General features: G+C 30.8%; 54 protein-coding genes and 2 pseudogenes (1 of these 56 running past the window's edge). 47 read left to right on the top strand and 9 right to left on the bottom strand.

What is annotated here, in order from left to right:
- From ACTNDN_RS06840 to ACTNDN_RS06825, 4 genes are all read right to left on the bottom strand, one after another.
- Positions 1-228: the beginning of a hypothetical protein gene (locus ACTNDN_RS06840; protein ID WP_441130959.1), read on the bottom strand. Its footprint begins 432 nt before the window's first position; 228 of the gene's 660 nt are visible here — the first part of the coding sequence; it begins with the start codon at positions 226-228; its stop codon lies off the left edge, out of view.
- Positions 225-800 carry a hypothetical protein gene (locus ACTNDN_RS06835; protein ID WP_251629751.1) on the bottom strand — a complete coding sequence of 192 codons (576 nt, stop codon included), beginning with the start codon at positions 798-800 and terminating at the stop codon, positions 225-227. The genes ACTNDN_RS06840 and ACTNDN_RS06835 overlap by 4 nt, the downstream gene beginning before the upstream one ends.
- A 165-nt stretch (positions 801-965) precedes the next feature.
- Positions 966-1,799, bottom strand: coding sequence for a tyrosine-type recombinase/integrase (locus ACTNDN_RS06830; RefSeq protein ID WP_251629752.1), 834 nt, complete (start codon positions 1,797-1,799; stop codon positions 966-968).
- A gap of 472 nt (positions 1,800-2,271) precedes the next feature.
- Positions 2,272-3,216, bottom strand: coding sequence for a hypothetical protein (locus tag ACTNDN_RS06825; protein ID WP_441130958.1), 945 nt, complete (start codon positions 3,214-3,216; stop codon positions 2,272-2,274).
- A 491-nt stretch (positions 3,217-3,707) separates the two neighbouring features.
- Between ACTNDN_RS06825 and ACTNDN_RS06820 the strand changes: the two genes are divergently transcribed.
- Positions 3,708-3,887 (top strand): hypothetical protein, encoded by a 180-nt coding sequence (locus tag ACTNDN_RS06820; RefSeq protein ID WP_441130957.1) that lies wholly within the window; start codon positions 3,708-3,710, stop codon positions 3,885-3,887.
- A 47-nt stretch (positions 3,888-3,934) separates the two neighbouring features.
- Here ACTNDN_RS06820 and ACTNDN_RS06815 read toward each other — a convergent pair whose 3' ends face one another.
- Both ACTNDN_RS06815 and ACTNDN_RS06810 read right to left on the bottom strand, forming a co-directional pair.
- Positions 3,935-5,389 carry a cell division protein FtsZ gene (locus tag ACTNDN_RS06815; RefSeq protein ID WP_251629756.1) on the bottom strand — a complete coding sequence of 485 codons (1,455 nt, stop codon included), beginning with the start codon at positions 5,387-5,389 and terminating at the stop codon, positions 3,935-3,937.
- A gap of 34 nt (positions 5,390-5,423) precedes the next feature.
- Positions 5,424-5,798 (bottom strand): hypothetical protein, encoded by a 375-nt coding sequence (locus ACTNDN_RS06810; protein WP_441130956.1) that lies wholly within the window; start codon positions 5,796-5,798, stop codon positions 5,424-5,426.
- A gap of 1,175 nt (positions 5,799-6,973) precedes the next feature.
- Between ACTNDN_RS06810 and ACTNDN_RS06805 the strand changes: the two genes are divergently transcribed.
- The 16 genes from ACTNDN_RS06805 (at position 6,974) to ACTNDN_RS06730 (ending at position 25,834) form a co-directional block, all read left to right on the top strand.
- On the top strand, positions 6,974-8,266 hold the full coding sequence (locus tag ACTNDN_RS06805) for a replication-relaxation family protein (protein WP_251629759.1): 1,293 nt from the start codon (positions 6,974-6,976) through the stop codon (positions 8,264-8,266).
- Complete coding sequence (locus ACTNDN_RS06800; RefSeq protein WP_251629760.1) at positions 8,241-10,868, top strand: type IV secretory system conjugative DNA transfer family protein; 2,628 nt, start codon at positions 8,241-8,243, stop codon at positions 10,866-10,868. The genes ACTNDN_RS06805 and ACTNDN_RS06800 overlap by 26 nt, the downstream gene beginning before the upstream one ends.
- Before the next feature lie 203 nt (positions 10,869-11,071).
- The gene (locus ACTNDN_RS06795; RefSeq protein ID WP_441130955.1) at positions 11,072-11,974 is read left to right on the top strand and encodes a S1 RNA-binding domain-containing protein; all 903 of its coding nucleotides are present in this window, start codon (positions 11,072-11,074) and stop codon (positions 11,972-11,974) included.
- A 152-nt stretch (positions 11,975-12,126) separates the two neighbouring features.
- Positions 12,127-12,930: a replication-relaxation family protein gene (locus ACTNDN_RS06790; protein WP_226752558.1), complete on the top strand. Its 804-nt coding sequence runs from the start codon at positions 12,127-12,129 to the stop codon at positions 12,928-12,930.
- 404 nt (positions 12,931-13,334) lie between these two features.
- The gene (locus tag ACTNDN_RS06785) at positions 13,335-13,781 is read left to right on the top strand and encodes a hypothetical protein (RefSeq protein ID WP_441130954.1); all 447 of its coding nucleotides are present in this window, start codon (positions 13,335-13,337) and stop codon (positions 13,779-13,781) included.
- Complete coding sequence (locus ACTNDN_RS06780) at positions 13,774-14,379, top strand: hypothetical protein (protein WP_441130953.1); 606 nt, start codon at positions 13,774-13,776, stop codon at positions 14,377-14,379. The genes ACTNDN_RS06785 and ACTNDN_RS06780 overlap by 8 nt, the downstream gene beginning before the upstream one ends.
- 281 nt (positions 14,380-14,660) lie before the next feature.
- Positions 14,661-15,428 (top strand): glycosyltransferase, encoded by a 768-nt coding sequence (locus tag ACTNDN_RS06775; RefSeq protein WP_441130952.1) that lies wholly within the window; start codon positions 14,661-14,663, stop codon positions 15,426-15,428.
- Positions 15,429-15,460: 32 nt separating this feature from the next.
- A complete protein-coding gene (locus ACTNDN_RS06770) occupies positions 15,461-15,898 on the top strand; it encodes an HIT family protein (RefSeq protein ID WP_441130951.1) in 438 nt (145 codons plus the stop codon).
- Positions 15,895-16,623: a hypothetical protein gene (locus ACTNDN_RS06765; RefSeq protein WP_441130950.1), complete on the top strand. Its 729-nt coding sequence runs from the start codon at positions 15,895-15,897 to the stop codon at positions 16,621-16,623. The genes ACTNDN_RS06770 and ACTNDN_RS06765 overlap by 4 nt, the downstream gene beginning before the upstream one ends.
- Positions 16,616-17,665 carry a hypothetical protein gene (locus tag ACTNDN_RS06760; RefSeq protein WP_441130949.1) on the top strand — a complete coding sequence of 350 codons (1,050 nt, stop codon included), beginning with the start codon at positions 16,616-16,618 and terminating at the stop codon, positions 17,663-17,665. Before ACTNDN_RS06765 ends, ACTNDN_RS06760 begins: the two co-directional genes overlap by 8 nt.
- The gene (locus tag ACTNDN_RS06755; RefSeq protein ID WP_441130948.1) at positions 17,662-19,590 is read left to right on the top strand and encodes a transketolase; all 1,929 of its coding nucleotides are present in this window, start codon (positions 17,662-17,664) and stop codon (positions 19,588-19,590) included. Before ACTNDN_RS06760 ends, ACTNDN_RS06755 begins: the two co-directional genes overlap by 4 nt.
- On the top strand, positions 19,583-20,707 hold the full coding sequence (locus tag ACTNDN_RS06750; protein ID WP_441130947.1) for a hypothetical protein: 1,125 nt from the start codon (positions 19,583-19,585) through the stop codon (positions 20,705-20,707). Before ACTNDN_RS06755 ends, ACTNDN_RS06750 begins: the two co-directional genes overlap by 8 nt.
- 101 nt (positions 20,708-20,808) lie before the next feature.
- The gene (gene galE / locus ACTNDN_RS06745) at positions 20,809-21,831 is read left to right on the top strand and encodes a UDP-glucose 4-epimerase GalE (RefSeq protein WP_441130946.1); all 1,023 of its coding nucleotides are present in this window, start codon (positions 20,809-20,811) and stop codon (positions 21,829-21,831) included.
- A 59-nt stretch (positions 21,832-21,890) separates the two neighbouring features.
- Complete coding sequence (locus ACTNDN_RS06740; RefSeq protein ID WP_441130945.1) at positions 21,891-23,117, top strand: ATP-grasp domain-containing protein; 1,227 nt, start codon at positions 21,891-21,893, stop codon at positions 23,115-23,117.
- Positions 23,118-23,430: 313 nt separating this feature from the next.
- On the top strand, positions 23,431-24,609 hold the full coding sequence (locus ACTNDN_RS06735) for a hypothetical protein (RefSeq protein ID WP_441130944.1): 1,179 nt from the start codon (positions 23,431-23,433) through the stop codon (positions 24,607-24,609).
- Between the two features lie 58 nt (positions 24,610-24,667).
- On the top strand, positions 24,668-25,834 hold the full coding sequence (locus ACTNDN_RS06730; protein ID WP_441130943.1) for a MalY/PatB family protein: 1,167 nt from the start codon (positions 24,668-24,670) through the stop codon (positions 25,832-25,834).
- Positions 25,835-25,991: 157 nt separating this feature from the next.
- Here ACTNDN_RS06730 and ACTNDN_RS06725 read toward each other — a convergent pair.
- A pseudogene (locus ACTNDN_RS06725) lies at positions 25,992-26,167 on the bottom strand (IS200/IS605 family transposase); the annotation flags it as partial.
- A 321-nt stretch (positions 26,168-26,488) separates the two neighbouring features.
- Between ACTNDN_RS06725 and ACTNDN_RS06720 the strand changes: the two are divergent.
- The 15 genes from ACTNDN_RS06720 to ACTNDN_RS06650 all read left to right on the top strand — a co-directional run bounded on the left by ACTNDN_RS06720 (position 26,489) and on the right by ACTNDN_RS06650 (position 42,289).
- Positions 26,489-27,955, top strand: a complete 1,467-nt coding sequence (locus ACTNDN_RS06720) for a hypothetical protein (protein ID WP_441130942.1) — start codon at positions 26,489-26,491, stop codon at positions 27,953-27,955.
- Positions 27,952-28,701, top strand: coding sequence for a flagella basal body P-ring formation protein FlgA (locus tag ACTNDN_RS06715; protein WP_144545566.1), 750 nt, complete (start codon positions 27,952-27,954; stop codon positions 28,699-28,701). Before ACTNDN_RS06720 ends, ACTNDN_RS06715 begins: the two co-directional genes overlap by 4 nt.
- Before the next feature lie 15 nt (positions 28,702-28,716).
- Positions 28,717-29,871: a ParA family protein gene (locus ACTNDN_RS06710; RefSeq protein ID WP_441130941.1), complete on the top strand. Its 1,155-nt coding sequence runs from the start codon at positions 28,717-28,719 to the stop codon at positions 29,869-29,871.
- A 15-nt stretch (positions 29,872-29,886) separates the two neighbouring features.
- Positions 29,887-31,425 carry an ATPase, T2SS/T4P/T4SS family gene (locus tag ACTNDN_RS06705; protein ID WP_441130940.1) on the top strand — a complete coding sequence of 513 codons (1,539 nt, stop codon included), beginning with the start codon at positions 29,887-29,889 and terminating at the stop codon, positions 31,423-31,425.
- Entirely contained in the window at positions 31,418-32,398 is a 981-nt protein-coding gene (locus ACTNDN_RS06700; protein WP_144545572.1) for a hypothetical protein, read from the top strand. The genes ACTNDN_RS06705 and ACTNDN_RS06700 overlap by 8 nt, the downstream gene beginning before the upstream one ends.
- Positions 32,399-32,416: 18 nt before the next feature.
- A complete protein-coding gene (locus ACTNDN_RS06695) occupies positions 32,417-33,325 on the top strand; it encodes a hypothetical protein (protein WP_144545574.1) in 909 nt (302 codons plus the stop codon).
- A gap of 194 nt (positions 33,326-33,519) precedes the next feature.
- Entirely contained in the window at positions 33,520-33,675 is a 156-nt protein-coding gene (locus ACTNDN_RS06690) for a hypothetical protein (RefSeq protein ID WP_162837590.1), read from the top strand.
- 16 nt (positions 33,676-33,691) lie between these two features.
- Positions 33,692-33,868 carry a hypothetical protein gene (locus tag ACTNDN_RS06685; RefSeq protein WP_162837589.1) on the top strand — a complete coding sequence of 59 codons (177 nt, stop codon included), beginning with the start codon at positions 33,692-33,694 and terminating at the stop codon, positions 33,866-33,868.
- A 64-nt stretch (positions 33,869-33,932) separates the two neighbouring features.
- Positions 33,933-34,304 (top strand): hypothetical protein, encoded by a 372-nt coding sequence (locus ACTNDN_RS06680; protein WP_144545576.1) that lies wholly within the window; start codon positions 33,933-33,935, stop codon positions 34,302-34,304.
- A 9-nt stretch (positions 34,305-34,313) separates the two neighbouring features.
- Positions 34,314-34,814, top strand: a complete 501-nt coding sequence (locus ACTNDN_RS06675) for a peptidase M23 (protein WP_144545578.1) — start codon at positions 34,314-34,316, stop codon at positions 34,812-34,814.
- 341 nt (positions 34,815-35,155) lie between these two features.
- The gene (locus ACTNDN_RS06670) at positions 35,156-36,202 is read left to right on the top strand and encodes a hypothetical protein (protein ID WP_212118366.1); all 1,047 of its coding nucleotides are present in this window, start codon (positions 35,156-35,158) and stop codon (positions 36,200-36,202) included.
- Between the two features lie 179 nt (positions 36,203-36,381).
- On the top strand, positions 36,382-40,491 hold the full coding sequence (locus tag ACTNDN_RS06665; protein WP_441130939.1) for a PKD domain-containing protein: 4,110 nt from the start codon (positions 36,382-36,384) through the stop codon (positions 40,489-40,491).
- 311 nt (positions 40,492-40,802) lie between these two features.
- Entirely contained in the window at positions 40,803-41,165 is a 363-nt protein-coding gene (locus ACTNDN_RS06660) for a hypothetical protein (RefSeq protein WP_441130938.1), read from the top strand.
- Positions 41,166-41,548: 383 nt separating this feature from the next.
- The gene (locus ACTNDN_RS06655) at positions 41,549-41,692 is read left to right on the top strand and encodes a hypothetical protein (RefSeq protein WP_441130937.1); all 144 of its coding nucleotides are present in this window, start codon (positions 41,549-41,551) and stop codon (positions 41,690-41,692) included.
- A gap of 342 nt (positions 41,693-42,034) precedes the next feature.
- Positions 42,035-42,289 (top strand): hypothetical protein, encoded by a 255-nt coding sequence (locus ACTNDN_RS06650; protein WP_441130936.1) that lies wholly within the window; start codon positions 42,035-42,037, stop codon positions 42,287-42,289.
- Between the two features lie 110 nt (positions 42,290-42,399).
- On the opposite strand, the gene ACTNDN_RS06645 is transcribed toward ACTNDN_RS06650, so the two are convergent.
- On the bottom strand, positions 42,400-43,728 hold the full coding sequence (locus tag ACTNDN_RS06645) for an IS3 family transposase (protein WP_441130935.1): 1,329 nt from the start codon (positions 43,726-43,728) through the stop codon (positions 42,400-42,402).
- 131 nt (positions 43,729-43,859) lie between these two features.
- Entirely contained in the window at positions 43,860-44,309 is a 450-nt protein-coding gene (locus ACTNDN_RS06640; RefSeq protein ID WP_441130934.1) for a hypothetical protein, read from the bottom strand.
- Between the two features lie 178 nt (positions 44,310-44,487).
- Between ACTNDN_RS06640 and ACTNDN_RS06635 the strand changes: the two genes are divergently transcribed.
- The 15 genes and pseudogenes from ACTNDN_RS06635 to ACTNDN_RS06565 all read left to right on the top strand — a co-directional run bounded on the left by ACTNDN_RS06635 (position 44,488) and on the right by ACTNDN_RS06565 (position 56,785).
- Positions 44,488-45,075, top strand: a complete 588-nt coding sequence (locus ACTNDN_RS06635; protein ID WP_441130933.1) for a VanZ family protein — start codon at positions 44,488-44,490, stop codon at positions 45,073-45,075.
- Positions 45,076-45,258: 183 nt separating this feature from the next.
- Positions 45,259-45,960, top strand: a complete 702-nt coding sequence (locus ACTNDN_RS06630) for a GNAT family N-acetyltransferase (protein WP_441130932.1) — start codon at positions 45,259-45,261, stop codon at positions 45,958-45,960.
- Positions 45,961-46,115: 155 nt separating this feature from the next.
- Positions 46,116-46,667 carry a GNAT family N-acetyltransferase gene (locus ACTNDN_RS06625; RefSeq protein WP_441130931.1) on the top strand — a complete coding sequence of 184 codons (552 nt, stop codon included), beginning with the start codon at positions 46,116-46,118 and terminating at the stop codon, positions 46,665-46,667.
- A 127-nt stretch (positions 46,668-46,794) separates the two neighbouring features.
- The gene (locus tag ACTNDN_RS06620; RefSeq protein ID WP_441130930.1) at positions 46,795-47,673 is read left to right on the top strand and encodes an alpha/beta fold hydrolase; all 879 of its coding nucleotides are present in this window, start codon (positions 46,795-46,797) and stop codon (positions 47,671-47,673) included.
- A 137-nt stretch (positions 47,674-47,810) separates the two neighbouring features.
- Positions 47,811-49,107, top strand: a pseudogene (locus tag ACTNDN_RS06615) (IS110 family transposase).
- Between the two features lie 517 nt (positions 49,108-49,624).
- Positions 49,625-49,954 (top strand): hypothetical protein, encoded by a 330-nt coding sequence (locus tag ACTNDN_RS06610; protein WP_441130929.1) that lies wholly within the window; start codon positions 49,625-49,627, stop codon positions 49,952-49,954.
- A gap of 142 nt (positions 49,955-50,096) precedes the next feature.
- A complete protein-coding gene (locus ACTNDN_RS06605) occupies positions 50,097-50,912 on the top strand; it encodes a lipid II flippase Amj family protein (RefSeq protein ID WP_441130928.1) in 816 nt (271 codons plus the stop codon).
- A 215-nt stretch (positions 50,913-51,127) separates the two neighbouring features.
- Complete coding sequence (locus tag ACTNDN_RS06600) at positions 51,128-51,307, top strand: hypothetical protein (protein WP_441130927.1); 180 nt, start codon at positions 51,128-51,130, stop codon at positions 51,305-51,307.
- Positions 51,308-51,330: 23 nt separating this feature from the next.
- Positions 51,331-52,293: a helix-turn-helix transcriptional regulator gene (locus ACTNDN_RS06595; RefSeq protein ID WP_441130926.1), complete on the top strand. Its 963-nt coding sequence runs from the start codon at positions 51,331-51,333 to the stop codon at positions 52,291-52,293.
- Between the two features lie 74 nt (positions 52,294-52,367).
- Entirely contained in the window at positions 52,368-53,000 is a 633-nt protein-coding gene (locus tag ACTNDN_RS06590) for a type 1 glutamine amidotransferase family protein (protein WP_441130925.1), read from the top strand.
- Between the two features lie 975 nt (positions 53,001-53,975).
- Positions 53,976-54,650: an SOS response-associated peptidase gene (locus tag ACTNDN_RS06585; RefSeq protein WP_144545587.1), complete on the top strand. Its 675-nt coding sequence runs from the start codon at positions 53,976-53,978 to the stop codon at positions 54,648-54,650.
- Between the two features lie 522 nt (positions 54,651-55,172).
- Positions 55,173-55,703, top strand: a complete 531-nt coding sequence (locus ACTNDN_RS06580; protein WP_144545589.1) for a hypothetical protein — start codon at positions 55,173-55,175, stop codon at positions 55,701-55,703.
- Entirely contained in the window at positions 55,703-56,119 is a 417-nt protein-coding gene (locus tag ACTNDN_RS06575; RefSeq protein ID WP_341100952.1) for a hypothetical protein, read from the top strand. The genes ACTNDN_RS06580 and ACTNDN_RS06575 overlap by 1 nt, the downstream gene beginning before the upstream one ends.
- A gap of 109 nt (positions 56,120-56,228) precedes the next feature.
- Positions 56,229-56,396: a hypothetical protein gene (locus ACTNDN_RS06570; protein ID WP_441130924.1), complete on the top strand. Its 168-nt coding sequence runs from the start codon at positions 56,229-56,231 to the stop codon at positions 56,394-56,396.
- A gap of 167 nt (positions 56,397-56,563) precedes the next feature.
- Positions 56,564-56,785 (top strand): hypothetical protein, encoded by a 222-nt coding sequence (locus ACTNDN_RS06565; protein ID WP_441130923.1) that lies wholly within the window; start codon positions 56,564-56,566, stop codon positions 56,783-56,785.
- Positions 56,786-57,671: the final 886 nt, after the last annotated feature.

Raw genomic sequence — 57,671 nt, 5'->3', positions numbered from 1 at the left:
TATTTTGACTGATTCACCGTCCAATTCAGCTACAACTTCTTCTATAGGTCTAGCTTGATCTGCATAGAATGATTCTAAGTCGGAATTACTATCAGTTTCAGTTTCTTCATGTGTATCCATTGTTTCATTTATTTTTTTTGCTTCCTTAACAAATGGATCATTACTACACGCAGAGAGTAAGATAGAACCTGAGATAAAAAGCGATAAATAACATGGTTTAAAGCTCATAATAAACTCCCTTCCTTTATTTCTTTTTTCTCTTGTTCTGTAAGAAAATCAACAAGTTCCACTATATGAATAGTCGAGGAATTTCTAAAAACATTCATAAAGAACTGTTTAACATTAAAAATCCTAATTCGATCACCATGGAATGTAACTGGGACATTAATGTTTTTATTTATACAGAAGCACAAAGTTTTAAGGTGATCCTTGTGAATGGTGGAGTGTATGCTAATATAATCCTGTTTACGTTCTCCAAACAAAATGGCAGCAATTATAATCGCTTCTTTATCAATTAATGATGGATCAAGCCGAAAACTAAATATTTTATGCTCTTCAATATACCAATTGCTTAGATAGAACTCTAAAGCATTACTATGTATAGTAAATTCTCCTTTTTTAAATTGTACAGACACACTATCTTCAAGTTTGTATTCTGCTAGTAAGTTAGATAAATAAAGTATCTTTTTTTTATTAAATGGTACTTTAAGTTTTCGCGAACTTGATTTAATTTCTTTTTCTCCTTCACTTAAGAGGGATGCAGTTATAACTTTGTTAATAAAGCTGTTTTCCCTTTCCATTAATCAACTTCTCTCCCTAAAAAAAAGAACCCAGAATAAACAGCTCGTTTATAGAACTGTTTATTCTGGGTTCTTCCCATTGATTGATTTATTTAAATGTATTATAGCCTATAAAGTTATTTTATTTCAACCTATTAATAATATTAGAATCTTGAAATTTAATGGTTACATATTTTTTGTTAATTTACTTAAATATATAGATACTGTTTGTTCTTCTATACCCATAATCACTGCTATCCGTTGGACTGGGAATTTTTTATTAATATATAAATAGTAGCATAAAGCTTTTCTAATAGTTGTTAACTGCAGGTTGTTAATATCATAATCCTTTTGTATATTTTTCAAGTGATAATGTATTCCCATAAATGTTATAGGTATTATTCTATTATTTACAGAATCCGTATAAGTGAAAAGATACTCTGATTCATTTAGTAGATTATTATAATAAAACTCAAGAAAAATACTTGCTTCATTGTTATCCAATGTTATGACTCTATTGGAAAGATTAATCTCAATTCTATCATCGATTATAGAAACATCATCCTTCTTAAACTTAAATTCGGAGGCTTTTAATCCTTCCATAGCAAGTATAAACAATGCCTTTCGCTTTGCTGAGTAATTGGCGTTTGCTATTACAAGTTCCTTTACCTTAAGTAAATCTTCATAAAACAAACTAATATCCAGTTGCTTTTGTACCTTAAGTCTTTTTATTTTTGCTGCTGGGTCAATAGGTACTTTATTATTTTCCCATAAATAATCAAAGTAGGATTTTAAAATGGCCAACTCTTTATTAATTGTGGAAATTGCCTTCTGATTCTCTCCCTGGGTTGAAAGATAGTCTCTTATATCTTTAGATTTAATTTCATATAATTCTATTTTCTTTTTATAGAGTTGTTTTAGGAATGAGAAGAATTGATTTAAAACCAGTTCATAACTCGCTATAGTAGTTTCACTATAATTCTTTTCTTCTAAAAACGAAATAAAACCATCATACTTCATCTTCTATCCCCCCCTATATTAGTATTTTAAACTTTTATGTAATTCTCTGCTTCCAGAATTTTATTTATTTAGTCCTTAGTATCTTTTAGTATAAATTACGGATAGTAATCTGTCATTTTAATGATGGGATTTTAAAAGGGGAATACCCATTAATGATGTGTATTGTTTAAGTATTCTCAGAAAGCTTAGAGTATATATGTACTCTAAGGAAAGTGTTAACACTATAGATTTCATTAAGGGAATTATTATATGAACAAATCAAAAAAAAAGACTAAGCACTAATAGCTTAGTCTTTTTTATTAAGAAATCCACTTTTATATGCTTACCAGTATTGAACCAACTAGAGTTAATATAGATAATATTACAATTGTATTTAAAACAACGTTTTCAGATTTTTTTGTTTTAAGTAAAAACATTAAAACCACCTCTGTTCATTTATGTACCTATATTATAAAATAATATGGCGGAATTTTCAATCTATTATATTATTCTCTATAGGATTATTTAGAAATTTTTGAACTGAGTATTTCCCCTCTTCAAGAATTCTTTCTTGTTCTCTTAGAGCCAGTTCATATTCTTGCTCCGTTTCAGCTATTTCTTCTTTTATATTATTTAACTCTTTATAATAGTCATCTATCTTTTCTTTTAGTAAATCGGCCTTACCTTGTATTGCGGCTTCTTGCTTTTCTTTAAGTTGTTTATCTACTTCTATATTTAAAAGTTCTTCTTTAGAATCATTTTTAAACCTACTAAAAAAACCTTTTGGTTTTTTCTTTAATGATGCAACTAAAATTTGATCTTGCCTTTCCAAAAGATAATTGCTCATAGAATCATTTTTGAGCTCAGTAACTTCCGATTTAGCATCAGCAATTTTTCTTTCAATGTTTACTGACTCAATTCTTAAATTGCTCAACTTTTTTTCATAAGATAATAACAATACAGTTTGCTGCTGCATTTTTACTAACAATTGATTATTAAACTTGTACGAAGCTTCAACAAATTGAGATAACTTTCTAAGATCGTCATATAAAGGTGTATTTTTACTGGAAGGAACAGTTGTAGTTTTGTGACCTAACTCAGTTAGTATTTCAGTTGTAGACATTCCCCCTGTCTCTATTAATATAGAGACTAAATGAATTTTAAAGATAGTATAATAACTTAATTTATAATATCTTCCTTGTTTTTCCGGCTTTATATAAATATCACTTAGCTCATGTCTTAAGTAATATCTTATAGTTGCATCAGCACGTCCAATAAATTTACTTGCTTCTACCGTATCGTAAGTTCGTTCATTACTCATACTTAAAATTTTATCATTCCAAATATATTCTTCTAATTCACGAATAATAGCAACATTATAAAGAGGATCAAGTTTAAATTCATCTTCTAATAATTCTCTCATTAAAATTTCGCTCATTCACCGCACCTCCTACTACATTTATTGTCAAAAATGACACTTTACAATTGATTTTACACGGAAAGAACCAAAAAATCAAAGGAAGTAAACGATATTTTTACCTACCATCGATGCAAACTACGCTTACATAAAATAATAGTTCACAACAACTATATATATAATTTATAAAAACCTTTCGTAAGAATTACGTAAAATGAATGCACAGTTATATGAATTTTATATCACAACTACGTAAGTCTTACATAAATACATAAGATTAATATATAAATTACATCAAGATTACATAGTTTTTTTGTTAGTAAAATACAATAACCACGTCAATATCATGTCAAAATCCACTTTATCTAAATAGCCAACGTAAACAACACATAAAACATTCATTTACATAAACTTCTTTTGTTAAAATTCGTTTTCGAAAAAATATCCAAGAGATATGATTAAACAAATCGATTATAATAAGTTTATTGACTATAAATTAAGGAAGTAAAAAGATGAATAAATATCTAATTAAAGAAGAAATGGATATAAATAAAATCTATGATTATAATTTATATCCTGACAGAATTAGTGGTAGATGCGATAATTGTAATAAGGCACATTTTACAAGTTCTATATCGAAGGGGAAACTACTAAGAGAATGCCGGAACTGTTCCATGAAGAAAATTATCTAGACAAATAAAAAAAGCAAAGAATAGGGTGATTCTTTGCTTTTTATTATTTATTTTAATTCATTCTCACTTATTTGTTGTAAAATATCATCGATATCTATATCCTCATCATCAGCGGAAGAGGCTACTTCTCCAACAGATTCTTCAAAAAGATCCTCCATTCCTAGTTCGGCAGCCAGTTCAGAAAGATCAAAATCATCTTCTTCGTTAGTTTCACTAATTTGCTCAATCCCTTGGGACATATAGGTTATTTCTTTTTGTCTCTGTTTAAATTCGTTATATTCTTCCACTAATCCCTTAGCCAATCGCTTAGGAAATGCCTCTGCTTTAAAGAATGTATAAACAGTAACGGAAAAATCATTTTGTTCCTCTATATATCCAGAAAATACTGTGCCGTTTAGGGGTAATTTATTAATAATTTCATCTCTAGCATCATCAATAAAGGAGCTACCAACTTTTAATTTTGAATCAATGATAGCTAAAATGCCTATATGATGAATTTTTGCCATTTGATTTGTTTCTGGATTAATTAATTCAATAGGATCATGAAAGCTATTTTTATCGAGAGATTCAGAAAACATTTTTTTAATATCATGACCATTTTTTATGTCAGAAGCAGGTTTAGTTACCTTACTTATGAATAAACAACCTTGATGCTCTAAAATTGTTCTTCTAAAATCAGCACTATCAAAAGTAACAGAGGTTCCACCACCAGTAGTGGCCGTATTTAGTTCATGAAACTCTTCAACTAGCTTAATATTAGCGTAATCTCTATAATTTTCTATACCTTTTCTTTCATTTTCTTGTAAACCTTTGAACTCATCATACATAAGTTGGTTATCAGGATAGACTACAAATGCCACACCTTTGTTTGGATTTTTTGCTATATCATCAATTTTTTTAGTGAAATTATTTACTTGTCTTAATACATCAGGACCATCTGCCCTAGTAGGAATAGTAGCAACCACACCAATCTTTGTAAATCTCTTACGAGCAATTTTAGTAGCTTCAATTAAATATTTTTTAGGCTCTTTTTTTATTTCATCGATTCCGTATTTTTCTTTTAATTTATTAAACTCTTCTTGAATTTTTGGTTTATTGTTATATTCATAGAATTCTTCAATAGCCTTTACGATAGTAGAAGTACCCGTTCCTCCACCAAGACCAGCAAAAAACATTACTAAGTCGTCAGTCGGTCTGACTCTATCTTTTATAAAATCTTTCAGTTGTTCTTTAACTTTTTCATTTGTTTCTAAAATTTGCATTGCCTCTTCAGGATTTTTACCTAAACCACCAAGCTCTAGACTCTCTCTATTATTGGGGGTTATGTGCTTTAATCCCGCTAAATCACCATCATTACTGTTTAATGCTAAACAATTATAAACAGAAGTGCCATCAGGATTCTTTATAGCTGCAAATTGATCTGCCATTCTTGAACCGGCTTGTCCAAACCCAACCATAGTTATGTTAATAGCAGGTTTATTTTTTGTGAATGTTTTAGCCATCATTTCCATCTCCTTATTTACTAGATAATTTTCTTCATCCATATAGTCTTTGAATTACTTGTTTGCCACGAATAGTTAAAAACAAATGCTTATATGGTGGAACAGCTTTATAATAAATCAACGACATTGCTAACAAACGCTCAACTATTTTTTCCGCTTGTTTTCTATGTATGTAATCGTCTTTGGAAACAAATGAATAACGTTTATTTTTTTCAACTCTATGCTTTCGTTCTACCTGTACTTTTTCAGATATTTCTCCAACTGTTACAATACTGTCCTTTTCGTTCTTTGCAATAAAGAGAAATACTTTTTTTAATACTGTGTCATTAGATACTAGATCAGTGAACATATCTAATGTTTCTGGATCGAATTTTGTTTTTTTATATTTTTGATGAAGCTCTAAGTCCAATATTATCCTCCTTTGCTAAGATATTCTTATAGTTTAAATATATAATAACCAATTAAAGTTACTAATTCAAGTATCTACATTTCTAATTATCAATTTAACAAATGCGATAAATAACCTAAACCCTTTAATACCAAGACTTTATTTATAGTTACTATATATAGTTACTGTAAAGTTCAATTATTAATAATCTATCATAATTTTTCATTGATTACAGTTATAAAAACTATATTAAACCTATCTATTCGTTTTAAATTTATAATTTTAGTTATTTCGCAATCTTTTTAAGGCATCTATTTGTAGTAAAAATACATATAGTAACTATATATAGTTACTATATCAAACCCTTATAATCATAGAATTTTTATCTCTATTTTAGTTATTTAAAATCAGGGTAACTTATTATAGTCACCATTATTAGTTACTACTAGTTTGATTTTATTTTTATTTTGTATTTACATATGAATTATATAAACCCTGCACATATAATTCATATAAATCTATGTTTTACGTAGCTCTTACATCAACTCAATAAACAATTTCTTTAATTTAAACATACGCTTTACATTAATCAAACATAAATGAGAGATTAACTTGGTTTCTCCTATAAAAAAGGTTATTCGCAATTAAATTACTACTTGAATAAATCACTCCTAATTTTATAGTCCCTCAACAATAAAATTTGGGGTGAAATAAGGCATATTTTTTATCCACTTTTTTATACAGTTGTCTTTTTATAAATAATGCTGAATTTTTTATTTAATTCTAACAGCTTGCGGATATCCTTTTACGGATAACGTTACTTGTCCCTAAGCGGACATCCGTAACGGAGGATGATGTTAACCCTTGACATACTTAGATTTTTTTATGCTTTAAAACCCCAACTTCATATGTTTTTTGAATTAGAAAACCCACACCATTTTTATGATTTTTGTACTCTAATCATAATACGCTTTTCACTGTAGTTTTCTCGGGTTTTTATACTAGCAATTACTTTAAATAGATATGCCTAATTTATGAATACTACTAATATTTATGCATAAAACTCTAGTTGTTAGGATCATCCCAAAATGATATACTAATCACAGCTTTATAATACAAAGGGAAAAACCCTCAAAATGATGAAGAATGTTTTCTTCACTATTTTGGGGGTTTTTCTGTTTTAAGGAGGAGGAAATTTGGAATCAGCCAGAGTATGGTATGGATTTGATAATGAACATGAAAAAAGAAAAGGGGCCTGGATAAATTCCATTGATTTGGAGCTATTATCACTTATTTGGACTAACCGTTATTTAACTAATAAGCAGTTAACTAAGTATGGTAATCAATTATTTGGATATAAAGGGGATTCTATTCAAAAGAAATTAAAAAGGTGGTCAAATTACGCCATTGTAAAAATAGAATATCAGTCTGTCCTAAATAAACCACCTATATCATGTTACTACTTAGGGAAAAATGGTATTAACATTTTAAAACAAGAAGGAATTATAAAAGAAGAAGAAAAAGCTATAAATATCAATAATTACATAAGAAACTCTTCTCATTATTTAGGAATTCAAGATGTGGTTATTGATACTCTCATAGCTTTAAAATCAAATAGGAAAAACATAATATCTTTACACCCCAACAAAGATACTTACAAAAATGAAGTTGGTGAACCATTTATTGTCCCTGATTGGGTATTTAGAAAAGGTAGCCGCACTCTAAATATTGAATATGACACCGGTTTACAAACAATGACAAAAATTAAAGAAAAGATAAAAAATTACATTAAATTAAGTAAACACAAAGCTGAAGAAGAACATTATGTATTAATATCAGTTGCTGATAACAACAATATTTATACTGTAAAGTATCATGATGATAGAAGAACTAGGGTTTTAAATATAAAAAACACCATAATTCATAAAGGCGCTGATAAGATATCTAACCTTCATTTTTATGTTACTACAGCTAGTCGCTCACCAATTATTGCAAACAATATCTTAAAAGGTATTTATCCATTTGATAAAACTACTATTAAGTCCGAACAAGAACTTTTTGAACTATCAATGGATATAAGCAATTCTAATTATCAATTGGTGCCTCTTGCAAAAAATGAAATATTTCATAGTGATAGTTATAACATTGGAGAGGTAGCACAATATGAATTGATTCATAAAGAAAGATACAATTCAAAACAAGTTTTAGTTTTGAATATAGTGGAAGAGGCGAGTGTTGCTGCATTAAACAAAATAAATTATTTAGAAGAAGAAAACAAAAATAATAAATTTAAACAAAAGGTTTCACACCTTCTTATTGTTTATCAGAGTAGATCCGAACTAGAAAATGATATTGTAATGAAAAATTATGAAACAATAAAATTTACAGATACTAAAAATTGGCCATCACTTCTCCAAGGAGAAAAGCAGCTAACATTGAAGAAGAAAAAGGGGGGCAGAGTACTTGAAAGAACTAAAGGTTCATCCTAAGCTCCCAGGGATTACTATTTTAGTCACTGGTTTATTTTCTGTTTTTTTATCGGTTAGAAGTATTTGTAACTATCTTTTCTTAGTTATTGGGCAGTTTTACAATAGTGTGCCTAGTTTTGTATTGTTTGGTAACAGTTTAAGTCCAGGATTAATTGGTTTTCTTACAAGTACAGTTTTCTTGATTCTTTCTTGGTTAATAAGTACAAAATACGAAAAAACTCAAAGAAAGTTTTGGAGAAACATATGGTTTTGGAATATGTTCATTGGAATAACAGCCTATTATATGTGGTTAATCACAGCACCAGTTTATAATACACTTATTCCTTACCTCGGAAATCTAATCAATAGCATACATGTAGATAATATTTGGTTTACCGTAGCTGTTGGGGATATTAACACTTTGTTTTACACTTTAGTTTTTACACCTTCTATAGTTACAAGTATTATTTTAATTTGGTTGGGTGGACAATATTCCCAATACTCTAAACAAATTAAAGAAGCGTTTGAAAAATTTGAATTTAAAAATGTATACCTACAAAAATGGTTTAGAAATAGTAAAGAAGAGGTTTGGCCAGACGTTGTACTAGGTCCCGATTCTCAAACTAAAGAACTTATTGTACAACCTGGTAAAGATAGATCATTACATAATGGTATATTCGGACCACCAGGAACGGGTAAAACATCAGCATTAATATTACCTATCATTAATCAGGACTTGCATTGGTTAACAAAGTTTATCAATGCATTTCCTAAAGTTTCTAAATTAGCCAATTATAAAACAGAAGAAATAAGAGGAACATATTTAAGTAGTATTAGTATAATTGAACCATCTAACGATTTGTGTCAAAAAGCATTTCAATTAGTTAAAGCTCATGACATACCTGAAGAAGCTGTTTTCTATATTGACCCCACTAATCCCAATACACCATCTATTAATCCAATGCAAGGACCAGTTGACCAGGTAGCAGAAGCATTTGCAATGGTAATGGACGGAATTCAAGAAGGGGGAACAGGAAACTTTTTCTTTCAGCAAAGTCAAAGAAACCATTTAAAAAACTATATTTATTTACTAAAATTACACGATCCTTCTACCGAGGCACAATTTGATACTTTATTAAAAATGTACAATGATCCTCAAATTGTTAGGCATATGCATTTAAAGTTAAAGGAAACTATCCCTAAAGATTATCACCTTTTAAAAGATAGGGATGAACGAAACCATTGGGATATCGTAAAACAAATTGATAATTGGTTTAACATGAACCATATTCCTAAAACTAGTCGAAATGGAGCTAATGAACAAGTAAAAGAAGGCGAATACTATGGGGAAACAGCTTATTATGACGCACAAGGAGAATATGTACAAGGGCTAAGAAACGTTCTAAATGATATAGGAGCCAATAAACTGATAAGACGCGTACTATTTGATAAATCAGAGTTTTCTTTTGACGAGCACTTAAATAGAGGCGGTATATTATTAGTAAATACGGCAAAAGATGATTTAGGAGGTCTTTCTAACGTTTTAGGGAAGTTTGTTTTGTTAAGCCTACAGAATGCTGTATATAGGAGAACACCTCTAACTAGTACTTTTGCACATATAATCATCGATGAATTTCCAGACTATATTTATCTACCATTTAAAGAATTTATATCGCAAGCTAGAAAATATAAAGCTATTATTACTGTTGCAGCACAAACAGTAGCTCAATTGGCAGACAAATATGGAGAAATGTACATGCATACTTTGTTAACTGGTTTTAGACACAAAATGGTTTATGGAGATATCTCTTATTTTGACGCACAATTATTCTCAAAATTATTAGGAGAAGAAGATAGTTATGAAGAGGGGAAAAACGAACAAACTGTTAGCCCTCTTCAAGAAGAACCTGTTATGCGATCCGGTAGTAGCTATCAACAAAAAACAGATGTCATTCTAACACCAAATAAGTTAATTTTTCAGGAGCCATTCCAAGCTGCTGTGAAAATAGTAGTTAATAATAAACCTATACCTGTACGTCAGATTGATGCAAACTTTGTTCCAAAGGCTGAATTCAAAGAGGCGAAAGTAAAAGTAATCCAAGAAAGCGCTAGTATTTGGTTAGAGTCAAAATCCTTAAATACGGAATTGTTTCACGAAACAGATAAAGCGCTATCTGAAATAATTGATATACCACTTCAAGAGGAAGAACCATTAATAGAAATTCCTCTTCCAGAAGAAGATGCTGTAGAGGATATTGAATTAGAATTAGTTGAATTCGATAGATACCCTGATAAATATTTTTCTAAAAAGGCAGCGATAAAAGAAGCATGTAAAACTCAGCCGATATCACAACAAAAAGGAACTTCTTTAGGTGAAAAAGTAATTAACATAAATGATGAGGTGATAGACCTTGATGTATCAAGTCTATTTTCCAAAAATATACCTACTACCAATGAAGTACCTAACCAATCAGTATCAGTATTAGATGAAAAAGAAGAATCATTCTATAATGATTTAATAAAGGAGATAGATGATAATACAAATGAGGGGGAGGTTGAGAAAAAGGAAGAAGGAAAATCTAGTCCTTTTGACTTTATTACTCCATTTTCTGATAAAAGTTAAATATATATTCTAGGTAATTTTCAGTAAGTATTGAAAAAATTAAAAATATAGGTTAAAATTCCAATAAGTTAGTAAACATAAAAAACAAATAATAAAATTAAATATTTAATGGGAACGACCCAAGACGAAGTAGTTTGAATAACTGCTTTTGTTTTGGGTCGTTTTTTATGTTTACAGAAAATTCACTATTAGGAGGGAAAATGATGGCTGAAACACTAAAAACATCATGGGTTAATGACAACCAATTAAATGAACTAGCAAAGATTAAGCGAGATAGAACTATAATCAAAGGGGCTGTGACAGCAGTTTCAACGAGAGAAACAAAAGTATTAGAAGATGGAAAATATGTAAAAAAACACATGGAAGTAGCAACATTTCTCTTAGAAGGTACAAACATTACAGCATATTGCCCAAGCAACGAATTTTCTGATCATGATTTCCGTTCATTAAACGGTTTTACAGGATCAATTCAAGAAGTGATTGTAGACCAAATAGACATTGAAGACAATATTGTATTGGTATCAGTAAGGAAAGCGGATGATATCAGAAAAGCGGAATTCATGAAACAATTAGTAACACTAGAAGCTGAAGATTCCTTAAAGTCAACAATTTTTGACGGTGTAGTAAGAGGTTATAATCCAAACACAAGGAAGGTTTTTGTCCGTATTAATGGTGCAGATTGCTTTATGAACGCTAGACATTGGAGCTGGGAAAATGGAAATATTCAGCATGAAATTAATCGAGGAGAAACAATACAAGTAAAAGTTTTGAGATTTGATAAAGAAAATAATCTTATTCAAGTTAGCAGAAGGGATACTCAAGATGATCCATTTAAAAAATTAATCGAACTTTATAATCAAAACAGTACAGTCGCTGGTAAAGTAACGAATCTAGACCCAATACATGGGATATTTGTTAAATTAGATGCAGGATTAGAAGTTAAAGGGATCCGTCCCCGTCACTTACCAGAGCCAGTAGTTGGAGATATTGTTTCTTGCACTATCCGCTCCATTGATAAAGATAAAAGACATGCCAAAGTAACTATTACGGGGTATCCAAGGGGTAAAAAGAAAATCAAAGATGTCGCTTCATTCCTCTTTGAATAATGAATATTTCTGAACAAAATAACTTAGTAATGGACGATTTCCCTGTTTTCACCACAAGAAATGGTGAAATCCCTTTCTGGGACCATCCACTACTTAAAAGTAGTTATGTAAAACCTTCGAAATATTACCCATATACAGGGATAGAAGGTGCTATGACACTATTAAACAGAAAAATTATTGATGAAGCGGATTTTACCCTTATTAAAGTTCTAGGTGACGCTGTTTGTGCAAATGAGGACCAAATTAGGAGATATATGTCTTCTCTAATGAGTAGGTCAGAAACCTCTAAGCGTTTAGATCGATTGAGAACCAATGGTGTTGTAGATAGATGGAAAGTTAGAATACGTGGTGATGAAGAAACACGACCTCCCGCTCCCTTTACATTAGGGGTAGCGGGTTATAGGCTACTAAAACATTATTATAGCGATCAGTTCTTTATGGCCCCTGATAGATGGGATAATTATGGTGTAGGTGGATTAAAACGATATGTATCAATGAATGAGCTTCGCTGCCAATTCATAGAAAAGAAAGTTGTTTCTAAATGGAAATGGAATGCTCGTCTAGCAAATAATGCTCGGTATAAGTTCCCAATGAGTGCAGCAGAAGTAAAAACCCCTAATGGGAATATTAACTTTCTTATTGACAGAGCACAAATGAACCAAAACTTTATTGGTTATTTCAGAGATAAGTTTGAGAATTGGAAATATGTCTATAATAAATATGGTAATTTACCAATTTCAGATTTTCCTGAAAATCCGCAAATCGTAATTATATATACATCTACCATATCTATTGCTGAAGCAATTCATAAAGAACTGTTATTAGATACATTACCATTTAATATTCTTTTCTTAGTTGAAGAATTAATAAATGAAAATTTAGAAAGTGCCTATTATCAACCACTGAAACATCAAAAATTACAAAGAATAAATGTTCATTTGCAGGGGAATTATTAATTAAATTCCCCTGTAAATATATATCATTATTAAAATGTTGTAAGTATCATAAAAGAACAAATTACCTTAAAAGAGATGAACTTTTAATTATGTATAGCGGCCCTTATCCAAGAACCGCTATTTTTTTATTTTTACTTTCTTAACTGCTGCTGATTTTTTCCCTAGCTCTCCAAACTGTTTTAAAACTTCCTTAGATACAGGACTAATTACAGTATTTTTTTTGGCCATATAAAAAGCTCCTTTTATATAAAATTATTCGTCTATTTAAAGTTTGTCCAAAATTCTAGTTTCTATACGTTCTAAACCTCTCCTCCTCCTCATACACTATCAATATAACAATTTGGCATACTGACACTGAGATAAAGTAGGGGAAAACAAAAAAAGAAGAGGGGGAAGAGAGGGTTATGGATGGAAGGAAGCCATTAAATCCTATTTTTAACAACAATCATAAAAAGAAAGAAGATCAATTACTAATAAGGAATGCTCGGAAAATACCAATAACAAAAGATGAGGGACGCAAAACGAGGATAGATAAGAAAAAGGATGTAAAGATTCCTCTTTCAGATGAAGAAAGAAAACTCATTAAAAGATTGGCCAATAGGAGAGGACTACAACCAACACCTTTTTGTTCACTCTTAGTAAAAAAAGCTCTAACAGAATATAAAAATGCCCAAATTTTTGAATACTCCTATGACCCAAAAGGCAAGCCTTATCCCGCTAAATTGGAAGTTTATTATCATGACCTACTCTTTGATAAGACAGTTGAATGGGATTGTAGCCTTAAAGAAGCAGCATACCGCCTATTGAAATTCATGTTAATAAAAGAAAGAGATGGTCATTTATATGGCTAAATCAAATAAACCAATATATCCTGTTTATGAAGAGGAGCTTAATGAGTTATCGTATCGACCAGATGGATTTTTTGACCGATTATTAAACTTTTCATTAAATAAATTAACTAACCCAGTTAAACTTCCTTATTCCTTTTTCATCCCTGTTTCTGAATATTTGAGAGGGGAGTTATTTTGTGAAGATGTCTCGGAGGCAATGGGAAATTATGAATTTACCCAACGAGATCTTATAAGTATTTTAGTCGTTGACTTTCTATATCAAGTTAAAGATAGGAACAATCCTTACGACTTATATCATGAACTAAAACAGAGAAATGATTATTTTGTAAAGATATATAGTTATTCGGAAGATAAGCACAAACCTCTTACTTTTGCTAAACCCAATAAAACAACCAAAACAAAAGAGATTAAATGTACACTAAAAAGAAAAGTAGCACTTAGATTGGAGGTAATGCTATCTGATATTACAGATGTTGAACCAGAAAATGAATTTGTAGTAGAGGATATATTAAGATTATTATATAGTGATTTTATACAACAGTATAAGAAAGGTAACCTAGGAAATGTAATTCCAAATATAATCAGGCGAATTATTTAAGAAATTTTAAATTTAGCTTCCCCCAAATAGACATTATGGGGTATTTTTTTGAATAAATTATCAAAAATTGTCAATTTATTGGACCTCAACACTTCAACAACACTCATTTTGAAAAAATTACCAATTCATTGTTGAAATTTGGAAATTAAGTTGGTAATATATAACATAACGATATTTTAGAAATTTCAGACAGGTGATTAAGTAAATTTTAAATAAAGAGCATTATCATTTTATATAAATTTTGCTCTTGCTCTTTATTCAATTGAAGGGGAGAAAACTATATGAATGTAACAATAATTATGCCAGTTTACAATGAAGTAGAATATTTGCAAGCAGCAATAGATAGTATATTAAATCAGACATATAAACAGTTTGAGTTTATTATAATTGATGATGGTTCTTCTTTAGTTGAAACTAGAAAAATATTAGAATCTCAAACTGATGAAAGAATTAAAATTTATTATAAGAAACATGAAGGAATCACTAGAGCTTTAAATTTAGGATTAGGTGTTGCTACTGGAAAATATATCTTCCGCCAAGATGCAGATGATATCTCAATGCCATTTCGAATTGAAAAAACACTAGAAATTTTCGAAGCAAATCCCAACTTAAATATTGTCTGTACAATATCAAATTTTATAAATGAAAATGGAGAAATAGTCGGGGAAAGTCAATATTACAATAACATAACTAATATAATTAAAGAAATAAATCCAATAATACATGGTAGTGTTGCGTTTCATTACAAATTAATTACGGAAGTTGGTCTATATGATGAACAATTTCCGATTTGTCAATCATACGAGTATTGGCTAAGAATATCACAATCATATGATATATATATGATTCCAATAGTATTATATCAATTTCGAAGATATTCAAATTCTTATACAACGGTTTATAGTGAATATAATAAATATATCCGCGAAAGTATAAGAGACTTATACTCAAATAATTATAGAACCAAACTTAATAACTACGAGTATTATAAAATGAACGCTAAAAATATATTAAACATTCAAAATAAACAAAAAACAACATTTGTTTAAGCCTATTAATTTTCACTAAGGAGCAACTAACAATGTCAAATAATAGTAATGAAAATTGTAGTTTTTGTGAAATAAAATCAAATAACTTATTAATCAAAGGGGAATTAGTTAAAGTATTCCATTTTTTAAACAATTCACTAACTCCTGAACATTTTGTAATATCTCCAAATAGACATGTCAAAAATTTATTTGATCTTACAAGAGACGAATTATCAGAATTATTCAACCTTTCCATAAAGATAGAGAGAAGTTTGATGAAAAAAAATCCAAACATAGAAAAGTTTTATACACTTTCTATCGGAGATAGCGGTAATCATTTTCATTTTCATTTTATACCTTTATATAAGGATTCACCAAAATTATCCCCTTATATTTTTGGTGAAAATGGTTGGGCAAAAAATATTAGGCATGGACTGAACGATATACAAGAATACAAACAATTAAAAAATAAGTTAGGTGAAATACAATGAAAGATTTGAATATTGTAATTGCTGGGAAAGGTATAGTTGGAAATTCTATTTCCAAACGCTTTTTTCCTGAAGCCGATTTCTTCGACCCTTATAAAGGTTATTATCACACTGAAAAAAAATATGATTGTTGCATAATTTGTGTTCCAACTCCTCTGGTTAACGGAGGGCTATCTACCAATCATGTAGAGGAAGTATTAAACACAATTAATGCTGATTATTTTATTGTTAAATCCACTGTTCCTATTGGTTTTTGTGATAAACATCATAATGTGATGTTTTCACCGGAGTTTTCTGGTAGTACTGCACATAATGTGGATATAGATGATAATTTCACTATTATTGGTGCAACTACTAATACACAAAGACAATTTGTTTCAGATTTATTTTATTCGAAAAAGCCTTCACATTTACATAAAATTTATTTTACTACCAATAAAGAAGCTGAACTACTTAAACTTATGGAAAATGCATATCTTGGATATATTGTTACATTTGCTACTGAAATTAATAAAATAGCAACAAAATATGACATTGACTATAATGTAGTATCCGAATTATTAAAACTCGATCCGAGAATGCCTCAAAGTCATACACATGTTTTTGATGGACAGGATTATTATTCTTCTCATTGTTTAAACAAGGATATACCTGAATTAGCTAGAGATTCTAAACTCCTAACCTATATTATTAATTATAATTATGAAAAGATGATGCAACATGTTTGAAATTGATTTCTTTGATAATAGTCTTCTTATTGATAAAAAGACAAAATTAGATTTGAACCATCAAATTATTCAACATTTACGATCGGTAAAATCTTATATTAAAAGTATTTCAAACAAAGCAAATCTATATCTAGTAGGTTCTCTAGCCAGAAAAGAACCAAGTATTCGTCGAAATGGGACGTCAAATTATGAGTTAATGAGTGATTTTGATTTTTTTATATTAGTACCTGATTTTCTAGAGGTGAAATATTTATATGATATTGATATTACAAAAAAATTAAATGATAAATTTCCAACTTTTCATAATTCTATAATACTAAAAGATGTTGACCATTTAGAGCAAGTCAACAGTTTAGTTGGCCATGATGTAATAAACAACTTACGCCATCCTATCCTTGAACAATTTAGATTAGATACGAAAAGAATTAAAGTACCTGCTCAACTTACAAAATATGATTATTTAGATAGTATAGTTTCGCAAATTGCTGTGATAGTTACGGAAAACGAGGTTGAGAAGGAGAGTATCCTATACAAAAATACACTTACTTATTATAAATCTAAATTTATTTCTGAAAGTGTTAAAGGATTGACTAAGTCACAATTACTTTCTGAAGCCACTGAAAAATTAGTATCCTATGGATACTCTCTTAAATCGATTATAAACATAATAAAATTAAGAGAGTTAAATGAATATAACGAAACAAGTAATGAAAGTTGTTTTTTCGAGATGTTCTGTGAACGACATTTTAAAAAAAGCTCTCTAGAATTGGTAAAAATGCTAGCTGTTTCAGACGATAAACTACGGAAAATACAAGCACTCTTTATTCTAGAGTACTTTGAATATTCCAACAAACGAACCAATAATAATCAAAGTACCGACTTAAACATATTAAGAGACCGAGTTCTCAAAAACCTAATACATGATAATAGTATCAACACAACAAACTTGAGGAAAATACGACTTCATTATCTTAAATTAATGAATGATAAAAACATCGGTCTAACAATGATACCAGACCTAAAGGGAGTAGAAGTTGAATGAATTATTCTACATTGATATTTGATGAAACTAAAATAAATGAATTACAAACTAAAATTAAAACAGAAATTATAACTATGACAACTATAGCAAAATCAGGTCATCCAGGTAGTTCAATTTCATCGATGAATATATTTTTAGCTGCGTTTCTTGTTTCCATGAAAGAGCAGAATATAATAACACCCGAAGATGCTCTATTAATTAAAAACAATCCATTTACCGATCGATTTATTATTTCTCATGGTCATACATCACCAGCATGGTATTCCATGTTAGGAAACTTAGGTTTACTTCAAGACTATGATTATTTAACCACTCTTAGGGTAATTGGATCAAAATATACAGGTCATCTAGAACAAAATACACCATTTGTTGATTGGAGTACTGGATCTCTTGGTCAGGGACTCTCAGCTGCAACAGCTAAAGCATTTTATTTAAAAAACAATGATTCCAACAGAAAAGTATTTGCTTTTATGGGAGATGGTGAACAAGCTAAAGGTCAAATTGGGGAAGCTAGAAGATTTATTAATAAATTCAATTTAACCAATTTGATATCCATAATTGACTATAACGGCATTCAAATAAATGGAGAAATCGAAGATATAATGCCATCAAACATTGCTGATGATTGGAAATCCGCAGGTTTTAAAGTACTTGATGTAAATGCAACAGATTGGCTAGACTTAGTTAAGGCGATTACATATGCATACCATGATAATAACTCAAATTATCTATTACTTGTTAAAACTGTATCAGGTGAAGGTGTCAGTTTTATGGAGAATAATAATAAATATGTAAGCGGAGTATTATCCAATATTGAATCCCAAAAGGCGTTTTCCGAAATAGGAGCAACAATGGAATTATCCGATTTAGACAAACAACGGATAGAAAAAAAGCAAATAGCAACAGCACGTTCACATTGGCCAACTTGGAGAGAATTTTATCATAAACAAGAATGGGAAAAGGAAACAGAATTTTATAATGTTAATGACATAGTCCCAAGAAGACAGGGATATGGAGATTCTATCAAATCAATGTTAAAGGAAAATGACGCTAAATTATTTATAGTTGATTGTGATTTAGCTCCTGCTTTTACGATATCAGATTTATCAAGTTCAAATAATTTTATTCAAAGTGGTATACAGGAGCACCATGCAGTTACCTTTAGTGGATCCTTATCACGAGAAGATTTAACTGTTTTTATTTCCTCATTTGGACGATTTATTCTTGCTGAGCCCTATAATCAACATCTTTTAAACGCTTTAAACAAAACTAATTTAAAAACTTTCTTCTCACATGTAGGTTTCGCAGGAGAAGATGGACCAACACATCATTTTACTAGTTTTATTTCGCTAATAAGAAGCATCCCTGATTCCCACCTATTAATACCAGCTGATGCTAATCAAGTAAAACACATTGTTCGCTATGTTGCTAATAATAAAGGTAATTATTTTATTTCTTTGGGAAGAGTTCCAACAAAAATTCTATCCGATACTCAAGGCAATCCACTTTTTGGTGAAAAATATATTTTTCAAGAAGGCACTACAGATGTACTTAAAGAAGGTAAAGATGGGACCATCGTTACTTATGGAAGTTTAACTAATCGAGCAATTGAAGCTGCAGATAAAATGAAAGACTTGAATTTTGACATAGGAGTAGTCTCAGTCTCATCTCCATATAAAATCAATGATGATTTTTGGGAAAAAACCTCTTCCAAAAAAGTTGTAATATATGAAGAACATGATGTAGAAACTGGCCTAGGTAACATTTTATCACTAGAATTACAGAAAAGAGGATATACATATAGTCTAATGGGTGTTAAAGGAATATACCCTTCAGGTTTTTATGATGATATCCTAGATATGAGCGGTTTGAGTGTAAACAATTTAGTTGAAAATATAAAAATGGTGATAACTAATAATGTATAAAGAACTAATGAATAATATTGAACTAACCTCTCGATTTAAGCTCTCAACTTTACCAATAATTAAAGGGATACTGCCAAGAAGTCCGATTGTACGTGAGGGGAAAAAGTATTTTACCTTTTCTCCTTACTTAGATACAGAGGAAAATTTTAAAAAAAAGAACCTAGATTGCGGAATTTATTTCAAAGCTCAAACTTGTATTCGATACATCAATAACTCAAAGCTAGATTTAACTTGTCCTCTATCCCTTAACACACAAGTGCAATATTGTTTTCAATCATATAAAAAGGATAATCAAAGACAAAACTTAAGTAAAATACTGTCTTCATTAATAAAGCTATTCAACTTAGATATTAATAATATTATTATTAAAGCTCCTCTATCTCTAAAAGGAATAATAGATGATATTTGTAATATCAAATTAGAATTTGAAAATGAGTGTTCATTTATATCTGATTTAAAGAACAACTCAGAAAATAGATATATAAAAGTATACTATAAATATTATGATATGTTATGTGTATTTTTCAACATTGTATTAGTGGATATTGATTACCAAACAGGAAAGTCCCAATTAGACTCTATTGTATTTCAAGAAAGATTGCATATGATTAATGAAAAATGTAAGTATCCTTTTCAAAGAGAAATATATAAACCACTTATAAATAAGTTATTAGATGAATATGATAGTCTGTCTCCCTACCAAATTCACAGACTATCTAATGATATTTTAACTATAGCTATTTTAATTAGTAACGATATTAAGTTAACCAACAAAGGAATCGGATCAGAAATTAAAAGAAAAATCAAAGCACTAACAGTATTTTCAGAATACTATTGTAATCATAAAATATCAGGAGATGGTTTCATTAATTCTATTCTATCCATACAGAAAATTGAAAATTTATGCACTAATTTAGAATTAACATTGGTTGCTAAAAACTATCTAGAAAATTGCATAAAACAAAATGAAAATTTTACAAATATGTACTTAGGAAAAATAATCAAACAAGAAAATATTGATAAGTTGATTCACTCAGAAGGCGTTCCAAAAGAGATTTTTGGTTATAGAAAAAGTATTTCTGATGATATTTATAGATTTGATTTAAAAGACAGGTAAGTAAAATATATGTAAATTTTAAAGTTGTATTAATAATGATTCATGACTGTACACAATATAACTAGTATATTTTTAAAATATTTAAACAAAAGGAGAAATTTATGAATACTGTATTAATTCCTGGAGGTCTTGGATATATCGGATCTCACACAACACTTAAATTAATTGAAAACGGCATAGAAGTAATAGTCTTAGATAATTTAAGCAATTCAAACATAAAAGCTTTATATGCTATGGAAAAAATTTCAAACAAAAAAATAAAATTCTACAACGCTGATATTCGGGACGTTTCCACCGTAAGAGGTATATTTAAAGAAAATAAAATTGATGCAGTTATAAATTTTGCAGGATATAAAGCAGTTGGTGAGTCAGTTGAAAATCCACTCTCTTATTTCGATAACAACTTAATAGGTATAATTAAACTACTTCAAATCATGGAGGAGTTTTCAGTTAAAAACATAGTTTTTAGTTCTTCAGCTACTGTCTATGGAGTTCCGGAAAAAGTACCTATGCTTGAATCTGATAAGGTTGGGGCAACTAATCCATATGCTCGTACCAAGGTAGTGATAGAACAAATACTAGAAGATTTAAGTTATTCCGACCCAGAATGGAATATTATTTCTCTCCGTTATTTCAATCCACTTGGTGCACATAAAAGTGGAGAAATTGGTGAAAATCCTAATGGAATTCCAAACAATTTAGCACCATATATTACACAGGTAGCAGTAGGGAAATTAGAAATGCTTCATGTATTTGGAGATGACTATAATACTCCAGATGGAACTTGCATTCGTGATTATATTCATATTGATGACTTAGCACAGGGTCATCTTGCTGCTATAGAAAAAATTTCATATAACCCAAAAGGGTACGAAGTATATAATCTTGGAAGTGGTAAAGGATATAGCGTCTTAGAAATTATCGAAAATTTCGAGAATATTATCGGAGACAAAATCCCATATAAAATTGTCGGTCGTCGTTCAGGTGATATAGATATCTCTTTTGCAGATATTTCAAAAGCGCGTGAATTCCTTAATTGGGAGCCAATAAAGGATATTCAGGAAATGTGTCAAGACACTTGGAATTGGCAACGTAAACACCCAAATGGCTTTGAATTAAACTAAGATGACTTAAGTATACTGGCGTTATTATTTAAAATATAATATAAAAAGCAGGTGTAAAAATGACTAATATATTAATGTTATCACCTTTTAAGTCTGATTATTTCGGGGTCAATAAATGGGTGTCAGACGACTTTGATAACAAATATTATATTATTACGAAAAAAAACAATATAAATTCATATCAAAATATAGAAAATAAAGAGAATATCTTTATTTTCTATATCAATAGTTGGAACCCTGATCTAATAAGGGAACTTGCTAAAGATATTTTCAATAAATATTCTATAGATAGAGTATTTTCCTATAGTGAAGGAGATGTATATCTAGCAGCAACTATTCGTGAATATTTAGGTATCTCAGGACAAAACATTGCCAGTGCTGAGTTTTTTCGAAATAAATATATTATGAATAAATATGTAAAAAAAGCAGGAATAAATGCCCCTGTTACTCAAAAAGTAAAAACGATTTATGACTTATATAACTTTTCAAAAAATAATAGTTTTCCTATTATTATAAAACCTATCGATGGATCAGGATCTTCCAATACATTTATCATTAAAAACAATGAAAATATACGTGAATTTTCTTATTTAAATTTTGATGAAAATAAGTACATTTGCCAAAATTTTATCAAATCTAATCTATATCATATCGATGGCTTACAACTTGATAATGAAAATAAGTACATCCTAGTTTCAAAGTATCTAGACTCTACTTTAGGTTATAAAGATAATAAATCAACTGCAAGTATTCAACTTAATGGCAGTGATGAGACGTCTCAAAGACTTACAGAATATACCTACGATCTATTAAAAAAAATCCCAATTCCTGAAAACTCTTTATTTCATTTGGAACTTTTCTATGATGGAAAAGAAATAGTCTTTCTAGAAATTGCTTCAAGAATAGGTGGAGGTAGAATTCAACAAGTTATTCAAGAACAATTTGGTCTTGATCCTATTCATGAATTATTAAAAAAAGATATCAATCCAGATTATACTATAGACTTCAAACTTAAAGAAAGGCAAATGGTTTATGGCTGGATATTAATCACCCCGAAATTTGGAAATATAGAAATGCTTCCTTTTGACTTAGAAGATATTAAGAGTATTTATGGAGTATTCAATATATTACAGTTCGCCCAGATAGGAAAAAAATATGAAAATGCACATTCTAGTGTTGAAGCAATATATGCTATTGCATTAAAAGGTAAATCTGTTGAAGATGTTAAAATAAAACTAATCGAAGTAGAAAAATATATTAATAATAGAGTAAGTTATTCTATTTAAATTAGTTTAAATATCTACAAATACTCTAAATAAGAGAAAATTTCTGAGTTTATATTTTTTACATAATATGGCTTCAAAGTTTATAATTTTCTATAATTTCTTCTATATTATTAAGAAAATCAAATATGCTAAGACAAACTTGTTAAATAGAATCAATTACCATTAAATCTACTTCCATTAAATTAGCCATTTTTATTTAGTGAATAAACTACTTAGGAGAATGCTTGGAATAAAGCACTTCTCTTATTTTTATATCTAGTCAAAATATTCTTATATTAATTGTATTTTATTATATGAAGAGAGGCGTATTTGAATGAAATATTTTATTTATAAATACTCACCAAAAACAATAGGATTAACACCACAAGATAATTTAAAAGTAATAGTCCCTCGTAGTAAGGTAGAAGAATATCTTAAATTAGGTTTTAATAAAATTTCTATTATTCATTTAAAAAATCTAACCTTTTACTCACTTATTTCCTTTTTCAGAACAGAGCAAAAATTAGAATTAATTGAAGAAATTTTTACTCTTGATGAGAGTCTTATGTCAGATATTGGTTTACTTTCTTCAATTTTCACTTCTGGTATAAAAGGAACTGAATCCAAATTATTTTTTAAAGACAAATACTATATGAGATCAATTTTAAATGGAATTGTAAAACAACCAAGAATTTTTGAAGAATGGGATATCACTCAACTCCCAAAACAAGGAATAATAAAACCAAGGAGGTCTGAAGCAGGAAAGGGAGTTTTTATTTATAATACCAAAGACGCGTTACAAAAAGATTTACGTTTTTTAACAAAAGATACTGATCAAGTCTTAATTGAAGAATTAGTGGATTATGAAGTTATGTTGTCATGTGACGGAATAGTTTCTAACGGGAAATTAATATATGCTTTTGTACATGAATATATAGGAAAAATAACAGAAATCTCTGAAAAAAATATAAATATAAAACGAACCGCTTCTTATTATTGGAAAAACCCAAAAGTAATTAATGCAATCATACAAAATTCTCAAAAAGTTGTCGACTATTTAGGAGATAAAAATGATACATATCCAATTCATTTTGAATGGTTTTACTCTGAAAAGAAAAATGAATTAATCTTTTGTGAAGGAGCTTGTAGATTCGGTGGAGCAAGAATACCTTTTCTTATAGAAGATGCATTCGGTCTAAACATTCTATCGAAATATTGGGAAGTTAAGTTTAATAAAAATATAGAAAATAAGAAAGTTTTTTTTCCAAAAAATATTGCTTCTTCTTTTCTTGCTTTTAATGATGGGAAAAAACAATTAATAAATTTTAATACTGAGCTAATTAAATTGAAAGAATATAGCCAATATACTAAGATAGGTACAATTTCTGAACCTAAGAATAATTCATCAGATATAAAATTTTTGATTAGATTTACTTCTATAGATGAAGAAGAGTTTACTGAAAACATTAAAAAAATTAAACAAGAAATATTTCATATACACAGTCCTATTTAGTTATTGAATTTCATGAGTATTGTTAAAATATCTATTTTTAAGAAAGGTTGCGTTTCTTTTGTACGATTTCAATAAAATAATACCTCGAAAAAATACAAATTCAGCAAAATGGGATAGAATAATTAATAAATATGATAACCCTGAAATATTACCTTTCTGGTTAGCGGACATGGACTTATTGCCATTTCCTGAACTAATAGAAGAGATACAATATTATTCCTACAATAATATACTAGGTTATTTTGAGATACCAGATACTCTATATTCTGAAATCATTCACTGGGAATATAGACATTATTGTCATAAATTAACAAGAAATGAAATTTTTTTTTCTCCGAGCGTAGTTACTAGTATTTCTATTGCAATTCAAGCTTTTACGAAACAAGGAGAAAGTGTATTAATTAACGAACCTGTATATTCTCAATTTTCTAAAATTATACAATTAAATGAAAGAAACTTGGTCATAAACGAATTACTTAAAAAGAATTGTCGTTTTGAAATTGATATTGAGAAAATGGAACAACAGATAATATTGAATAACGTCAAACTATATATATTATGTAATCCTCATAATCCTGGAGGCCGTGTTTGGACTAAACAAGAATTAAAAAAAATTGGGGATTTATGTAAGAAGCATAAAATAATTGTGATTAGTGATGAAATTCATCAAGATCTAGTATTTAAACCGCATAAACATATTTCTTTTAGCTTAGTTGATTCAAGTTTCGATGATTTTACTATCAAGTTGACTTCAGCAACTAAGAGCTTTAATATTGCTGCCTTAAAATGTTCTATGGCATTTATTAAAAATTCTGTGCTTCGTGAAAAGTTTTTTTTTCAATCACAAAAAAACAATCTACATGAAATTAATACCCTTGGTTACATTGGAACAGAGATTGCTTACAGAAATGGTGATATTTATCTCGAAGAACTAAAAAACTATATTCAAAAAAATATAACAATTTTTTGTAATTACCTAAAAATACATTTACCAAGAATAAAATATATGTACCCAGAAGGGACATATTTAATTTGGTTAGATTTTAGTAGTTTTGGTTTAAATGATAAAGAGTTATATAACAAATTAATATTTGAAGCTCAAATAGCTTTATCTCCTGGAGTTAGTTTTGGAAACCAAGGACAAAATCATATGAGATTTAACGTTGCTTGTCCGAGAAAATTACTTATGGAAGGTCTATATAGATTGAAAGAAGTTTTTAGTTAAGGAGGCGGTGCGACATAATCCTCTTTTATGGTGAATCAAAACCACCAGTTAACACTGGTGGTTTGTTATGCGGCTGAAAGTCTCTCTTCCCGTCCTCTGCCCTAAAGGCTCCCCTTCTGCACCACATTCACTCACCAATTCTAAAGAATTTCTTTACTTACTTCCGATTTTTCTCTCCAGTGAATGGATCAATTTCTTCAAACAACGTTAGCTGATCAGCAATGTAGTCTTCTTTTAGCTGGTTTCTTATATATTCGTGTATTTTTTTTATTCTCCCACAGAATCAATGTACAAACCACGACACCAAAATTTCCGATTTCCGTAGCGATATTTTTAAAATTCAGTTCCCATGAACATTGACCATTCTCATTTGCCTCCAGAATAAATAGCTTAACTTAATTTAACTTTCTATCTTATCAGTGCTTTTTATTAATTCACTTGCTTCTTTACTAGTAACATGATACTATAATTTTAAAGATTGAATCGTCGTCAATCTTTCTCTTTTAAATGTAAATGTCTTCTAGGATTCTAGAAGACTTTCATACCGAAAATACGCAAATTAATATAATGACTAACGGGAAGCACCCGAATGTAAGACAATTCTTTGTAATTGCCTTGTGTTCGGGTGTTTTTTTGTTTTAAAGGAGTTTTAGTATGACAAAGAAGGTTCTTATAGCGGTAGGTGATAAAACCTATACCAAGATTTTAATTGAGACCTTTTCAAAGTATCCTGAAGATTTCACTTTAAGTAAACAAGAAATTTTACATCGAAAATATCTCTATGAAATTGTTAAAGAAGAAACTCCTTCAATACTAATTGTGCATGATACTTATTTAGAATCCATGCAAGAAAATCAAAAAGATAAAGATATTGAGCTGTTAAGTATTATAAAACTACTCCGACTTGATTTCGACGACGCATTAAGAATTGTTTTCCTATGCGAACGATCAAGCAATGATCCGCTTCTTTCTCGACTAGTTAGTATGGGAGTACTTGATATATTCAATACCCAAAGAATAGATATTGAACAATTTATAAACCAGTTAAAAGGGAAAGTCTCATTCGCAGAAGTAGCACGTTTTATCAATAACTCTCTTAGTATCGATGGTGAAGTGATTCCCTCTCTACTGGAAGAAGATTCGGAAGAGGAATCTGTTAACGAAGATGAGAACGGTAAAACACACAAAGAAAAAAACACTAAAGAAAAAACTATCGTACAAAGAATCGTTCAAAAAAATGTCATAAAAAGGGAATACTCAATTCACGTACATAATGCACCCAGTGAAAAAGTAGTAGGTGTTCCAGTTAGGAAGAAAACTATCCTTGTAGGTAGCTTTTACCAACGCAATGGTACAACATTTATTTCACATATATTAGCTCGTAGCATAGCAAATTACCAAGTTAGCACTTTATATGTGGAAGATCCCTTGCTAAATCCCTATACATATGACCGTTTTTATGGCCATGAATTTGCTCCAAATTACGTAAATAAGTGGAGTGCACAACAAGAGAATACTTCAGATATTCAAACAGAGTGGTTTCGTGATGGTGTTGAACTTATATGTCATAATCCCACTTTAAGTGAGGAACCAGTAGGAATTAGCTTTGAGGATTATATAAAGTTACTCTACACTAATTCATCACTTGTAACGATTATTGATGTTGGTAGCAACTTAGACAATGAGGTAGTCACTGATTTATTAGAGATAGCAGATCATCTATTCATTGTTCTTGACTCAGATGTCACCCAACTTCAAGGGCTTGGTGAAAATCCACTATTCTCTAGCCTTATCGAATCTGAGAAAACACATATCATTGGTAATCGTTTCAATGAAAAAATAAAGAAAAATCCCTTAATTCAAGATTTATTTAAAGATAAATTAATCTCTATAATTCCCTCTTTTGAAGATGAAGATGTATATGAAGCACAGTATCAAGGGATATTCCTTAACGACTATAAGGATTATAAAAGCAAAGTAAATGAACTTTTGGTACCTATATTAGAACTTTTACTTCCTAATAAACTCTTGAAAACTAAAGCAAGCGGGATATTAAACAAACTCTTCAATAGAAAAATTAAGATAGAAAAAACGAATCCAGGAGGTAATCAAAACGAATGAATTTCTTTAAAAGACCTTCCATCAAAATAATCAGCGGTCTATTGGTAGGTGTATCAGCTATCGGTTTAACCTTATTCTATGATCAATTTTTACGAGTACGAATTGATTCAACAGAGGTTGTAGTGATTAAGCCCTCTTCTGAAATATTAAAAAATGAACCTATTACAGAAGATAAGATACTGATAGAACGTAGACCTAAACAAACTTTAATGAATGACGTCATCCTACCTGCAGAAGTGGATGAAATTATTGGATTAGATGCTAATCAGATTATCCAAGGGAATTCACTTCTTACTAAAACAATGATAGATTACGACGAACTTTTACCAAATGAAGAGGAAGGCGAGGCTATTCGCCCTATAACAAAAGAAATGATTTATGCAATGCCTGGTTCTTTAAGAAGAAAAGATACCGTTAATATTTATTTGATTTATAACGATGGAACTACAAATTTAAATAAAAATGGTCCATCTACTTCTAGCTCTGAGGATACAAAAGAACAGATCGAAAAAATATCTAATTCAATGGAAAGTGAACCGTTCTTAAAATCAATAAAGGTTGTTTATGTAAAAGATTCGAGTAATAAAGAGGTAATCTCATCATCAGAAAACAACAAAGAGGATAAACGACTTAATGCTACTTCAAGCATAAGTGATTTGGAGATTATTTTAAATGAAGAGGACTTTAAAAAGTTAATGAACGAAGTGCTCGGTAAAGGAGCAAAATTATATATAACTTATCAATAGGGAGAAGGACATGTAATGGAAATATTAATTTTTAGTCAAAACTCTATCTACAAAGAACTAATTGACAAAATGGACAACCTCCATGCTCATATGGGCAATATTGATTATTCAAATAAGGAAAAAATTGACGCTGTTTTATTAGATGGAGATTCATTTGACATCAATAACATAGGAGTAGTTAGAGAGAAATATCCCTCTATTCCCATGTATTTTAAGCCTACTCAAATCAAGAGTGAACAATTTACTAAGACAATTACAAGACTATGTGCAGCATATAAAGTAACCCTTATTCATGAATATTCTACAGAACTTCAAGTAGTTGAATACTGTATCAATAACCTAACGAATAAAGATGATTATTTATCAAAGAGAATCATTGGCATATTTGGCACACATAATGGTGCTGGTGTTTCCTCTACCACTTTAAATTTAGGAAGAGCATTATCACTCAAAGTAAAAGAAAAGGTTTTAGTTTTGAGTTTAAATAGTTGGGATCCAGCCGATTATTTTTACTTGTATCAAGGTCAATATTTAAATGATTTGAAAGTAGATCTCAATGTCAAAAATTTAACGATAAACAGGTTATCCGAAGCTATTTATTATCATGATTCCTTTTATCATTTGGCCGGCAACCGCGATATTAAAATGCAAAGATTTTATAAATCTTATGAAATTGAACATTTGATTCAAACAGCTCAACAGTTATTTGATGTAATTTTAATCGATGCAGGCACTCACTTTGATTCTGCACTAGCAGCACAAGCTTACTTAAGTAGTAATATGAAATTTCTTGTTACTAATCAAGAAGAGAAAGGCTATAAAGGATATTATCCTTATCTATACCAACAAATAATTGAACCTTCTGGTGGGAAAAATGATGATTTTATGCTTGTTATCAATAAATTCCAACCTGCGAATGCATTAATAAGCGAAAAAAAACTTGAGGAAGAACTAAATATGAATCGAGTTGTCACAATACCAGATATGAAGGAGCTAGGATCCATTGCTACTTTTGAGAAAAAATTACTATACGATTTTTCAGATAGTAGCTATAACAAGCCAATAGATGTTTTAGCTAATGTAATAATTGCTGAAGCTAAATTAACAGAGAAAGAAGATACGAAGGAGCACAAAGAAAAGAAAGGATTTTTATCTATATTTAACCGGTAATAAGGAGGCGAAAAAATGACTTTAAATGCAGTTAAAAATGATACAGAACAATCATTAGGATTAGAAAGTGAGTTTGAGCCTTCCCAATGGTTATCTAAAACTATTGAGGAAAAAGGGTTAAAAAAAGATTTTGTAACTACCTATGAAAGAAAAAAGACATTTCGTTTAATTTGTAACCAAGTTAAAGAAGAGCTACAAAGTATCATAATAGCTGAATCTGTAGAAAATGATCAATCTTCCTCTTTAATAAACGATGATTCAAATAGTGATTATGTTTGGTTAAACAGACAGCACCAAGCAGTTATTGGTGACAAACAAGCTATATCTTACTTTATAACAAAAATAAACGAAGTCTTACAAAAAGAGAATATTACGTCCGATGAATATCCCTCTTTTTATGATTCTTTACCAGAAGCTATTTTCCATGAAGTATGGGGCGTAAGTATTCTACATAAATGGGATAAGGAACCTAATAGTGAATCAGCTGTTATCAGAGGGACAGAATTATGGATCGATAAAAATGGTTATTTTCAAAAACAACCAGAAGAATTTGAAAGTACAGCAGTAGTAAATCGTATAAAAAAAGCTTTTCAAATAAGAACAAAAGAAGCACTGATTAATGAGCAGCAACCAGAACTGGAAATAGAACGAGAAGATGGTTCGCGAATCACCATGATGATGAAGCCTAGAACTAAACTAGACATTATAGTATTTAGACGATTTGTTATTAAAAATAACAGTTTAGAAGAACAAGCAAGATTAGGAACAATCCCACAAGATGATATTCCTTTTTATCGAGCCTTATCAAGAAGCATGGCTAACACCATTTTTGCTGGAAGAGTTCGATCTGCAAAAACAACTTTTATGAAGTCTATGATACGCGAAAGACCACCTGAATACACAATTGCAGTATTAGAAAAACATTTTGAATTAAATCTAACCGAGGATTTAAAAGATCGTTTAATTTATGAAGTTCAGGCCACAGAAGGAGACCTACATCATGCCGTACCAAGACTTCTTCGTATGGAACATGACTATATTACTGTTGGGGAAATTCGTTCTCTAGAAACTGAGGGTTACTTACAAGCTTGTGAAAGAGGAGAACGCGGTGCCTTTTCTACTTATCATTTAACAGCCGTTAAAAATATCGTTGCTCAGATTACCCGACATTTATTAGATGAATTTCCCAATCGGAAATTTGATAACGAACAAGAGAGGGTAGCGAGAAATATTGACTTGGTCATTTCCCTGAGCGCTGAAAGAGATAGAAGAAAGAAAAGGGTTATCGGTGTAACAGAAATTATATGGGATGAAATCGAAAAGAAACCAAAAGAACAAGATCTCGTTCGCTACCACCCAATAAGCAGACAATACTATTATTCTTCTAACATAAGTAAGGAACTTTTATATCTAATGGCTGAAGAAAGTGTAGAGGATACTAAAATTCTATTAAATCATCTAAAGAAGAAAGAAAAACTTTTTCCAATGAGCGAATACGAGAGACAAAAAGATAATATTCTTAATGATTTATTAGATGGTGCTTTAAATGAATAATTTTCAATGGCTTTGGCAAGCTGGTATCAATTACGTTCTCTATTCCATCTTTATCGTTTCTGGGCTTTATATTTCCTATCAGATTATGATGGATTCAGTCAAAATAAAGTATCAAGAAGTTAATTATAAGTACCGAATAAGAAGAATCAAAAGTGGTAATGCTTCACCAGAATCTCATACCTATAAGCACCCTTTTTTTAAACACATAAGCTTATTAATAAGAACTACAAGTGATCATCGTAGTGACAATGATACTGGTGTATTTCTCTTATTCACCACTTTACTTGGTTTGACTAGTTTCGCTTTTATCTTTTATTTAATAAAAGATTTTGTTATCGCCCTACTATTCGGGTTACTTCTGATGACCGTACCATATTTAATATTAAGGATAAAATTAAACAAATTGAGATATGTCATGAGTACAGAATTTCTAAGTATGGTTCAGAAACTAACCCAAGCCTATAGTGTTAATAAATATGATATTTATTACGCTTTAAGTGCCATGCAAAACGAAATACAGAATAAGAGTTTAAGAAAAGTAACAGTTCGCTTAATTACTGATCTTCAGTTATCTCGAAATGAACAAGAACTGAAAGATAGCATTCAAGTTTTCACTTATACTACTGGAACCAATTGGTCCAAAAGATTAGGAAGTATTATTTTAAAAGGCTATATGTATAAAGAAAACGTATTACATTCTCTCTTAGTTCTAACAAAACAAATAGAGGATACAGAAGAAATGTTAGAAGAAGAACAATCTCAGACTGTTGAATCTATTTATGATGGATTCCTAACGGTTCCATTGTTTATCGGCTCACTATTATTAGGTTATTTTACAAGTGGAGCACAGGATTGGTTTAAGCTTCAATTTGGAGAAAAATGGACATTATTTACCTTTTGCCTTTCCGTAGTAGGGACTGTTTTTTCACTAATAATTTCAATTTATTTAAAACATCCTAAAAACGACCTATAAGGAAAGGAGTCAAATATTATGGAATCAGAAGTTCTATTATTTAAATACATAGATGTATTTAAATACCTGGTAGTAATTGTTCTGTCTTTTACTTCAGGATATTTAGTGTATTTGGGAATGAATTCAACATCTGAAAGAATGCAACACCGTTTACGGTTTAAAAGCAATTTGCAAAAAAATAAGAACTCTATTTTAGGACTTGCTAAGAATTCTAAAGCCGAGGAATGGTTTAAACAAGCAAAGTATCCATTAGGACTAAATGGTATTAAATACTATTTAATTCTATATTCAGTAACAGCATTTTTAGTTCTTTATTACATTGTTTTTCCGGTTTTATTAGGGAATATGGATTATCTTGCACCAAAGGCTGGTGTTATATTACTTCTATTTGTTTTCGCTCTTCCTAGTAATCCTATTTCGTTATTTGTTTATATCATGAAAAGAACCATTGACTATCAAACATCGAAATTACATTCAGAGATTTTTATGCTCTATGATTTAATCATTAACGAAATAGAAATGATGACTGTCCATCGTCTTAATACTTATAGTATTTTGCAAAATATAAAGCCATTTTTCTATTTGCTACAAAAACCGTTAACGGAATTACTAAGTTCATGGACTAGTGATGGACCAAGTAAAGCATTAGAACAATTTTCTAAACACTTAGATTCTAAACCCAGCGAGGCGCTAATCGGAGTTTTACAAAATCTAGACAGTATGAAAAGAGAGACCGCACTTGAACAGTTAAATGGAATGCATGGAACATTTGCAAAAAAACAAGTTGAAAATTACAGAAGAAAAAGAAAAATAACAACAGATCTATTAAAAATTCCTATCAAAGCTACACATTTTATTCATATATTAAACTTTGTACTTGTAGTAGTAATGATGGTAATAGCTATATTAGATAAATCTCAAATGTAAAGGTGGAATCTATTATTCTTTTAAGGAGGTGACCAACAATAAATACGTCGCTAAGTACTTTCATGAAAATCGCCATTACAGCCATTGTGATAAGTACATTTATTTTTGTAGCTTTGTATCAGGAATTATCTGGTTTCTCTGATTCTATGGCTCTATATACTGCAAAAAGCGGTGGATAACGAGGGGATATTATTATGAATAAATCACTATTAACATTTATGATGATGGCAGCAATTGTATCCATTATGACTTATTTAATTTTAGGAACCTCATTTAATGCTTATAAAGCAAAAAACAATCAGCATCAAGATATGCTTCAAAATGAACATCAAATAAAAATCAAATTGTAAAAGGGGAAATTTAAAAATGAACACAACTTTAGCTCAATTCTTAAAAATCGGACTTACAGTAGTTACAATTAGCGCATTCTTATTCTTCATTGGCTACAATCTAGTAGGTTCAAATACTACTACTTATTCTGCAAAAATTAACGGAGCACAAAGCAACCTTCCTACTGGTGCTGGTGTATCTAGTAATAATTAAAAGATCAACATTTACAGTCAAAGGAGTTTACCGCTCCTTTGATTTTTTCAAAGGGGTGTTCTAAATGGCAAGAACGTTAGCCGAATGGATGGTATTGTTTATTACAGTAAACCTTATATTCACACCAATATTAGCATCAATTGATAGTATGCATCGTGAAGCAATTGAAGTTACTTTAACTGAAGGAGCAAAAAAAGCATCTATTGAGGGAAGATTAACACCAGAAATTATTAAGGAAATGAAAAAAACTCTTGTAGAGGGTTATAACTTTGACGAATCTAAAATTAACATCACAGGAACATCTAAATTAACCCCTCGAAACGAATATATAGAAGCTACTATCGAAGTGCCACGAACTTTTATATTTATTCTTAATATATTCAACCAAGGTCCTAGAACTATTTCAAAAAGCACCAAAATCTTAAGCGAATATTAGGAGTATATAATGAGTACAACATTAAGAACTTTATTATTTGCACTACTTTTTGCACTAATTATGCAATTACAGCTTAATTTAGATACAGACAAAACCGCTTCTAGACAATTAAAGAACTCTTTAGAATTAGCAGTTCATGATGCTGGTCTTGCGATTAGTCCAGCTGCATTATCTGAAGGAAAGATAATCTTTGATAAAGAAAAGTCATTAGAAAATCTTAAAAATAGTTTAAATAATAATTTAAAACTTAAAAGTTCTCAGGGCTATGTTTATACACCTACCGCAAACTCTTTTTTTCAAAAAGAATTGTACTTAGTTCATCTAGAATTTATTGATGATAGTATATCCAGGACCTATCCGTTTGTATATTATAACGATAACTATCAGGTATTTGAAAACGTAGAAGGTCCTTGTGTAATTGCCATCGTAACTACTGAAAGCCCCCGCTGGTTTAAAGGAGATCTTGCAATGATACGACAAGCAGCGGTTTATGAGTATAAAAATAAATAATAGGATAAAAGAACCATGCTAATTGTATGGTTTTTTCTTTTAATAATTCCAAAATTATCCGATATAAACAGTGAACATGGTTAAAACAACCAATTTTTTTACTTTTATAATGAAATTATCTTAAGAACCGGGTATAATTAAGGCATATCAATACTACTTTTTATTTTTTGTGCCATCAATGGCTATTCGATTAATGAAAAAAGATGCGGTTCTTTGGGACTATGTTTTAAAAGTTGATTAGGGTGATTATACTCTGATCCATTAAAACGTCCCATTGGATCGCTTTTTTTCGTTTATAAAGGACAAAAAATAAAGTAAAAAAATTGAGAGGGGAAATTTATATGAAAAGAGTAATAACGTTATTAACATTAATACTAATTTTAGGAGTATTAAAACCAGTGCATTTGCTTGCTGATGAGTTACCTTTAGCATCCTGTAGCATGACAATTAATTCAGATAAGGCTACACAAGCTAACCCAGCAAATGCAAGTGGATTATGCAGAGATATAGTGTATGGATATTATGCAAAGGCTGCAGATACTTTTAATATTTTTGGTGGGGTTCATCAATCTGTAACAAAAAGTGGTCAAAAGTTTATAGTACCCGTTTTTTCAGATAAACACACTCATGCAGAATTAACGGTTTATATTAACAGGGTTGCTACTAAGCCAACTCCTAAACCTACACCGAAGCCTGAGCCAAAGCCCGAACCTAAACCTACACCAAAGCCTGAGCCTAAACCAGACCCTAAACCTGCACCAAAGCCTAAACCAGAGTCCAAACCGGTTACACAACCGAATTCTGATAATAAAGCAACAAAACCTTCTACTTCTACAGGTAGTAAAAATTCAAGCAATACCAATACTAGTAAAAATAACTCAACTAATACTTCAAAATCGAGTTCTAGTAAAAGCAACTCAACTAATCTATCAAAATCAAGTGGAACAAGCAATAATACAGAAAGTAAAAAAACAAACAGCAGTTCTTCTTCCAATAGTTCATCAAAATCAAGTCAAAGTAGTTCTTCCGATAGAAGCAATAACGAGGAAAATAAAGTTGTTGCCTCTGTAACAAAAATAAATGAAGGAAGTAATACATCTACTGATAAAAATGATAATAAAACAAAAGAAAGCACAATGGAAACTGAGCAGAAAAAAGAAAGTTCTGATAAAAACGACCCTTCTACTGAAAACAAGGAAGATAACATGGATACCAGTATTACAAATGAAAACAATGATAATATTAAAGAAGAAGCAACTCGTTCTTCAATTCTAGATGAAGATGAGTCTAAATCTAGTAAACTCCCAATAATTATATCGGTAGTAGGAGTACTAATTATCGGAGCTGCAGTAATCTTCATTATTAGAAAGAAAAAATTAAAAATTTAAACTTGATATTTATTGATTCCCCATTTAATTTGCTTTAAAATATTTTATATAAACTTTTATATTAAATGGGAACGACCCAAGACGAAGTAGTTTAATAAACTGCTTTAGTTTTGGGTCGTTTTTTATTATTAGGAGGTGAAATGTTAATTTTTTTACAAAGAATAGAAAGCGGGATTTAAATGAGAAATGCAAAGATTTTTTTTCTGATTCCTATTTTATTTTTTTTATTTTTACTTTTTATTCAAGAGCATCATGCTCACGCAAGTACTGGTGATGAAGATATATATAATGTTTCATCAACGGTTAAGAATAATTGGAATAACCTAATGGGATCAAAAGATTTCACTATGACTAGTGGTAGAAAAATAGTTTACGATGTATATTCAGACAAGTTTGTTACAAATGGTTATCAAGTTATAACAAAAAATTTTGGGAAAGGTAGTCAAAAATATATTAGATTTTCGGGTTGGTCAGTATTATTTGGACATCGTGAACATACCTCTTCTAACCAAGATACGTATATAGTTGCTAGAAAATCATCTGGTGATAGTGGTATCGGCACAGTAAAAATTTATAAAACAGTTCAAGGAAGTTTAGATGCAACCGAGGATCTAGAATATAATAATCAAGGGGCTGGCATATGGAACCAATGTCCATCTAGTGCAACAAATAGATGGAACGATGATTGCAATATGAAATATCAAGATGTAAGTTTTAATGCTTATTTACCCTTAGAAGAGCTTTTCAATAGAAAAGAAAAAGCTAATTGGGATTTATTTATCGTTAAAAAAGTACAAAATCAAATTGTGTATACGCCACTTATTCTTCCTTTCGAATTTAGTAATAAAGCATATGAGGGAGGAAAGTTATCGCTTTCAAGTGGTACCAATACTAATACCTTAGAAATGAATGCAGAAGGAGTATTACGAAGGAAAACGCCTAGAGAAAGTGCACCCTCTGTCATTGATGAATTAGGTAATAACAGATACTTCACTCAAGGGAAAACTTATACAAAAGTCGATTTTGAAGAATCTCAAACAGCTGTTTGGTATGGAGTTAGAAGTCCACATGATAGTAATAAAACCAAATGGGCAAATACCGCATATTTTACTTTTAAAGGAGATCAAGCTAAATTATCATTTCAACCAAATAGACCTCCTATTGCAAAATGGGAATGGGATCCTTCCAATAACGTCTATAATGATACAACTGTCAAAATGATAAACAATTCTTCTGATCCCGATGGCGACCCTTTAACTTACAAATGGTACAGGAAACCATATGGATCAGCTGATAGTAATTATGTTCAAATATCAACTGCTAAAACGCCATCTAGCTTTAAGATTGCAAAAGGAAAGTATACCTTTAAATTAGTAGTTTCTGATGGAAAAGAAGAGGCAGAAGCTGGACATGCTTTATATGTAAATAACCGGCCTCCTGTTGCAAAATGGGAATGGGATCCTTCCAATACTATTTATAATGATACACCAATCAAGATGGTTAATAGTTCTTCAGATCCTGACGGAGATTCTTTAACATATCGCTGGGAAAGAAAACCATATGGCAGCGCAGATAGTAATTATGTGACTGTGTCTACTGCAAAAACGCCGTCAAGTTTCACTATAGGAAAGGGAGACTATACCTTTAAACTCACTGTTTCTGATGGAGAAGATGAAAGTGTTGTCGGTCATGCCTTATATGTTATTAATAGACCTCCAATAGCTGATTTCACTTGGAATCCTAGTACCATTTACAATGATACTTCTGTTTCTTTCAGTAATAAATCTTCAGATGTAGACGGTGACTCATTAACGTATAAGTGGGAAACTCAAAAGCCTAACGAGACTACCTGGAGTACATTTTCTACTTCTAAAGACCCTCCTTATACTTTGAATAAAAAGGGGGTTTGGAAAGTTCGTTTAACTGTCTCAGATGGAGAGGCCAGCCATAATGTAACTAAAAATATTACTGTACAGAATAGAGCACCAGCTGCCGATTTTTCTTGGAGTCCTAGTACCATTTACAATGATACTTCTGTTTCCTTCAGTAATAAATCTTCAGATGCTGACGGTGACTCTCTAACGTATAAGTGGGAAACTCAAAAGCCTGATGACACTAATTGGAGTACGATTTCGACTTCTAAAAATCCCTCTTATACCCTAAATAAAAAGGGGATTTGGAAAGTACGTCTAACTGTTTCCGATGGGGAAGCTAGCAATAATGTGACTAAAAATATTAGTGTAAAAAACAGAGCGCCGAATGCTGATTTCACCTGGAGTCCTAGTACCATTTATAATGATACTTCTGTTTCCTTCAGTAACAAATCTTCAGATGCTGACGGTGACTCTCTAACGTATAAGTGGGAAACTCAGAAACCTAATGAGACTACTTGGAGTAGTATTTCGACTTCAAAAGAACCTTCTTATACTCTAAATAAAAAGGGGGTTTGGAAAGTTCGTTTAACTGTCTCAGATGGGGAAGCTAGTCACAACGTAACTAAAAATGTTACTGTGCAGAATAGAACTCCGGTTGCTGACTTTATATGGAATCCTAGTACCATCTATAATGATACGTCCGTTTCTTTTACTAATAAGTCTACCGATGCTGATAAAGATTCTTTAACGTATAAGTGGGAAACTCAAAAGCCAAATGAGTCTACTTGGAGTACCATCTCTTCTTCTAAGGACCCTTCTTACACTTTAAATAAGAAAGGGGTTTGGAAAGTTCGATTAACGGTTTCAGACGGAGAAGCTAGTCATAATGTGACTAAAAACATTACTGTTCAAAACAGGATACCTGTAGCAGATTTCACTTGGAGTCCTAGTACTATCTATAATGATACGTCCGTTTCTTTTACTAATAAATCTACGGATGCTGATAAAGATTCTCTAACGTTTAAATGGGAAGCTCAGAAGCCAAATGAATCTACCTGGAGTACTATTTCTACTTCTAAGGACCCTTCTTACACTTTAAATGAGAAAGGGGTTTGGAAAGTCCGATTAACAGTTTCAGACGGAGAAGCTAGTCATAATGTGATTAAAAACATTACTGTTCAAAACAGGATACCTGTAGCAGATTTTACTTGGAGTCCTAGTTCTATCTATAATGATACGTCCGTTTCTTTTACTAATAAGTCTACCGATGCTGATAAAGATTCTCTAACGTTTAAATGGGAAGCTCAGAAGCCAAATGAATCTACCTGGAGTACTATTTCTACTTCTAAGGACCCTTCTTACACTTTAAATAAGAAAGGGGTTTGGAAAGTCCGATTAACGGTTTCAGACGGAGAAGCTAGTCACAACGTGACTAAAAATGTTACTGTTAAAAATCGAGCACCTGTTGCGGATTTTACTTGGAACCCAACAACCATTTATAATGATACCACTGTCTCTTTCACTAACAAGTCATTTGATACAGACGGTGATCCATTAACAAATATATGGGAATATCAGGAACCAAATAAAACGACTTGGACCAAATTCTCGACTGAAAAAAATCCTAAAAATATTTTCACTAAGGTGGGAGATTATAAAATAAAATTAACTGTTACAGATGATGATGGAGCTACAGGTACAAAAGAGAAAACTCTAAAGATTACCAATAGACCACCACAAGTTACTCTTACATATACACCAAAGGATGTATATGAAGGTGATACCGTAAATGTTTGTATAAAAGTAATTGATTTAGATAAACAACCAATGACAGTTAAATTATTTTTAAACAAGGATTATGGGAATAAACAAACCGTTTTAACAAAATCAAATATTAACTCTGGTGAAGAGGTTTGTTATGTTTTTGTTCCGGACGTAGGGAATTATGATTTTACTACCGAAGTGGATGATGGCCATGATAAAACGACTGTAGATATATCCTTTTATGCTAAACCACTAATCATAAAAGGACATGTAAATCATACAGCCGATTGGAAGAAAAAGCATGAGAAACTTGGAAATACACTAGATAAATTTTTTAGTGGTGAAAAGTTTTTACTTGAAGCAGATACTTCACCTTATGAAACTATTTATGTAAAGAGTACTTTATCCGCGGTTCAAATGGATAACAAAAATACTACCTCTCCTGTTGATTTAAATAAAGAAACTAATATATTGTATAATGGTTCGCTTTATGAAGAAAAACATCAGTACTATCCAACTATGTTGAAAGTAGGAGAAGCTAAATTTGAATTTGAAGTAAAGTATAAGAATGGAGTAATTAAAAAGGATACCGTTAAAATAAATATAATTGATGACGCATTTAACTCATCTAAATATCATCGCAAATTTTAATTAATGTGGTCAATTATAGTATGGCATGTCATAATACCAGTATTAACAAACTATTGTTAATACTGGTTTTTTTATTTATATTGGTGCTTACGAATAATAATGTCCCTTTAAAAAACTATATAGTTGTTTAATAAACAATAAAGTTATTTAAAAATGAATAGTATTCATCGTAATCTTGCCAGCTCTTCTAGAACTAACGGGGCAGGTTAGTTGAATAAGAGTTTTGGAAATATGTGTATTAACTGGAAGGTTTATATGTTACAATAAGTGTAAGTTTACACACTTATTTTCGGAACATAGGGGGATTCAATTTGAAAAATATAAGCATTGGAATCATTTTAGTTATTTTATACTGTTTTCCATTTGTGTACTTTTCTATGAAACAAGACTTTGCTAACCAAACTATGACAGGGTATCTGATAATGATTTTGGTTACTTCTCTTCTTGCATTCCTTGTGAAATATTTTTGCAATTTCATCCCATTATTAATCGGAAATATTTTCTCTATGATGATTTCGTTTTATTTTAACGAAGGTATGTCAGATACAGAAATGTGGGATGGAGGTTACTTTAAACCATTTTCTTCTTCTCAACTAATAGTAGTAGTAACTCTTTTGAATCTAATTCCTCAGTACATAGCAATGATAATAGCAAAGAAGGTTCGTAATAGTTAATAAAGTTTAAATTCAAATGTAATTCTTTTTAGTAGGCTAATTCATCAGCTAATGTAAGGTTTCATTAGCGTATAGGTCGCGTTGAATCCAGGAAGGATTGACGCTTTTTCTATCGAAATTGTTATTAAAGAAACGAAGCTGTTTTATTCAATAAGGATGTATAGATTTATGGTATAATAATTCTAAAATCCTAATATTCACTATTATGTAATTATTAGGATTTTAGGGAGCGATAATATGGAATGGATTGCATTTTTTATGTCTGCAACGGCCTTTTTGTTAGTGGTGCAGGAAAAGGAAATACGGAAAAACCTTGAAAAAAGACTCGAAGAATTAGAGGGAAAAAAATAAATGAATAATGAATAGATAACGGAGGTGTTCATATGAAATTGTTAATTACACTACTATCGGTAATTGTGTTAACATTCGGAATGACTTCTTTAATAGAAACGACTGTTCAGGTTTGTAATACTATGTATTCAGCTGGTCATAACATCGGAATCTATCTAAATGATTTATTTAATTGACGCGGGCATTGGTCTTAAGGATTAATGCCCTTTACTTTGGAATCTCTGATTGTAGAAAAGGAGCAGAATTGTTATGTAGAAAGCCAAAGTGTCTTCTAATAACTCTGAACTAGGAGGCTTTAAATGAAACTAAGTAAGATTTTGTTGAGTGTGATTAGTTTAATGATAACCATAGCTATAATAGATTTCTTTTTTCCGCAAGGAGTTATAAAATACATTCTTTTTGGTTTAGTTGTTGCAGTAATACTCTCATACAACAAAAAAATTGTATGAAGAACTGAAGAGTATTTATTATATAAATAAAACTTGTACTAGAGTTATGATAAAAGAGAGGGAGTAAAAATGTTTGATATAATTCTTTACACCATCCCAGCAATATTATTAGTAATGGGTTTAATAATGTATTTTATAGGTAGATCAAAAAAGAATAATAAACTTAAAGGGGTTGGAATTGGATTAATAATCTGCTTAATTGTTCTTGAGTCACCTAGTATTATTCAAGGGTTTATAGAGGGGTTTACTGATGGTTACAGAGGATACCCTTATATTGCGAACATGGGCATTGATCCTAGAAGGATTGATGCCTGTTTGTATTAAATATCCTTGTTGTAGAAAAGAAGCAGTTTACTTTAAGAAGGGTTGATTATTACAAAAGAAGAGGAAGCTCTAAACCGGCACCTCTGTCAAGGACACAATAAAAAAAGAGATTACGCTGAAAGAAGATGGTTCCTATATTGAATAGGAGTCATCTTTTTTAAATTCCATTGATAACGATAATTGTTATAGTAAACCATGTAATGATTAATTTTAGCCTTCAGTTCCTTTAATGAATTTGCTGACTGATAATCCACGTCATCCTTTAAATGACCAAAAAAAGACTCTTGTGGGGCGTTGTCCCAACAGTTTCCTCTTCTAGACATAGATTGGCCCAATCCATGTTTCTTTAATAATTTTTGGAAGATAGGACTAGTATAATGGCTGCCTTGATCTGAATGGATAAATGCATCTTGGTGAAGGGAAATCTTCTTGTTATTAACTAACTTTTGGATAGTCTTAGTGGCGATGTCTAACGTGATCCGATCAGACACATGATACGCGAGTAGTTCGTTTGTGCAGGCATCTTTTACGGTCGACAAATAAGCCATACTTTTTCCGTTATATGGCAAATACGTGATATCTGTTAGTAATACTTTTCCTGGAACGCCTTGCTTGAATTCTCTGTTTAACTTATTTGGAACGACAGTATGTTCCTTTGTTGCTTTAGCGATTCTTTTATAGGGATTAGGCCTTCTATGAGGACAGACAATACGGTATTTCCTCATAATCCTTTGAATCTTTTTACGACTAAACAGTACGTTATAGTCATTCTCCAATATCATTTTTATAGAACGTGACCCTTTCTTATATCCCCGACGATTAAATGCCTTTAAAATTACTTCTTTGGCCTTTAAGTCTAACTGTTCTCTTGCTTCTCTGTTACTAGATTGCTTTAGGTAGCTGTAATATCCCGAACGGGATACCTCTAAAAGGTCACAGAAATACTTAGTCATTCGCTTTAATTGATTTAGTTCAATGGTCTCAAAAATTAGCTGAAATACTTTACTCGGTTCTAGACTTTTTCTTGCGTGTAACAGCCTCCTTTCTGTCGCTTCGAGCTTTTTTAAGAGATCGACTTGTCCCTCTAGTAGCTTAATTTTCGCTTCTTGTCTTTCAATTACTTCAGCTGGTGTAAGCTCTCGTTTTAATGGTCTACCTGAATTTGATCTTCTCGTATCGGTCAAGCCAATTAACCCATTCTTTATGTATGCTTTCTTCCACCTATGAGCTGATTGTTCAATTCTCTTTAGTCCAATAACCTCAATATCAAATCCATTCTCACCAAAAATTTGACGTGGGAGTTTGCCTGCCAAGTACTCATCCATAAATTTATTTTTAAAGGAATCTGTGTAAGTAATGGAACGTTCACTAATACGTTGCACATTGGGATTTTTTTGAAGTGTTTTTATCTCTTTAGCTGTAAATGTTATCTTACTCATGTTGTCTCCTAATTCCCCATATGTTTGAAATTCTAGTATATAAAAAAATACCTATAGGTAAAACACTCTTTTTCAAGTGTCCTAACTACAGGTACCATATTACTCCTAGTAAATAGAGCTTCCTCTTTCCTTTATTTGCTTCCCTTCAGTAAACCTAAGTCAACTAAATCGGTTCCCATTATATTAGTTTTCTTAGTTACTAACCAATTCTTATTTGTTTCATCATAAGTTAAGGTATATAAGTTGTTCATTCCATTTAGCTTCTTCTCTAAAACATACCCCTTACTCTTTAGTTTATTTAAATAATAGATAGGGCTACAGTCGATAAAACTTTGATTTTTTGTTATTTCTAGTGAGATGTTTAATAATGATTGCTCTTTAGCCTGTAAACTTTCATTATTAAGCTCCCTAATATCAAATAGACTGTATTCATTAAGGTTTAGGCTATGGGTTTTTACGAAGTCGTTTGTAATCTTATTAATGAATGCTTCTTCCTCGGTAGATAACTTAGCTAGAACGTTTGTTGATAAGAGAGAAAAAGATAACAATGTAATTGTAATGAACAAAGAGATTTTCCTCATTAAAATTCTCCTTTACTTTGTTTTCTTTTAGGGTTCCTTATAAATTACAAAATATTACACCACTTTACATATAAGGGGAGTGTTTTTGAACTAACGGTGCAGTATTATTGAAGATCTTTATCGACACATTCATCCAGTTAAAGTAAAATTATGGTATCACTTTTAGGAGGTATTGTTCTTGTTTGGTGTTGAATCAGTTGTATTGTTAAGCAGTATTATTTTTGTTCTTATTTACTTCGTCAAATGGAAAAATAATAGTGTAACACTGGGTCGTACAACAATTGACGCAGTTTTAGTAATTTATTTGTTATGTCTCTTAAACGTCACTATTTTTCCGATTCCATTTCAAAAGTCATTTATTAATGACTATTTAGGTACTCTCGGTTCCAATGCCCATTTTACATATAATTTGATTCCTTTTGCGACCATATGGAATTCACTTCATAATGCGATAACTTATAACACATATTTACTCGAACTCAAAAATATAGGAGGAAATCTAATTCTATTGACTCCATTAGGATTATATATCCATTTTATAAAGAGAAAATTAAGTTTTAGTAACATTATGTTCATAGGGTTTTTAGTTTCAATTTTTATAGAAATTCTTCAGTTAACAATATCCTTATCTATTGGTTTTTCATATCGTAGTTTTGATGTAGATGATTTACTTTTAAACACTTTAGGTTTCATATATGGTTATAAATCCTTTTTATTAATAAGAAATGAGTTTTTAAAGGAGCGTACAATACATTCAAATAACTAAAGTAAGCGTTGCTTTTCAGCAACACTTTACTTTAGTTTGTAAAGCAATGCACTTAAACAAACGGGGGCAGTTCAAAATAAGGGATGCTTTTGCTTATTTAACAATAGCAGCAGTTTTGTTGAATAAGAATAGAAAGCCATTATGATACAATTGCTTAATACAGCTAGAAAAGGTGGCAGTGTTATGACAATCAGATGGGATGAAATTACCTTAGATAATTTAAGTGCTTTGGAAAAAGTATTTGAAATATATGATCGCACTTTTCCAATTGAAGTCTGTGAATCACATAATATATTTGAAAAAAGTTTACAGTACGCTAAAAATGAAAGGTTTAACAATTACCGATTTTTAGTTGGATTTGAAGGGGAGAAACTTGTTTCTTTTGCTACAGGACATTATTTTGCAGACGTAAATTCGGGTTTTATAGTTTATATAGTTACAAACCCTATGCTAAGGAGTAAAGGGGTCGGAACTCAAACTCTTTTAAAATTAGAAGAGTTATTAAACGAAGATGCACTTTTAGCAGGTAATCCTTCACTTAAAGCACTCTTTTTAGAAACAGAAACAAAAGATATGGTACATACAGAGGAAGAAAAAGAAAATTGTATTAAAAGAGATAGGTTTTTTTCAATGAATGATTTTAAGCGATTCCAAAAGATCGATTATTTACAACCACCATTACATTTAGGTGAAAATAATGTTCCATTAAATCTTTACATTAAATCTATACAAACAAGTGAGATCACTGAAGCAGAAATTGTTGAAGTAATTAGAGTTATTTTCAAGGAGAAATATTACTTAGTAAATGGAATACAAAAAGATATTCTTTACCGTTGTCTGGAGGAGATGGGATTAAAAAGGCAGGAAGTAGTTTTCAAAGAGTGATTTATTTAGTTCAAACTTTAGTTTTGTAGGCATTAATCCTAGGAGTATTAATGCCTTTTTTCTTTAGTTACTTGTAGAACAATAGGAGCAGTTTTATTTAAGAAGGATTAGATATTTTGTGTTAAAATATGTAAAAACAATTTGGGGGATTATTTGTGTTTATACATAAAATTGACGAGGAAGTGTCTTTAAAGTTAATAGAATTAAGGGATAGTGAAAGTATATTTGATTTAACAAACAAATCAAGAAGTTATTTAAGAGAATGGCTTCCTTGGTTAGACATAACTACAAAGCTTGAAGATACAGTAGAATTTGTAAAATTAAGCTTAAAAGGTTTTTCTGAGAATAAAAGTTTATCCACGGTAATTATATATAAAGGTTCTATCGTTGGTGTTGCAGGATTTAACAGTTTAAATTGGTCAAACAGAACTGCACAGATAGGTTATTGGCTTGGTGAAGAATATCAAGGCAATGGGATAATGGTAAGGGTTGCTAAATCACTAACTGATTATGCTTTTAGTTACTTGAATGTAAATAAGGTTGAGATTAGAGCTGCTATTGAAAATAAAAAAAGTAGAAGTATTCCAGAGAATTTAGGTTTTATAAACGAAGGATGCATACGGCAAGCAGAATGGCTTTACGATCATTATGTTGATCATGTTGTTTATGGAATGATATTTGACGAGTGGAATAACAATGATTATTAGAATTTCAATACTATGAGGGCTTCCTAAACAAAGGTATCCTTTTCTTGTAGAAATGGAGGAGGTTTATGGAATAGGAATATGAAATAGTTTACAATTATTTCATATTTTCTAATATTAAGGAGAAGCTATGGGACTTGTAAATGGCGAATATAAACAATACATAAATGATATTGAACACTGGATAAAAATTGAGGGTGCAGAGAATTGTACTACTCCTTTGGTAATCATTCATGGAGGTCCTGGAGGGAATTTATATTCCTTTGAACGTACAACAGGTCCTCTACTATCAAAAAGTAGGACGATTATATATTATGAACAACGTGGTTGTGGAAGAAGTGGAAGTCCTGACTCTAAAGATGCCTTTACTTTTAAGGAGTTAATAACTGACTTTAATGGAATTCATAAATGGATAGGCTATGAAAAGGTTGACTTGTTTGGTTTCTCTTTTGGTGGGGAGTTAGCTCTAGAAATTACTCATTCATTACCTAATAAAATAAATAAGGTTCTCCTCTCAAGTCCAAGCTTAATAGGTTTAAAAACTCAATATCTCATTCAAATTGCAGGTTTTATGTCTATTGCGAACCCTACATTTATTTTAGAAATTGAACGCATACTTGGAGAGCAAGGGACGATTGAAGAAAAGTATTTAAGTATATGGAAAGTCGCGGATATATCAACTGTAGATCGCTTATTTTTTGAGAACCAGGATTTTGCCAAAGAATACAGACGTTTAACTCAAGAAAGTAAAATGAAAAATACTGGAACAATGTTAAAGGCAATACAGAACAACCCACCTGTTATTCCATTAATTGGTAGGTTAAAAGATGTAACGCATGATATTCTAATAATCACAGGCGTTCACGATAGAAATTCTGGGGTACCGATTTCCAACCTTATACATAGACAACTGGATAATAGTAACTTGATACTTTTTAACAAAAGTGCTCATTTTCCTTATATGGAAGAACCTGAGCATTTTCTTGAACAGGTTAAATCATTTCTATAGTTATTTAACAAACGAAGCAGCATTCCTGTAATGAAAGAAAATGAGGTTTGAACAAAAAAAGAACCTCTTGGTAGAATGAGAGAGTCCTAAAGCCGGCTAGCGAAAAGGACGTACTCAATTAACCAGGAGGTCTTGAAATGAATTACAACCAAAATGAAAAGATTGCTCAAATCACTTTTCAGACTCTTATTATAGGTGTAGATATTGCGAAATTCAAGCATGTCGCACGTGCACAGGATTATAGAGGAATGGAGTTCGGTTCCCCTTGTTATTTTGATAATACCAAGCAAGGATTTCACCTATTTCTTGATTGGATCAACCAATTAAAGCTAGAACAACACATGGAAAAAGTGATAGTAGGTATGGAACCTACCGGACATTATTGGTTAAATCTAGCTCATATACTGAAAGAAAATAATATAAAATTTGTCGCAGTGAACCCTTTACATGTGAAGAAAAGTAAGGAACTTGACGACAACTCACCGACAAAGAACGATGTGAAAGACGCTAAAGTCATTGCGCAGCTGGTCAAGGATGGGAGATATGCTGAACCAACGATTCCACAAGGTGTTTATGCAGAACTCCGTGTGGCGAAAAAAATACGCGATCTCCTAACTGAGGACCTTCAAACGGTGCAAGGGCAGATTCACAACTGGCTAGATCGGTATTTTCCTGAGTTTTTAACCGTCTTTAAGAGTTGGGAAGGGAAAGCAGCCTTGCAATTTTTAAGGCTAGGAGCCTTACCACATGAACTGATTCTTTTCACGGATCAGAACTTATTGGATCATTTACGTAAAGCAGTTAGTCGGAGTGTAGGACTAAACAAAATAATAGAGTTAAAACAAGCAGCAAAAGAGTCCATCGGACTTCGCCAAGGTGCTAATATGGCTTAAATTAGAACTAGCAACGCTGCTAGATAAGTATGATTTGATACAAGAGAAGTTCGTAGAACTAGATGATAAAATAGATAACCTAATTGAACATATCCCTGGTGTTCAACAAATGTTAGCTATTAAGGGAGTAGGGAGAGATACGGTTGCCGGCTTCTTTGCGGAAGTTGGAAATCTTCAAGACTATTCTCACCCTAGACAAATCATTAAGCTAGCTGGATTGAGCTTGAAGGAGAACACATCTGGCAAGCATAAAGGGCAAACAAAAATTACAAAACGAGGAAGGAAGAAGCTGAGGGCTCTCCTCTTCAGGGTTTGTATGATTATGGTTGCGAAGAATTCGGCCTTTAAAACGCTGCATGCCTATTACACGCAGCGTCCGGATAATCCACTAAAGAAAATGCAGTCTCTGATAGCCCTGTGCAATAAGTTAATTCGTATTTTCTTTGCCATTGGTAAGAAACAATTTGAGTTTAGTGAAGAGCGAATGTTACAGGATATCCCTCATATGAGAGCAAACATAGAAGTTGAAAAAGCCGCTTAGTTCAGTAGGAACAGTAGAGTAGAAAAGAGTTTTAGGTGTTATAAGTGTCGTATATTTGAAGCACGGATTAGTCAGCAAAGCAACAAAACTTCGGGCAAGGACCCTGTGAAGCAGCATGACTGACATCCACCTCATGGAAAGGTTGGACGAAGGAATTTGAGAGCGAAGACTCTGTGAGGCATGGGAGGGTTGACCTCCATGAGAAATGTGGACATCCACCAGTGCGATCATATTTTAACTCATCCACCATTTTTTGTAAGTGTGTGGCTAATGAGTTATCAGTCTTTTTTGTTTCAAAGTCCAAATTTATCCTTACGAGATAAATCCAACCATAGTAGCGAGCATTAACCTCTAAAATAACATTCTATAAAATACTGAGAATACTGGAGAAAACGCGAGTTTTCACTTTGTTTATTGAGGGAGTTTTATGGAATAAGAAAAAGAGAAAACTAACCTAATATAAGGAATTTAATGGTAAAATAAATTAATAATTACATATCAAATAGAGGTGATAAATATGTATTGGGAGACACTTCCTAGTTGGGTATGGTTAATTTACTATCTATTTCTATTTCTAACATTAGGATCTGGAATTTTGAATGTTTTTCAAAAAAGAATGTTAGGTTTGTCGATTATTGCAATTGTCACAACGATTACCGTTCCAATTATTAGTATGTTAAATAGTATAGGAAGAGCGAAAGGTATCAATGAACTTGAACACTTAGCTGCTCAGCTACAACAGGGTTCAATCTGGTCTATTTACGCAGTTATTGGTTTTCTATACCTATTTGTATATTGGGTTTTATTCTTCATCAAATATAAGGTAAATTCTGAAGTCTCTTACTAATCCTAGAATAATTGTTCCTATATAGACCCAGCTCCTAAGCAGGAGCTTTATTTATTCGACTAAAGAGACAGTTTTATTCAATAAGCTATAATAGGATAATTATGGTAGAATTAAGAAAAACAATTAAAGTGGGTTAACTATTTTGGAAATCTTCACAGAGAAATTAATCTTAATATCTCTCTTCATATTCATTATTCATTCAATTGAAACACTTGCTTATGCCGTTAGGCTATCTGGTGCAAGGGTAAGGTTATTAGCTTCAGCTCTATCCTTATTTAACTTAATGGTCATTGTCTCTAGAATGGCCAATATGATGCAACAACCCTTCACAGGAAGCTTAATAGATAATGCTCCCAAAGTAGATACCCTAGAATTTGTAGAATCTCAGTATAGAGTAATTATAGGGGCTTCAACATTCGGAACGATTATAGGAATCCTATTGCTCCCTACGTTTATTGCGATATTTTCTAGAGCGATTATACACTTGTCTGAGGAACGAGGATCAATACCTTCATTGATAAAGAAGGGTTTAACTTTTGAATATTTGAAGCGAGGCTTTAAACACATTCATTTACCAATGCCCTCTTATCTAGTGGGCATTAAGTTGAAGGATATTCCGATTAGATTGTTCATCATTAATATGGTTATAACGGCTATTTATACTATTGGTGTACTCTCAGCCTTGTATGCATCATTAATAGCTCCAGAAAGAGCATCAACTTCTATAATGGCATCGGGGCTTATTAATGGAGTCGCAACGATTTTACTCACAATATTTATTGATCCGAAAATTTCTATACTTGCAGATGATGTGATTAATCAGAGGGGGAATTATACCAATCTTAAGGCTGTGTCGCTTATGATGATTACTTCTCGCCTTTTAGGTACATTACTAGCTCAATTGTTCTTTATACCAGGAGCAGAATATATTGCTTGGTTTACTAAATTCATTGTGTAGGGAAAAACTACTGGCATTGATTCGGTTAGAGAATTAATGCCTTTATTGTAGAAAAGAAGCAGGAATAGTTAAAGAAGTTTTTCTTTTCTGGATAGGTGCAAACTGTGTAAGAGGACCTTATGAATGAATTGTATAAGTTGTTAGACTTATTAATAAAAAGAGAGATATTCATTTGATACAATGGTTTTACCATCTTTGCAATTCACAACTAGAGAATGAACAATCAGGTTACAGAAGAGCGATCACTAGTTGGCTCTAATAATGGAGATTGGAAGGAAACTTGGTTAGTTATCGGGCAAGCTGATATAGTTGGAGATCCTATTTTTATAGAAAGCTATCGGAAAAGAACAGTTGTTGAGTTATACCAAAAATCGGAAATATATAATAGAAAATAAATTGCATATAGAGGTGGAATTATATGCCTAAAATTGACAATATGTTAGCAATTCTATGGATGCTGCGTTCTGGTGAAAAAATTACAGCAAAACAAATTTCAGAAAAGTTAGAGATGAATATAAGGACTGTGTATCGTTATATTGATACAATTTCAACAAGTGGCGTACCTATAATTTCAGAGCCAGGACATAACGGTGGATACACTTTATTGAACAATTTTATAGAGGCTCCTCTTTTTTTTGATTTTGAGGAGCAAACTTCACTATTTCACGCTGCTGTTTTTGCAGAAGAAGCCGGATATTATGGAGGTGAAGCACTAAATAGGGCCATTTCAAAACTAAGTAAATACTCAAATCAAGAGCAGGAAACAAAGATAAACCAACATTTTACTAGTCTTGAAGTAATAAGTCGATTAAGTTCACTCTCTATGGAACCCTTTTTGAAGGAGTTGGAGCAGGCCGTGGCTGACGGGTACTCAGTAAAAATTCTTTACCATAAAAGTGGTGAAAAGCAATTAAATTATAGATTGGTCGATCCGTACAGAATTATCTATTGGAATAATAAGTGGTATGTGATTGGATTTTGTCATCTTAGGAATGATATCCGTAGTTTTAGAGTAGATCGAATTGAAAGTCTAATGCTAACCGAGAATAAGTTTAACAGGCCAGAAAATTTTTCAGCACGTGACTTTTTTATAAAAAGTCTTCTTCCAACTATAGAAGATAAGGAAGGGATTATTTCTTTGGTTATTAGTGGGGATAAAAGTGTATTGACTGATATTTGCCAACATTGGTTTTTAGGACATTATTTACAGGAACGGACTTCAAATCAAGCAGTTTTTCTTCTTGAAAAAGATATGATACATACATATGTACCTTATTTACTTTTACCGTACAATAAATCTATTAAAGTTATTGAGCCAATAAGTCTTAAGAAAAGACTTATTGAAGTTCTGTCGGAATTAATAAAATTTCATCAAGTATGATAACTTCCCTGACGTTAACTGTCAGGGAAGTTTTATTATAATTGCTATATCAATTGTGATTGGAGTGTTATTGGATGCAAACAAAAAAAGTTTTTCTATATGTATTTAATACAATGTCGGACTGGGAATATGGATATTTAACTGCTGAACTAAACTCAGGAAGATATTTCAAAAAGGATTTAGCACCTTTAAAAGTAGTTACAGTAGGAGCTAATAAAGAAATGATTACTACTATGGGAGGACTGAGCATAAAACCAGATATTTCCCTTGATGAATGTACTCTTGAGAGTAAAGATCTTTTAATTTTACCAGGAGGGACTACTTGGAGTGAAGAAATTCATCAACCTATCTTGGAAAGAATTGGCCAAGCTTTAAAGCTTGGCACTATTGTTGCTGCAATTTGTGGTGCAACTGAGGCCCTTGCGAATATGGGATACTTAGATACTAGAAAGCATACAAGTAATAATTTAGAATACACTAAAATGATATGTCCTAACTATAAAGGAGAAAAGTTCTATGAGGTTGGAGCTGTGGTATCTGATGCGAATTTAATTACTGCATCAGGAATAGCTCCTCTGGAATTTGCGATGGAAGTTCTGAAAAAATTAGATGTATTTGCATCAGATACGTTACATTCCTGGTATAATCTAAATAAGACTCATAAACCTGAATACTACTTCCAGTTAATGAATTCAATAAATAGCTGAGCTAAAAAATCAACTTAGCAGATTTATATTAGTTCAAATAAAAATAATGAAGTAACTGAAAAGCTCACTTTCTCTATTTTGTTTTGCAGAGAAGTTGGGCTTTTTAATTTAGAATTTTCTTAGCGTTGTATATCCGCATTTTCCTGACACTACCCCTTATTGGAGATACGTGCAACATTCCTGAAAGAAGTTTGTGAACAAATGCACTTAAACTAATGGGTGCGTTAGTTTATTAATAATCAAACAACTTTATTATCAAATTCGAAGATAAGAATAATTATAGTGATACAAAATTAACCACTTTAAATAATCCATCCTACAATATATCGTAGGATGGTTCTTGTTTTTTATGTAAAAAAAAAACGTATTTATTATCTCTATACAATTGGAGAAAAAGTAAATGAAAAATTCATTGTCAAAATTATCATTTCAACCTCACTTTTCTTAATAAAATTAAGAAAAAAATAAAGGATGATAATTTTGCTAATAAAAAAATCTAAAAATAATAAACACTCTCTTGTTTACAAAACATCTACCTTTTATACTGAGAAGCATCTAGTTAAACTCACTTATATAAATAAAATCACCTTTAATGCTGCTAATGGAAAAAAAACAATTGAAGTTTTATGGTCAAATATAAAAGAACTGCCGTTATCAAAAAATATCTCATAGGTTATCAAATAGAAGACTGAAAGAAAAATTTAAAGTTATTTCAAAAAAGTCGGGTAGAAATTTTTAATTGCGTTTAGTTATTAAAAGGGAACAAGAAAAAAATATAAAGAGAAAAATAGTAGGGATAGTAGTTATATTTATAAACGCGCAGCCTGAAGGTAGCGCGTTATTTTTTTAAAGGCTGATTTCGTATTATTAATAATATAATAATAAGTAGTAGTTATCGTACTTGACGATAAGTTACTACTCGTTTGTTTTCCGTATTCTACTTTGCTACACTTAACCTAAAAAGCAGGTGATAGCATGTGTGGTCGCTTTACTTTATTTACCGACTTTGGAACAATTATTGACCGCTTTAATATCGACTCAGCAATTGAAGAATCCCATTATAACCCAAACTATAATGTAGCTCCCTCTCAATCCGTACTTTCTGTGATCAATGATGGTGAAAAGAATCGTCTTGGATATTTACGTTGGGGATTAATTCCTCCCTGGTCTAAAGATATGAAAATCGGTTATAAAATGATTAACGCTCGTTCAGAAACAATTGCCGAAAAGCCAAGTTTTCGTAATGCCTATAAAAAGAAACGCTGTTTGATCCTTGCTGATTCTTTCTATGAATGGAAACGTACAAATGAACGTAAAATTCCTATGCGTATAAAACTTAAAAATAATCAACCATTTGGTATGGCTGGCTTATGGGAATCTTGGAAATCCCCAGAAGGAGAAATGGTATACTCATGTTCTGTAATTACCACTCAACCAAATAAGCTAATGACTGAAATACATGATAGAATGCCAGTCATATTAAAACCTGAAGATGAACAATTCTGGCTAAATCCAACAAATACCGATACTAACTCGTTAAGTAAATTACTTGTTCCCTTTGACTTTGAACAAATGGAGGCTTTTGAAGTTTCAAATGATGTTAATTCTCCAAAAAACAATTCACCTAGCTTAATTCAGCAAATTTGTTAGAAAACAACAAATACTTATAGTGGTTTAAAAGCATTTATTGACGACAGTGACTTTGTGTTCAAGTTTAGATCTATTCGAATATAACGATTCTAGAGTCGAATTTTAAAATAGATGCTGCTGGAACATTAGTTATGAATTATGTATCTGGAAATTATAGAAATCTATGACTGTGATGTATCTTCAAGTATAAAAGTATATTTCACTTTTTTGTTTGTAAACAGACTGTCCTGCTCGAATAACTGACGATATCTTCTGAAACTATTGAAAATAATAGGATAAAAAGTTAAAATTAAATCAGATTATTTTTCTATTTTGGATTTTTCTTTTACTTAGTAAATGTAGAGCCTTTGGGTTCAGTTTTAATAGCAGCTGTGCTATTAACTGTCCTGAAGGCTTTTTTTTATGAAAAAAGTAAACGACAAAAAAGAAAATTAATAGAAATGAAACAAAATACTCACTAGGAGGGAAAGGTTTTGACGACGACTAAATTATTTGATTCTAATGTCTGTAGGAGGATTACATATGTATAAAATCACATGCTTTTGTCCTCTAGAACCTACAAAGTTAGAAAGCTTATTAAAGGGTATAGGATTTTCAAGTAAAAAAGATGGATTGGAATGGTATTTTGAAGATATAGTTTTTCGTATTGAACCATTTAAAGGACATTCTAATCAAAGAGAAAAGGGATATAGAGTGTATTTTAATGGTAATAATACTATGAGCTTTGCTTATATGTTTGACCTTTCATTAGGAACTTTAAATACTACAATTACCTGTATTGAGTATATGTTAAGTGAGGAAGGGAAAAACTCTAATGATTGGCTATCACTTTTAGATAATAATCCATCTATAATTACTATTGACACAAGGGGTTTCTATCAAAAAAACAGTATAAATATAATTGTTACTAATAATACTGTAGTGTTCCAATTGAGAAGTAAAAAGAATACAAGCTTAAAATTAATAAGCGGGTTAAAAAGGATCGAAGAATTGGTTGAATATATTATTCCAACCACTTACGATCTTTTTTCATTTGAGGAGGAATTAGCATAATGGTTGATTTTTATACTAGTAAACATTTCTATCAAATTCGTGAAAATATATTATTGATTGACGGAAAAATAGAAGAAAAGGGCAATATTTCTGTATATCATCTTATAAAAGATGAACCCGCTTTTATTAAAATATCTCAAAAAGGCAATATACCAAAAATAATAAAAACAGAAGATGTATTATTCGTTGATAATTCATCAGAAATTTATCATGGCCAAAAAACAATTAAGAAACATTTTCTCGTGTCGGTTCTACTTAAATTTAATGAGCAAGAAAGATATATAACTACAGATATTTTGGCTGCTAACGAGGACCATGCAAAGAGAATTATCAAGGTAAACTATAGTATGTTTCATATTTTAAATATAAATGTTAAGAATGTGAACATTGTTAGGTTATTCAATAATATCCAATAAGGAAAAGGGAGAAACCACTATTACTATTATATCACTAGTAGTGGTTTCTTAATGAAAATATTTAATACTGCTCTTTTTAATATTGAAAAGAAAAACGGGGAAAAGTTTTATGAATAGAATTGAAGATTTAATTGACATACTTAATAAACTTGGATGGGATTATATAATCGAAAAAAAAGGAAACATTAGATTTATTTTAGAGAATCAAGAAATTATATGTTCTAAAGTGGACACAGAAGGCATAAAAAAAATCATAATTGATATTATAAACTGGTAAACTAGCAGGATTGTATTAGAGGGGAGAAAATCCTTTTAGAACAATTATTATACATTTTAGATAAGAAACCTTTCTCTTATAACAGAAGCGCAAATAACAGCTATTTTGTAAGTTAGAGAGTATCTAGAACACATACTTGACACTAAATCTATATTGGAGGAAATAAGATGTTTTTAAAACATGTAGAATTAGAAGATATTGAAAATAATGATGGTTGGACTAATAAAGTTGACATTTATGGTTATGAAAACAAGGTATGGGTAATGGCTCATGGTTTTTTTAAAGAATACCCTACTAGGGATTTTGAGAATACAAAAAATAAAATTGATAGTATTATTGCTAAATTAAAAGAGGTGTCTTTTAAAATAATTTATATTAAACAATATTAGTACTAAATAAAGGGTATGGATAATATAATTTATCTATACTCTTTATTATATATAAATTATCTAGCTTTCTAGTTTTAATATTTTAACTTATTTTTAATAGTTTTAGATGTTTTAATATTTTATCGTACCTTTAAACCCTTGGTACTAATAGGTTAATAGTAGACAATTATAACAAAATTGGGATAAAATATAACATTTTTAGGATGAAATATAGCAATTTTGGGACGAAATATAGCAAATATAGGGTGAAAATGTAACATTTTTGGGATAAAATATAACATTTTTAGGATATGTAGTTACCTTAGTTTTATAGTTTTAATATTTTAGGTATCTGATGAACCCTTGATATATCTGTGTTTAATGATAGTAAATATATCATATTTGGGATAAAAAATAACGTTTTTGGGATAAAGTATAACAATTTTGGGATCAAATGAAAAAAATGATATTTAAGCACGTTACATTTAGTTGATAATTTAAAGACATCTTTTATAAATTGCATTTCTTAAATTACTCGAGTCCAGAGGATCTTTAAAATCATAATGATATGCATATATTTTTTATTAAAAAATATATTTAATACACTCTTAAAAATTACTACTAAAAAACATCCCAAATATGTTATCTTTTTTCAGATTTTGAATTATAACATATTTGGGATGTTTTTTCTTTTAATAATTGAACTATAAAATTTTTTGGATGTAATGTCTTTTGGAATGAAGGAACTATAACATATTTGGGATAGTGTTATCTTTGGATAAGTGAACTATAACATATCTGGGGTAGGGTTATATATGGAAAAAGCGAAACTATAACATATTTGGGATAATGTTATCTTCGAAATAAGTGGAACTATAACATATTTGGGATAGTGTTATCTTTGAAA

Origin of the sequence: Niallia sp. HCP3S3_B10 (genome assembly GCF_052064465.1) — a bacterium.
Classification (GTDB): Bacteria; Bacillota; Bacilli; order Bacillales; family Cytobacillaceae; genus Niallia; species Niallia hominis.
This window is presented reverse-complemented; position numbering and strand designations above follow the sequence as displayed.

Bases quoted from the DNA above. Each gene is read 5' to 3' on its own strand.
- ACTNDN_RS06835 (WP_251629751.1), bottom strand. From the start codon at position 800: ATGGAAAGGGAAAACAGCTTTATTAACAAAGTTATAACTGCATCCCTC.
- ACTNDN_RS06830 (WP_251629752.1), bottom strand. From the start codon at position 1,799: ATGAAGTATGATGGTTTTATTTCGTTTTTAGAAGAAAAGAATTATAGT.
- ACTNDN_RS06825 (WP_441130958.1), bottom strand. From the start codon at position 3,216: ATGAGCGAAATTTTAATGAGAGAATTATTAGAAGATGAATTTAAACTT.
- ACTNDN_RS06820 (WP_441130957.1), top strand. From the start codon at position 3,708: ATGAATAAATATCTAATTAAAGAAGAAATGGATATAAATAAAATCTAT.
- ACTNDN_RS06815 (WP_251629756.1), bottom strand. From the start codon at position 5,389: ATGGCTAAAACATTCACAAAAAATAAACCTGCTATTAACATAACTATG.
- ACTNDN_RS06795 (WP_441130955.1), top strand. From the start codon at position 11,072: ATGGCTGAAACACTAAAAACATCATGGGTTAATGACAACCAATTAAAT.
- ACTNDN_RS06790 (WP_226752558.1), top strand. From the start codon at position 12,127: ATGACACTATTAAACAGAAAAATTATTGATGAAGCGGATTTTACCCTT.
- ACTNDN_RS06785 (WP_441130954.1), top strand. From the start codon at position 13,335: ATGGATGGAAGGAAGCCATTAAATCCTATTTTTAACAACAATCATAAA.
- ACTNDN_RS06780 (WP_441130953.1), top strand. From the start codon at position 13,774: ATGGCTAAATCAAATAAACCAATATATCCTGTTTATGAAGAGGAGCTT.
- ACTNDN_RS06775 (WP_441130952.1), top strand. From the start codon at position 14,661: ATGAATGTAACAATAATTATGCCAGTTTACAATGAAGTAGAATATTTG.
- ACTNDN_RS06770 (WP_441130951.1), top strand. From the start codon at position 15,461: ATGTCAAATAATAGTAATGAAAATTGTAGTTTTTGTGAAATAAAATCA.
- ACTNDN_RS06765 (WP_441130950.1), top strand. From the start codon at position 15,895: ATGAAAGATTTGAATATTGTAATTGCTGGGAAAGGTATAGTTGGAAAT.
- ACTNDN_RS06760 (WP_441130949.1), top strand. From the start codon at position 16,616: ATGTTTGAAATTGATTTCTTTGATAATAGTCTTCTTATTGATAAAAAG.
- ACTNDN_RS06755 (WP_441130948.1), top strand. From the start codon at position 17,662: ATGAATTATTCTACATTGATATTTGATGAAACTAAAATAAATGAATTA.
- ACTNDN_RS06750 (WP_441130947.1), top strand. From the start codon at position 19,583: ATGTATAAAGAACTAATGAATAATATTGAACTAACCTCTCGATTTAAG.
- galE (WP_441130946.1), top strand. From the start codon at position 20,809: ATGAATACTGTATTAATTCCTGGAGGTCTTGGATATATCGGATCTCAC.
- ACTNDN_RS06740 (WP_441130945.1), top strand. From the start codon at position 21,891: ATGACTAATATATTAATGTTATCACCTTTTAAGTCTGATTATTTCGGG.
- ACTNDN_RS06735 (WP_441130944.1), top strand. From the start codon at position 23,431: ATGAAATATTTTATTTATAAATACTCACCAAAAACAATAGGATTAACA.
- ACTNDN_RS06720 (WP_441130942.1), top strand. From the start codon at position 26,489: ATGACAAAGAAGGTTCTTATAGCGGTAGGTGATAAAACCTATACCAAG.
- ACTNDN_RS06715 (WP_144545566.1), top strand. From the start codon at position 27,952: ATGAATTTCTTTAAAAGACCTTCCATCAAAATAATCAGCGGTCTATTG.
- ACTNDN_RS06710 (WP_441130941.1), top strand. From the start codon at position 28,717: ATGGAAATATTAATTTTTAGTCAAAACTCTATCTACAAAGAACTAATT.
- ACTNDN_RS06705 (WP_441130940.1), top strand. From the start codon at position 29,887: ATGACTTTAAATGCAGTTAAAAATGATACAGAACAATCATTAGGATTA.
- ACTNDN_RS06700 (WP_144545572.1), top strand. From the start codon at position 31,418: ATGAATAATTTTCAATGGCTTTGGCAAGCTGGTATCAATTACGTTCTC.
- ACTNDN_RS06695 (WP_144545574.1), top strand. From the start codon at position 32,417: ATGGAATCAGAAGTTCTATTATTTAAATACATAGATGTATTTAAATAC.
- ACTNDN_RS06690 (WP_162837590.1), top strand. From the start codon at position 33,520: ATGAATAAATCACTATTAACATTTATGATGATGGCAGCAATTGTATCC.
- ACTNDN_RS06685 (WP_162837589.1), top strand. From the start codon at position 33,692: ATGAACACAACTTTAGCTCAATTCTTAAAAATCGGACTTACAGTAGTT.
- ACTNDN_RS06680 (WP_144545576.1), top strand. From the start codon at position 33,933: ATGGCAAGAACGTTAGCCGAATGGATGGTATTGTTTATTACAGTAAAC.
- ACTNDN_RS06675 (WP_144545578.1), top strand. From the start codon at position 34,314: ATGAGTACAACATTAAGAACTTTATTATTTGCACTACTTTTTGCACTA.
- ACTNDN_RS06670 (WP_212118366.1), top strand. From the start codon at position 35,156: ATGAAAAGAGTAATAACGTTATTAACATTAATACTAATTTTAGGAGTA.
- ACTNDN_RS06665 (WP_441130939.1), top strand. From the start codon at position 36,382: ATGAGAAATGCAAAGATTTTTTTTCTGATTCCTATTTTATTTTTTTTA.
- ACTNDN_RS06655 (WP_441130937.1), top strand. From the start codon at position 41,549: ATGAAATTGTTAATTACACTACTATCGGTAATTGTGTTAACATTCGGA.
- ACTNDN_RS06650 (WP_441130936.1), top strand. From the start codon at position 42,035: ATGTTTGATATAATTCTTTACACCATCCCAGCAATATTATTAGTAATG.
- ACTNDN_RS06645 (WP_441130935.1), bottom strand. From the start codon at position 43,728: ATGAGTAAGATAACATTTACAGCTAAAGAGATAAAAACACTTCAAAAA.
- ACTNDN_RS06640 (WP_441130934.1), bottom strand. From the start codon at position 44,309: ATGAGGAAAATCTCTTTGTTCATTACAATTACATTGTTATCTTTTTCT.
- ACTNDN_RS06630 (WP_441130932.1), top strand. From the start codon at position 45,259: ATGACAATCAGATGGGATGAAATTACCTTAGATAATTTAAGTGCTTTG.
- ACTNDN_RS06620 (WP_441130930.1), top strand. From the start codon at position 46,795: ATGGGACTTGTAAATGGCGAATATAAACAATACATAAATGATATTGAA.
- ACTNDN_RS06610 (WP_441130929.1), top strand. From the start codon at position 49,625: ATGTATTGGGAGACACTTCCTAGTTGGGTATGGTTAATTTACTATCTA.
- ACTNDN_RS06600 (WP_441130927.1), top strand. From the start codon at position 51,128: ATGAACAATCAGGTTACAGAAGAGCGATCACTAGTTGGCTCTAATAAT.
- ACTNDN_RS06595 (WP_441130926.1), top strand. From the start codon at position 51,331: ATGCCTAAAATTGACAATATGTTAGCAATTCTATGGATGCTGCGTTCT.
- ACTNDN_RS06590 (WP_441130925.1), top strand. From the start codon at position 52,368: ATGCAAACAAAAAAAGTTTTTCTATATGTATTTAATACAATGTCGGAC.
- ACTNDN_RS06585 (WP_144545587.1), top strand. From the start codon at position 53,976: ATGTGTGGTCGCTTTACTTTATTTACCGACTTTGGAACAATTATTGAC.
- ACTNDN_RS06580 (WP_144545589.1), top strand. From the start codon at position 55,173: ATGTATAAAATCACATGCTTTTGTCCTCTAGAACCTACAAAGTTAGAA.
- ACTNDN_RS06575 (WP_341100952.1), top strand. From the start codon at position 55,703: ATGGTTGATTTTTATACTAGTAAACATTTCTATCAAATTCGTGAAAAT.
- ACTNDN_RS06570 (WP_441130924.1), top strand. From the start codon at position 56,229: ATGAATAGAATTGAAGATTTAATTGACATACTTAATAAACTTGGATGG.
- ACTNDN_RS06565 (WP_441130923.1), top strand. From the start codon at position 56,564: ATGTTTTTAAAACATGTAGAATTAGAAGATATTGAAAATAATGATGGT.